General features: G+C 69.8%; 48 protein-coding genes and 1 tRNA gene (2 of these 49 running past the window's edge). 14 read left to right on the plus strand and 35 right to left on the minus strand.

From position 1 onward, the window contains the following. Positions 1-1,001, plus strand: the 3' portion of a protein-coding gene (locus tag ACN20J_RS19580) for a tetratricopeptide repeat protein (protein WP_419666430.1). The gene continues 445 nt to the left of window position 1, outside the view; the window shows 1,001 of its 1,446 coding nt (coding positions 446-1,446); its start codon lies off the left edge, out of view; it ends in the stop codon at positions 999-1,001. Between the two features lie 40 nt (positions 1,002-1,041). Here ACN20J_RS19580 and hppD read toward each other — a convergent pair whose 3' ends face one another. After that, positions 1,042-2,187 (minus strand): 4-hydroxyphenylpyruvate dioxygenase, encoded by a 1,146-nt coding sequence (gene hppD / locus ACN20J_RS19585; RefSeq protein ID WP_189843446.1) that lies wholly within the window; start codon positions 2,185-2,187, stop codon positions 1,042-1,044. A 122-nt stretch (positions 2,188-2,309) separates the two neighbouring features. On the opposite strand from hppD, the gene ACN20J_RS19590 reads away from it, so the two are divergent. The 5 genes from ACN20J_RS19590 (at position 2,310) to ACN20J_RS19610 (ending at position 6,660) form a co-directional block, all read left to right on the plus strand. Beyond that, positions 2,310-2,783 carry an Lrp/AsnC family transcriptional regulator gene (locus ACN20J_RS19590; RefSeq protein WP_055617039.1) on the plus strand — a complete coding sequence of 158 codons (474 nt, stop codon included), beginning with the start codon at positions 2,310-2,312 and terminating at the stop codon, positions 2,781-2,783. Between the two features lie 41 nt (positions 2,784-2,824). Then, on the plus strand, positions 2,825-3,472 hold the full coding sequence (locus ACN20J_RS19595; protein WP_189843447.1) for an ABC transporter permease: 648 nt from the start codon (positions 2,825-2,827) through the stop codon (positions 3,470-3,472). An 85-nt stretch (positions 3,473-3,557) separates the two neighbouring features. Beyond that, on the plus strand, positions 3,558-4,784 hold the full coding sequence (locus tag ACN20J_RS19600; RefSeq protein ID WP_190228230.1) for a betaine/proline/choline family ABC transporter ATP-binding protein: 1,227 nt from the start codon (positions 3,558-3,560) through the stop codon (positions 4,782-4,784). Beyond that, positions 4,781-5,695 (plus strand): ABC transporter permease, encoded by a 915-nt coding sequence (locus tag ACN20J_RS19605; protein WP_419666431.1) that lies wholly within the window; start codon positions 4,781-4,783, stop codon positions 5,693-5,695. Before ACN20J_RS19600 ends, ACN20J_RS19605 begins: the two co-directional genes overlap by 4 nt. Further along, entirely contained in the window at positions 5,692-6,660 is a 969-nt protein-coding gene (locus ACN20J_RS19610) for a glycine betaine ABC transporter substrate-binding protein (RefSeq protein WP_419666432.1), read from the plus strand. The genes ACN20J_RS19605 and ACN20J_RS19610 overlap by 4 nt, the downstream gene beginning before the upstream one ends. A 28-nt stretch (positions 6,661-6,688) precedes the next feature. Here ACN20J_RS19610 and ACN20J_RS19615 read toward each other — a convergent pair whose 3' ends face one another. The 4 genes from ACN20J_RS19615 to ACN20J_RS19630 form a co-directional block, all read right to left on the minus strand. Next, positions 6,689-7,480 carry a PDZ domain-containing protein gene (locus ACN20J_RS19615; RefSeq protein WP_189843451.1) on the minus strand — a complete coding sequence of 264 codons (792 nt, stop codon included), beginning with the start codon at positions 7,478-7,480 and terminating at the stop codon, positions 6,689-6,691. A 282-nt stretch (positions 7,481-7,762) separates the two neighbouring features. Continuing rightward, complete coding sequence (locus ACN20J_RS19620) at positions 7,763-8,404, minus strand: IclR family transcriptional regulator (RefSeq protein WP_143632657.1); 642 nt, start codon at positions 8,402-8,404, stop codon at positions 7,763-7,765. 407 nt (positions 8,405-8,811) lie between these two features. Then, a complete protein-coding gene (locus tag ACN20J_RS19625; protein WP_055614608.1) occupies positions 8,812-10,611 on the minus strand; it encodes a DEAD/DEAH box helicase in 1,800 nt (599 codons plus the stop codon). A 266-nt stretch (positions 10,612-10,877) separates the two neighbouring features. Further along, positions 10,878-12,383 (minus strand): MFS transporter, encoded by a 1,506-nt coding sequence (locus tag ACN20J_RS19630; protein WP_419666433.1) that lies wholly within the window; start codon positions 12,381-12,383, stop codon positions 10,878-10,880. A 291-nt stretch (positions 12,384-12,674) separates the two neighbouring features. Between ACN20J_RS19630 and ACN20J_RS19635 the strand changes: the two genes are divergently transcribed. After that, positions 12,675-12,746: transfer RNA gene (locus ACN20J_RS19635), tRNA-Cys, on the plus strand. Between the two features lie 133 nt (positions 12,747-12,879). Here the strand turns inward: ACN20J_RS19635 and ACN20J_RS19640 are convergent. From ACN20J_RS19640 to ACN20J_RS19690, 11 genes are all read right to left on the minus strand, one after another. Continuing rightward, positions 12,880-14,055 carry an SUKH-4 family immunity protein gene (locus tag ACN20J_RS19640; protein ID WP_190227715.1) on the minus strand — a complete coding sequence of 392 codons (1,176 nt, stop codon included), beginning with the start codon at positions 14,053-14,055 and terminating at the stop codon, positions 12,880-12,882. Between the two features lie 269 nt (positions 14,056-14,324). After that, positions 14,325-14,447 carry a hypothetical protein gene (locus tag ACN20J_RS19645; RefSeq protein ID WP_259333955.1) on the minus strand — a complete coding sequence of 41 codons (123 nt, stop codon included), beginning with the start codon at positions 14,445-14,447 and terminating at the stop codon, positions 14,325-14,327. Then, positions 14,444-16,753 carry a xanthine dehydrogenase family protein molybdopterin-binding subunit gene (locus ACN20J_RS19650; RefSeq protein WP_189843454.1) on the minus strand — a complete coding sequence of 770 codons (2,310 nt, stop codon included), beginning with the start codon at positions 16,751-16,753 and terminating at the stop codon, positions 14,444-14,446. Before ACN20J_RS19650 ends, ACN20J_RS19645 begins: the two co-directional genes overlap by 4 nt. Continuing rightward, entirely contained in the window at positions 16,750-18,312 is a 1,563-nt protein-coding gene (locus ACN20J_RS19655) for a (2Fe-2S)-binding protein (protein ID WP_419666434.1), read from the minus strand. Before ACN20J_RS19655 ends, ACN20J_RS19650 begins: the two co-directional genes overlap by 4 nt. Continuing rightward, positions 18,309-19,202 carry an FAD binding domain-containing protein gene (locus ACN20J_RS19660; protein WP_189843456.1) on the minus strand — a complete coding sequence of 298 codons (894 nt, stop codon included), beginning with the start codon at positions 19,200-19,202 and terminating at the stop codon, positions 18,309-18,311. Before ACN20J_RS19660 ends, ACN20J_RS19655 begins: the two co-directional genes overlap by 4 nt. 276 nt (positions 19,203-19,478) lie before the next feature. Then, a complete protein-coding gene (locus tag ACN20J_RS19665) occupies positions 19,479-21,134 on the minus strand; it encodes a beta-N-acetylhexosaminidase (RefSeq protein WP_190227713.1) in 1,656 nt (551 codons plus the stop codon). 3 nt (positions 21,135-21,137) lie between these two features. After that, positions 21,138-22,022 carry a carbohydrate ABC transporter permease gene (locus tag ACN20J_RS19670; protein WP_372505614.1) on the minus strand — a complete coding sequence of 295 codons (885 nt, stop codon included), beginning with the start codon at positions 22,020-22,022 and terminating at the stop codon, positions 21,138-21,140. Further along, positions 22,019-23,116: a carbohydrate ABC transporter permease gene (locus tag ACN20J_RS19675; RefSeq protein WP_419666435.1), complete on the minus strand. Its 1,098-nt coding sequence runs from the start codon at positions 23,114-23,116 to the stop codon at positions 22,019-22,021. The genes ACN20J_RS19670 and ACN20J_RS19675 overlap by 4 nt, the downstream gene beginning before the upstream one ends. A gap of 5 nt (positions 23,117-23,121) precedes the next feature. Continuing rightward, on the minus strand, positions 23,122-24,408 hold the full coding sequence (locus ACN20J_RS19680) for an extracellular solute-binding protein (protein WP_189843459.1): 1,287 nt from the start codon (positions 24,406-24,408) through the stop codon (positions 23,122-23,124). Positions 24,409-24,763: 355 nt separating this feature from the next. After that, positions 24,764-25,066, minus strand: coding sequence for a DUF3039 domain-containing protein (locus ACN20J_RS19685; protein ID WP_189843460.1), 303 nt, complete (start codon positions 25,064-25,066; stop codon positions 24,764-24,766). A gap of 29 nt (positions 25,067-25,095) precedes the next feature. After that, entirely contained in the window at positions 25,096-25,668 is a 573-nt protein-coding gene (locus ACN20J_RS19690) for a YqgE/AlgH family protein (protein WP_359849086.1), read from the minus strand. Between the two features lie 251 nt (positions 25,669-25,919). Here ACN20J_RS19690 and murA point away from each other — a divergent pair, with 251 nt between their 5' ends. After that, a complete protein-coding gene (murA, locus tag ACN20J_RS19695; RefSeq protein WP_055614624.1) occupies positions 25,920-27,266 on the plus strand; it encodes a UDP-N-acetylglucosamine 1-carboxyvinyltransferase in 1,347 nt (448 codons plus the stop codon). A gap of 180 nt (positions 27,267-27,446) precedes the next feature. Here murA and ACN20J_RS19700 read toward each other — a convergent pair whose 3' ends face one another. The 6 genes from ACN20J_RS19700 to ACN20J_RS19725 all read right to left on the minus strand — a co-directional run bounded on the left by ACN20J_RS19700 (position 27,447) and on the right by ACN20J_RS19725 (position 34,733). Further along, the gene (locus tag ACN20J_RS19700; protein ID WP_007382399.1) at positions 27,447-27,728 is read right to left on the minus strand and encodes an HU family DNA-binding protein; all 282 of its coding nucleotides are present in this window, start codon (positions 27,726-27,728) and stop codon (positions 27,447-27,449) included. 501 nt (positions 27,729-28,229) lie between these two features. Then, positions 28,230-29,645, minus strand: coding sequence for an NAD-dependent malic enzyme (locus ACN20J_RS19705; RefSeq protein WP_189843461.1), 1,416 nt, complete (start codon positions 29,643-29,645; stop codon positions 28,230-28,232). A gap of 407 nt (positions 29,646-30,052) precedes the next feature. Then, the gene (locus ACN20J_RS19710; RefSeq protein WP_189843462.1) at positions 30,053-32,524 is read right to left on the minus strand and encodes a HelD family protein; all 2,472 of its coding nucleotides are present in this window, start codon (positions 32,522-32,524) and stop codon (positions 30,053-30,055) included. Positions 32,525-32,606: 82 nt separating this feature from the next. Then, positions 32,607-33,377 carry a zf-HC2 domain-containing protein gene (locus ACN20J_RS19715; protein ID WP_055614627.1) on the minus strand — a complete coding sequence of 257 codons (771 nt, stop codon included), beginning with the start codon at positions 33,375-33,377 and terminating at the stop codon, positions 32,607-32,609. 38 nt (positions 33,378-33,415) lie between these two features. Continuing rightward, complete coding sequence (locus ACN20J_RS19720; RefSeq protein ID WP_010039908.1) at positions 33,416-33,937, minus strand: sigma-70 family RNA polymerase sigma factor; 522 nt, start codon at positions 33,935-33,937, stop codon at positions 33,416-33,418. Between the two features lie 196 nt (positions 33,938-34,133). Further along, entirely contained in the window at positions 34,134-34,733 is a 600-nt protein-coding gene (locus ACN20J_RS19725) for a CGNR zinc finger domain-containing protein (RefSeq protein WP_189843463.1), read from the minus strand. Positions 34,734-34,977: 244 nt separating this feature from the next. Here ACN20J_RS19725 and ACN20J_RS19730 point away from each other — a divergent pair, with 244 nt between their 5' ends. Next, positions 34,978-35,559 carry a DUF1772 domain-containing protein gene (locus tag ACN20J_RS19730; RefSeq protein WP_419666436.1) on the plus strand — a complete coding sequence of 194 codons (582 nt, stop codon included), beginning with the start codon at positions 34,978-34,980 and terminating at the stop codon, positions 35,557-35,559. On the opposite strand, the gene ACN20J_RS19735 is transcribed toward ACN20J_RS19730, so the two are convergent. The 13 genes from ACN20J_RS19735 to ACN20J_RS19795 all read right to left on the minus strand — a co-directional run bounded on the left by ACN20J_RS19735 (position 35,508) and on the right by ACN20J_RS19795 (position 51,386). Then, positions 35,508-36,725 (minus strand): uroporphyrinogen-III synthase, encoded by a 1,218-nt coding sequence (locus ACN20J_RS19735; protein WP_419666437.1) that lies wholly within the window; start codon positions 36,723-36,725, stop codon positions 35,508-35,510. The genes ACN20J_RS19730 and ACN20J_RS19735 overlap by 52 nt on opposite strands. Positions 36,726-36,941: 216 nt before the next feature. Continuing rightward, positions 36,942-38,324 carry a nitrate/nitrite transporter gene (locus tag ACN20J_RS19740; RefSeq protein ID WP_190227710.1) on the minus strand — a complete coding sequence of 461 codons (1,383 nt, stop codon included), beginning with the start codon at positions 38,322-38,324 and terminating at the stop codon, positions 36,942-36,944. Between the two features lie 157 nt (positions 38,325-38,481). Next, positions 38,482-39,390, minus strand: coding sequence for a hypothetical protein (locus tag ACN20J_RS19745; protein WP_419666438.1), 909 nt, complete (start codon positions 39,388-39,390; stop codon positions 38,482-38,484). A gap of 267 nt (positions 39,391-39,657) precedes the next feature. Next, a complete protein-coding gene (locus ACN20J_RS19750) occupies positions 39,658-40,350 on the minus strand; it encodes a hypothetical protein (RefSeq protein WP_419666439.1) in 693 nt (230 codons plus the stop codon). Beyond that, positions 40,350-40,970: a hypothetical protein gene (locus ACN20J_RS19755; RefSeq protein WP_419666440.1), complete on the minus strand. Its 621-nt coding sequence runs from the start codon at positions 40,968-40,970 to the stop codon at positions 40,350-40,352. The genes ACN20J_RS19750 and ACN20J_RS19755 overlap by 1 nt, the downstream gene beginning before the upstream one ends. Before the next feature lie 93 nt (positions 40,971-41,063). Further along, positions 41,064-42,425, minus strand: a complete 1,362-nt coding sequence (locus ACN20J_RS19760) for a hypothetical protein (protein WP_419666441.1) — start codon at positions 42,423-42,425, stop codon at positions 41,064-41,066. After that, positions 42,422-42,778: a hypothetical protein gene (locus ACN20J_RS19765; protein WP_259333957.1), complete on the minus strand. Its 357-nt coding sequence runs from the start codon at positions 42,776-42,778 to the stop codon at positions 42,422-42,424. The genes ACN20J_RS19760 and ACN20J_RS19765 overlap by 4 nt, the downstream gene beginning before the upstream one ends. A 276-nt stretch (positions 42,779-43,054) precedes the next feature. Then, entirely contained in the window at positions 43,055-44,101 is a 1,047-nt protein-coding gene (locus ACN20J_RS19770) for a hypothetical protein (RefSeq protein WP_189843471.1), read from the minus strand. After that, on the minus strand, positions 44,089-44,748 hold the full coding sequence (locus tag ACN20J_RS19775) for a hypothetical protein (RefSeq protein ID WP_419666442.1): 660 nt from the start codon (positions 44,746-44,748) through the stop codon (positions 44,089-44,091). Before ACN20J_RS19775 ends, ACN20J_RS19770 begins: the two co-directional genes overlap by 13 nt. Before the next feature lie 264 nt (positions 44,749-45,012). Beyond that, positions 45,013-46,248 carry an acyltransferase family protein gene (locus ACN20J_RS19780; RefSeq protein WP_419666443.1) on the minus strand — a complete coding sequence of 412 codons (1,236 nt, stop codon included), beginning with the start codon at positions 46,246-46,248 and terminating at the stop codon, positions 45,013-45,015. 275 nt (positions 46,249-46,523) lie between these two features. Then, positions 46,524-48,719 carry a glycosyltransferase gene (locus ACN20J_RS19785; protein ID WP_189843474.1) on the minus strand — a complete coding sequence of 732 codons (2,196 nt, stop codon included), beginning with the start codon at positions 48,717-48,719 and terminating at the stop codon, positions 46,524-46,526. Beyond that, positions 48,719-49,960 carry a hypothetical protein gene (locus ACN20J_RS19790; protein ID WP_419666444.1) on the minus strand — a complete coding sequence of 414 codons (1,242 nt, stop codon included), beginning with the start codon at positions 49,958-49,960 and terminating at the stop codon, positions 48,719-48,721. The genes ACN20J_RS19785 and ACN20J_RS19790 overlap by 1 nt, the downstream gene beginning before the upstream one ends. 454 nt (positions 49,961-50,414) lie before the next feature. Then, a complete protein-coding gene (locus tag ACN20J_RS19795) occupies positions 50,415-51,386 on the minus strand; it encodes a LysR family transcriptional regulator (protein WP_190227703.1) in 972 nt (323 codons plus the stop codon). A gap of 83 nt (positions 51,387-51,469) precedes the next feature. On the opposite strand from ACN20J_RS19795, the gene ACN20J_RS19800 reads away from it, so the two are divergent. The 5 genes from ACN20J_RS19800 to yicI form a co-directional block, all read left to right on the plus strand. Beyond that, positions 51,470-53,002: an MFS transporter gene (locus ACN20J_RS19800; protein WP_419666445.1), complete on the plus strand. Its 1,533-nt coding sequence runs from the start codon at positions 51,470-51,472 to the stop codon at positions 53,000-53,002. A gap of 181 nt (positions 53,003-53,183) precedes the next feature. Continuing rightward, on the plus strand, positions 53,184-54,482 hold the full coding sequence (locus tag ACN20J_RS19805) for an ABC transporter substrate-binding protein (protein WP_190227702.1): 1,299 nt from the start codon (positions 53,184-53,186) through the stop codon (positions 54,480-54,482). Continuing rightward, entirely contained in the window at positions 54,479-55,489 is a 1,011-nt protein-coding gene (locus tag ACN20J_RS19810; protein WP_190227701.1) for a carbohydrate ABC transporter permease, read from the plus strand. The genes ACN20J_RS19805 and ACN20J_RS19810 overlap by 4 nt, the downstream gene beginning before the upstream one ends. Before the next feature lie 25 nt (positions 55,490-55,514). Continuing rightward, on the plus strand, positions 55,515-56,336 hold the full coding sequence (locus ACN20J_RS19815; protein WP_189843479.1) for a carbohydrate ABC transporter permease: 822 nt from the start codon (positions 55,515-55,517) through the stop codon (positions 56,334-56,336). Positions 56,337-56,370: 34 nt separating this feature from the next. Continuing rightward, positions 56,371-57,671, plus strand: the 5' portion of a protein-coding gene (yicI, locus tag ACN20J_RS19820; RefSeq protein ID WP_419666446.1) for an alpha-xylosidase. The gene runs 991 nt beyond the window's last position; the window shows 1,301 of its 2,292 coding nt (coding positions 1-1,301); it begins with the start codon at positions 56,371-56,373; the stop codon falls past the right edge of the window.

Below are 57,671 nucleotides of genomic sequence, written 5' to 3' on the forward strand. Positions count from 1 at the left end.
ACGGGCTGGCCGCGCTCGCCGATGCCCGGCACGACTTCCGGGCGGCGCGGAAGTGGGGCGAGGCCTCGGTGGCGGCCTCGCCGAAACGGTGGGCGGCCTATCCGGCGCTGATCGAGGCGTACCGGGGGCTCGGCGAGTTCAAGGCCGCGGACAAGGCGCTGGCCAGGCTCGTCCGGCTGTCGAAGGGGTCGGCGGCGCCGAGGGCACGGGTGCTGACGCGGGCCGCCTTCGTGTACCGGGACCAGGGGCTCCGCGAGGACGCCGCCGCCGCGCTCTCCGACGCGGTGGCGCTCGCCTCCGCTCCGGCCGAGCGGGCCGACTCTCTCGTCGCGGCCGGGGAGCTGGCCTGGGAGCGCGGGGAGCCCACCGAGTCGCTGCGTGCCTTCGAGGCCGCGGTGCGCGCCGATCCCGACGGGCACTCCGCCCTCGCCGGGCAGGGCCGGGCGCTGGCCGCCCTGGGCCGGACCCCGGAGGCCGTGAGCGCGTACCGGGCCGCGTCGGAGAAGCGGGCGCTGCCCCAGTACGCGTGGGAGCTGGGCGAGTTGTACGAGTCGCTGGGGCAGGGCGGCGAGGCGCGGGCCCAGTACGACGTGGTGCGGGAGCGGGTGCGGGCGGGCGCCGCCGGTGGGGTGAACACCGATCTCGTCGCGGGTCTCTTCGAGGCCGACCACGGTGACGCGGAGGCCGCCGTGCGGCTGCTGCGGGACGAGTGGGAGCGGCATCCCTCCGCGGCGGTCGCGGACGCGCTGGGGTGGGCGCTGCATCGCGCCGGACAGCACGAGGACGCGCTCGTCTTCGCCACGAAGGCCACGGACAGGCAGCACGTGGGCGCGGTGCGCAGTGCGCCGTACGCGTACCACCGGGGCATGATCGAGCGGCAGTTGAAGCGGGAGGGACCCGCGCGCCGCCATCTGGAGGAGGCGCTGCGGATCAGTCCGTACTTCTCGCCGCTCGGTGTTCCGGCAGCGAAGGAGGCGTTGGAGGCACTGGGCCCGGTGTGACGGCGCCCATTGCCCCCAACGGCCTTGCAGGCTGCGGCGCCTACAGGTTGCCGCGCTTCTCCTGCTCCCTCTCGATCGCCTGGAAGAGGGCCTTGAAGTTGCCCTTGCCGAAGCCCATCGAGCCGTGGCGTTCGATGATCTCGAAGAAGACGGTCGGGCGGTCCTGGACCGGCTTGGTGAAGATCTGGAGCAGGTAGCCGTCCTCGTCGCGGTCGGCCAGGATCTTCAGTTCGCGCAGGGTGTCGACGGGCACGCGGGTGTCGCCGACCCACTCGCCGAGGGTGTCGTAGTAGGAGTCCGGGGTGTCGAGGAACCGGACTCCGGCCGCGCGCATGGTCCGTACGGTCTCCACGATGTCGTTCGTGTTGAGCGCGATGTGCTGGACTCCGGCGCCGCCGTAGAACTCCAGGTACTCGTCGATCTGGGACTTCTTCTTGGCGATGGCGGGCTCGTTGATCGGGAACTTGACCTTGAGCGTGCCGTCCGCGACGACTTTCGACATCAGGGCGCTGTACTCGGTCGCGATGTCGTCGCCCACGAACTCCTTCATGTTCGTGAAGCCCATGACCTTGTTGTAGAAGGCGACCCACTCGTTCATCCGGCCGAGTTCCACGTTGCCGACGCAGTGGTCGATGGCCTGGAAGGTGCGGTGGGCGGGCGGCTCGACCATCGGGTCCGCGGCCGTGAACCCGGGGAGGTAGGGGCCGTCGTAGCCCGTGCGCTCGACCAGGGTGTGGCGGGTCTTGCCGTACGTGGCGATGGCGGCGAGTACGACGGTGCCGTGCTCGTCCTTCAGCTCGTAGGGCTCGGTGACCGGGCGGGCGCCGTGCTCGACGGCGTAGGCGAACGCGGCGCGGGCGTCCGGGACCTCGATGGCGAGGTCGACCACGCCGTCACCGTGCTCCGCCACGTGTTCGGCGAGGAAGTGGCCCCAGGGGGTGGCCGCCTTGATGACGGAGGTGAGGACGAAGCGGGCGGAGCCGTTCTCCAGGACGTAGCTCGCGGTCTCGCGGCTGCCGTTCTCCGGTCCGGAGTAGGCGACCAGCTTCATGCCGAAGGCGGTGGAGTAGTAGTGCGCCGCCTGCTTGGCGTTGCCCACGGCGAAGACGACCGCGTCCATTCCCTTGACCGGGAAGGGGTCTGCCTGCCGCGCGGTCTCGGGGGTGTGGTGAGTGGTCTGAGTCATGGACGCAGGCTCTCCCCCTTCGGCAAGGTGCGCAATAGTTTGCGGATCTGCTGGGCAATATGTGCAGTGAAATGCCTGCCGGGCCGGGCTTTGTGTACAGGATGACCACCTCGGAGGCCTTCATGGCGATCGATCATCTGGACGGGCGGCTGCTGGTGCTGCTCGCACGGGAGCCGCGGATCGGGGTGCTGGAGATGTCCCGGCGGCTCGGGGTCGCGCGCGGGACCGTGCAGGCGCGGCTCGACCGGCTTCAGTCGAATGGAGTCATCCGGGGGTTCGGGCCGCAGGTGGATCCCGCGGCCCTCGGCTATCCCGTCACCGCTTTCGCGACGCTGCAGATCCGGCAGGGCCAAGGCACGGACGTACGGGCGCACTTGGCGACCGTGCCCGAGGTGCTGGAGCTGCACACGACGACGGGCGGCGGGGACATGCTGTGCCGACTCGTGGCGCGGTCCAACGCCGATCTTCAGCGGGTGATCGACCGGGTTGTCGGTTTTGATGGCATCGTCCGGGCCTCCACGGCGATCGTCATGGAGAACCCCGTGCCGCTGCGGATCATCCCGCTGGTGGAGCAGGCCGCGGAGGACGACGACTGAGGCGACAGTGATGGCTGAGGCGACAGTGGGGTGAAACGCGGGTGAGCTTCTGGGAGTACGTGAGCAGTCGCCATCAGCAGCTCCTCGCCGACGCCTACCAGCACGCCAGCGCCGTCTTCCAGTGCATGGTCGTCGCCACGGTGATCGGTGTGGTGGTCGGTGTCGTCACCTACCGGAGCGAGTGGGGCGGGAACCTGGCCACGACCACGACGGCGACCCTGCTGACCATTCCCTCGCTCGCCATGATCGGTCTGCTCATCCCGATCGTGGGGCTGGGGGTTCCGCCCACGGTGATCGCGCTGACCCTGTACGGGCTGCTGCCGATCGTGCGCAACTCGATCGTGGGGCTGCGGGGGGTCGATCCCTCGCTCGTCGACGCGGCCACCGGTATCGGGATGTCGCGGCTCGCCCGGCTCCTGCGGGTCGAACTGCCGCTCGCCTGGCCGCCGATCCTGACCGGGATCCGGGTCTCCACACAGATGCTGATGGGCATCGCCGCCATCGCCGCCTATGCCTCGGGGCCGGGTCTCGGCAACGAGATCTTCCGCGGCATCGCCTCCCTGGGCAGCAAGAACGCGCTCAACCAGGTCCTCGCGGGCACGCTCGGGATCATCGTCCTGGCCCTGCTGTTCGACGCCGCGTACGTCCTCATCGGGCGGCTGACCATTCCGAGGGGGATCCGTGCCTGAGCCGACCACCGCCACCGCGACCGGCACCGCGACCGCCACCGCCACCGCCACGACCACGGGTGCGAACGCCACCACCGGCGCCACCATCGAGCTGGAGAACCTCACCAAGCGGTATCCGGGGAGCTCCGACCCCGCCGTGGACAGCGTCAACATGGAGATCAACGCCGGCGAGCTCGTCGTCTTCGTCGGCCCCTCGGGGTGCGGGAAGTCGACCACCCTGAAGATGATCAACCGGCTGATCGAGCCGACCGGCGGGCGGATCAGGATCGGTGGCGAGGACGTCACCGACATGGATCCCGTGAAGCTGCGCCGCAAGATCGGCTACGCGATCCAGGCCTCGGGGCTCTTCCCGCACATGACGGTCGCCCAGAACATCGCCCTCGTACCGAGGATGGTGGGGTGGCCGAAGGCACGGATCAACGCCCGGGTCGAGGAGATGCTCGATCTGGTCGGTCTCGACCCGGGCGAGTTCCACGACCGCTATCCACGCCAGCTCTCCGGCGGGCAGCAGCAACGGGTGGGCGTGGCCCGGGCGTTGGCCGCCGACCCGCCCGTGCTGCTGATGGACGAGCCTTTCGGTGCCGTGGACCCGATCACCCGCGACCACCTCCAGGACGAACTGATCCGGCTCCAGCACGAGTTGCACAAGACGATCGTCTTCGTCACCCACGACTTCGACGAGGCGATCAAACTGGGCGACCGGATCGCCGTGCTGCGGGAGCAGTCGCACATCGCCCAGTTCGACACTCCGGAGGCGATCCTCACCAACCCCGCCGACGACTTCGTGTCCGGGTTCGTGGGCGCCGGGGCCGCGTTGAAGCGGCTCAACCTGTCGCGCGTACGGGACGTGGAGATCACCGACTATCCGACGGTGACCGTCGACGACCCGCTCCAGGAGATCTTCAACAAGCTCCGGTCGAGCGGTACGAACGAGATCCTGCTGCTCGACCGGCGCGGGCGGCCCTACAAGTGGCTGCGGCGCGGGGACCTGATGCGGGCCAAGGGTTCGCTGGCCCGGGCGGGCACGCTGGTGCACGACACGGTGACCCGGGACGCGACGCTGCGGGACGCGCTGGAGGCCGTGCTCATCGACAACGCGGGGCGGGTCGTGGTGACCGGGCGGCGCGGGGAGTACACGGGCGTCGTGGACATGGAGACGCTGATGAACTCCGTGCACGAGCTGCTGGAGGCCGACCGGCTCGACGCGATCGAGCACCAGCACGAACTGGAGGAGACGCGCGCGGCGCAGACCCGTCACGCGCAGGAGGGCGTCGACGGTGCTGCCGGTCCCGGCGGGGAGGCGAAGGCGTGAGGGCCCCGGAGACCGGCCACGGCACCGGGACGGACCCGGGCGGCGAGGGCTCCGGGACGGACCCGGGCGGCGAGGGCTCCGGGACGGACTCCGGTACGGACCCTGGTACGGACTTCGGTACGGACTCCGGGTTCGAGGAGACGAAGGCGCCCCCGCCCGGCAAGTCCCGTGCCTCACGGGTGACTTGGCAGAAGCTGACCTTCCTGCCCGCCGTGCTCACTGTCGTGCTGCTCACCACCTGGCTCTGGTTCCAGCAGGCGGAGCTGGACCCGCTCTCGGAGAACGCGCTGTCGGGCGGCCAGGTGTGGAAGGCGCTGCGGCAGAGCATCGAACTGACCGTGATCTCCACGTTCTTCGTGCTGATCATCGCGATCCCGCTGGGCATTCTGCTGACCCGCGGAGCGTTCCGGAAGGCGACCCCGGCCGCCATGGCCCTCGCCAACATGGGACAGGCGACCCCTGCGATCGGCCTGTTGGCGCTGCTCGTGATCTGGCTGGGCATCGGGCGGAAGGCGGCGCTGATCGGCATCATCGCGTACGCCGTCCTGCCGGTCCTGTCGAACACGATCGCCGGGCTCAAGGCGAACGACCCGACGCTGGTGGAGGCCGCCCGGGGCATCGGCATGTCGCCGGTGGGAGTGCTGACCCGTGTCGAACTGCCCCTCGCCGTACCGCTGATCCTCGCAGGCGTCCGTACGGCCCTCGTCCTGAACGTGGGCACGTCGACCCTCGCCACCTTCGGCGGGGGCGGCGGTCTCGGCGTACTGATCACGACCGGGATCACCAACCAGCGGATGCCGGTTCTGGTGCTCGGCTCGATCCTGACCGTGTCCCTCGCCCTGCTGGTCGACTGGCTGGCCTCGCTTGCCGAACTCCTCCTCAGCCCTCGCGGGTTGGAGGCGGGGACATGAGACGGCGTACGGGCCTGGTGGCCGCCGGGGCCGTGCTGGCGGCCACGGCCGGGTGCGGGCTGACCAGCGGCTCGCCCATGGTCGACGACGTGGAGCCCGGCTCGATCGGGCAGGGAAAACCGCTCAAGGGCGCCGATCTCACCGTCACCTCCAAGGAGTTCACCGAGCAGCTGATCCTCGGCGCGATCATGGGCATCGCCTTCGAGGCGGCCGGCGCGAACGTGCTGGACCGCACGGGCATCCAGGGCTCCATCGGCGCCCGCGAGGCCGTCAAGAGCGGGGACGCGGACGGCATGTACGAGTACACGGGCACCGCCTGGATCACGTACCAGGGCAACAACGATCCCGTCACCGACCCGCAGAAGCAGTGGGAGGCAGTACGCGAGGCCGACCGGAAGAACGGCCTGACCTGGCTGCCGCCGTCGGCACTCAACAACACGTACGCCCTCGCGATGAACCAGGCCAACTTCAAGAAGTACGGCACGAAGACCCTCTCCGACGTGGCCGCGCTGTCGAAGTCCGACCCGAAGGCGGTCACGCTCTGCGTGGAGAGCGAGTTCGCCAACCGGGCCGACGGGCTGCCGGGCATGGAGAAGGCGTACGGCATGAAGCTGCCCGCCGGGAACATCACGCAGATGGACACCGGGATCATCTACACCCAGGTGGCGAAGGGAAGTTGCACCTACGGGGAGGTCTTCACCACCGACGGGCGCATCAAGTCGATGAACCTGGTCGTGATGGCGGACGACAGGAAATTCTTCCCCAACTACAACGTGGCTCCGGAGATCAACTCCAAGGCGCTGAAGAAGTATCCGGCGATCGCGCAGGTCCTCGACCCGATCACCAGACGCCTGAACAACGACGTGGCACAGGAGTTGAACGCGCGGGTGGACGTGGACGGGGAGGATCCGCACACGGTGGCGCTGGACTGGATGAAGGACGAGGGGTTCGTTAAGGAGGGCTGAGCGGGGGCTCCCCCGGGGGTCGCTTCCGCTAGCAGCTCGGGACGGAGCCCTGGCCCTTCTCCAGGGCCACCAGGGCGGCAACCGCGCCCTTCAGAGTGGTCACCGGGATGAGGCGGAGGCCCTTCGGGAGGTTCGACTCGGCGTCCGAGCACTCCGCCTTCGGGACCAGGAAGACCGTGGCGCCGTCGCGGCGGGCGGCCTGCGTCTTGAGGGCGACGCCGCCGACCGCGCCGACCTTCCCGTCGGCGTCGATGGTCCCGGTGCCGGCGATGTTGCGACCTCCGGTGAGATCGCCGCCGCTGCCGTCGCCGTCCAGCTTGTCGACGATGCCGAGGGAGAAGAGGAGCCCGGCGCTGGGTCCGCCGACGTCGGCGAGCTTCAGGGTGACCTTGATGTCGCCCGAGTTCTCACCGAGATGATTGAGGGCGGCCTCGGTGGCGGTGTCCTGGGACTTCTTCATCTCCTCGGCGTTGTGCTCCTCGATCTCCTTCACGCTGTCGCCGCTCGGGTAGACGGAGTCGCGAGGCATGATCGCCTGGTCGGTGCGGAACCAGCCGTCGAGCACATCGCCCAGGCTCACGTCCTGGTCGGGCCCGGTCGCCTCGATGGTCGTCATCCGCAGCTGGCCGCGCGTCTTGTGGGTGTCCGCCCCGGTGATCGTGATGACCGGATCACCCTTGTTCTCACCGAGCACGTTCGCCGTCATCCCCGGCTGAGCCACCGAAAACGGCAACGGCACAAACACCGCCGTAGCAAGCAGCGCCACAACAGGAACAGCACAGACACCGACAGCCTGGAGACGCGTGAGACGAGAGAGCACGGGATCAATCTAACGCGAGACCGATTTCCGGCCGGGGGCCACCCACGGATCACGGCAGGGGCGACAGGGAGCGGAGCGCCTTCGGGGACGCGGGAGGCTGGGCGACTTTTTTTGGGGGCGCGGGGAACTGCGCAGTCTTTTTGGGGGCGCGAGGAACCGCGCACCTTCCAGAGGCTGGGGGAACCACGCGATTCCAGGGGCGCGGGGAACGGCGCAATCCTTTAAGGGCGCGGGGAACTGCGCGACCAGCCCCCACGGCACCCCCAACCCCCTGAGCTCAGATCACCGCAAGGCCTCGGCCACTTCCTTAGCCGCATCAACGACCCGCGGCCCCACCCGCTCAGGCACAGCATCCGCAAGCATGACCACCCCCACACTCCCCTCCACCCCGGTCACTCCGAGCAGCGGCGCAGCCGCCCCACTGGCGCCCGCCTCCAGCTCCCCGTGGGTGAGGGTGTACCCCGGCTCCTCCGCGGAAGCGGCCCGCGCGGAGAGGATCGCCTTGCCGGCGGCCCCCCGGTCGAGCGGATGCCGGAACCCGGCGCGATAGGCCACGTGGTAGTCGGTCCACGTCGGCTCGACCACGGCGACGGCGAGCGCCTCCGCACCGTCGACCAGCGTGAGATGGGCGGTCGCCCCGATGTCCTCGGCCAGCGACCGCAACGCGGGCAGCGCGGCCTCGCGGACCAGCGGATGCACCTGCCGCCCGAGCCGCAGCACGCCGAGCCCGACACGGGCACGGCCGCCCAGGTCACGACGTACGAGGGCGTGCTGTTCCAGCGTGGCGAGCAAGCGGTACACGACGGTCCGGTTGACTCCGAGTTTGTTGGACAGCTCGGTGACGGTCAGACCGTGGTCGGTGTCGGCGAGCAGTTTGAGGACACGCAGTCCCCGGTCGAGCGTCTGGGAGGTTTCCGCGGTCACGACGCCCACTCCTTAGTGGTGAGAGTCGACGGCCCCTACGCGGCGGATGCGTCACCGGTCCCATCGGCGACGCGCGTCAGAGGCCGCCGGTTCGGCAGCGTCCCGGGCTGTCCGGGGCGGGCACCGGCTGCGCTCCGCGGCGGCGCTGCCACGGGGCGTGTGCGTAGCGGGACAGTAGCGAGCTGGTTCGCTCAGCGGAAGTCTCCGTCCAGAATCCGGGCGTTCGCAGGTACGGACCGGGTTCGGTTACCCGGAGTTAGATTCACTTTCGCCCTGAAATATCCGGCGCACACCACTGGGCGTGCACGAGCCCTGCACAGAGCGCGCACACGCGTGAGCGCCGGTGTCATGACGACACCGGCGCTCACGTGAACGTACCGGGGCGGGCGGGACGGACCGGGGCGCGGTCACCGCATCCGGGTGGCCCACTCCTGCACCTTGGCGATCCGCTGGCGCAACTGCCCGGCGGTGGCCTCCGCGCTCGGCGGCCCCCCGCACACCCGGCGCAGCTCGGTGTGGATCACACCGTGCGGCTTGCCGCTCTGGTGGACGTACGCGCCGACCATCGTGTTGAGCTGCTTCCTGAGCTCCAGCATCTCCTTGTGGGAGACCACGGGCCGCCGCTCGGCGGGCAGTTCGAGAAGGTCGGCCTCGTCGTCCGGCTTCTTGCGGCTGTGCGCGATCTGCCGGGCCTGCCGCTTCTGGAGCAGGAGCTGGACCTGGTCGGGTTCGAGGAGCCCCGGAATACCGAGGTAATCCTGCTCCTCCGCACTGCCCGGGTGGGCCTGCATGCCGAACTCGGCGCCGTCGTAGAGCACCCGGTCGAAGGTGGCCTCGGACTCCAGGGCCTCGAAGGAGAACTGCTCCTGCTCCCCGGTGTCCTCGTCCTGCTCCTTGTTCGCCTCCTCCATCTCCTTCTCGGATTCGGCGTACGGGTCCTCCTCGCCCTCCTTCTTGGGCTTGTCGAGGGCGTGGTCGCGCTCGACCTCCATCTCGTTGGCGAAGGTGAGGAGGTCGGGAACGGTCGGCAGGAAGACGGAGGCGGTCTCGCCACGCCGCCTGGACCGTACGAAGCGGCCGACGGCCTGGGCGAAGAAAAGCGGCGTGGAGATGGTGGTCGCGTAGACGCCCACCGCGAGCCGGGGCACGTCGACGCCCTCGGAGACCATGCGGACGGCGACCATCCAGCGGTCGTCGCTGTGGCTGAACTCGTCGATGCGGTTGGACGCGCCCGTGTCGTCGGAGAGGACGAGGGTGGCCTTGCTGCCGGTGATGTCACGGATGAGCTTGGCGTAGGCGCGGGCAGATTCCTGGTCGGAGGCGATGACGAGGGCGCCGGCGTCCGGGATGCCCTTCCTGACCTCCGTGAGCCGCTGGTCGGCGGCGCGCAGCACGCTGGGCATCCATTCGCCGCGCGGGTCGAGGGCGGTGCGCCAGGCCTGCGAGATCGCGTCCTTGGTCATCGGCTCGCCGAGCCGGGCGGCGATCTCGTCCCCCGCCTTCGTACGCCACCGCATGTTGCCGCTGTAGGAGAGGAAGATGACGGGCCGCACGACGTGGTCGGCGAGCGCGTTCCCGTACCCGTACGTGTAGTCGGCGGCGGACCGTCGGATCCCGTCGCGCCCCTCCTCGTACGTGACGAAGGGGATGGGGTTGGTGTCGGACCGGAAGGGCGTACCGGTGAGCGCGAGCCTGCGGGTGGCGGGCTCGAAGGCTTCGAGGCAGGCCTCGCCCCATGACTTGCTGTCACCGGCGTGGTGGATCTCGTCGAGGATCACCAGGGTCTTGCGCTGCTCGACGCGGTTGCGGTGCAGCATGTGCCGCACGCCGACACCGGCGTACGTGACCGCGACGCCCTGGTACTCCTTGCTGAGCGGCCCCGCGCTGTACTCGGGATCCAGCTTGATCCCTATCCGCGCGGCCGCCTCCGCCCACTGCTTCTTCAGATGCTCGGTCGGCGCGACCACGGTCACCTGCTGCACGACATGGTGGTGCAGCAGCCAGGAGGCGAGCGTCAGCGCGAAGGTCGTCTTGCCGGCTCCGGGTGTGGCGACGGCGAGAAAGTCACGCGGCTGCTCCTGGATGTACTTCTCCATCGCACCTTGCTGCCAGGCACGCAGCTTGCTGGCCGTGCCCCAAGGGGCCCGCCCGGGAAACGCGGGTGACAGGTGGTGCGAGGAGGTGGCACTGGCGGCGGTGGTAGTCACGGTCTCCGTGGGGTGGTTGAGCGGCTCGGCTGGCGTGTGGCATCGGCTGCGTATGACAACCGGGCCACCCTACCGGCGGCCCCACCACGTCAACGCGCGGACGACGCGGGGTCACCCTTGGATGGGACTCAGGTCACAGAGAACTCCGTGGAGTGGGAGCGGCTTGTTCTCGTCGGCGGGGCGAGGCTCGCCTGGGCCGGGGCAGGGCTTCGCCGGGGGCCGGGCGGGACTTCACCCGGGCCATCAGCCACGCGACGCCCCCGCGCTCAGCGGGAGTCGGTCCGCAGCCGTGTGGTCACCCAGGCCCCCACCAGCGCCACCCCGGCCATCGGCAGGAACACCGCGGCAAAGGCGGCTGGATGGCCGCCGGAGGCGTTCGTGGCGGCGTGGGTGACCGTGCCGCCGCCCAGGGCCGCGAAGGCCGCGCCGCCCGCGGAGAGGAGGAGGACGTTCGAGAGGCCGTCGGATATCTGGAGGGCGGCGGAGTTGGTGCCGGCCTCCTCGGGGGCGGAGAGGTGGAGCAGGAGGACGCTGGTGGAGGAGATCACCAGGCCCATGCCGAAGCAGCCGAAGGACCAGGCCACCGCGACCGTCCACACCGGCACCCCGTCGATCAGCACGCTCGGCGCGGCGGCGATGGAGGCCGCGGTCAGGACCATGCCCAGCATCATCAGCCGGTCCCGGTACGGTTCCACGCGCGCCCTGGACTGCACGAAGGAACCCAGCGCCCAGGTGCCCCCGCCCGCCGCCAGTGAGAATCCGGCCAGTGTCGGCGAGAGCCCCCGCTCGGTGACCAGCATCAGCGGCACGAAGGACTCGGCCGCGATGAAGGACCCGGCGGCAATCCCGCGCAGCAGCACGACGGACGGCAGCCCGCGCGCCGCCAGGTAGGTCCCCCTGGGCAGCAGCCCGAGCACCGCCGGGATCAGGAGGGCGACCCCCGCCACGGCCGGGACCACCGACAGCCACCTCAGGTCCTGCGCCCCGTACTGCAGCAGCCCGGCGCCCAGCGAGATGCCCAGCGCCAGCCGGATGCGCCGCCGGTCGAAGGGCGCGGCCACGGCTCCCCCGGCCGGGCCGGACGCCCGCCGCCGTATCTGCGGCAGCGCGAACGCCAGCGGCAGCAGGACGAGAACCGGTATCCCGACGAACACCCAGCGCCAGCCGAGGTGTTCGGTCACCGCGCCGGAGGCGAGCGGCCCGACAACGGACGGGATCACCCAGCTCGCCGCGAACGCCGCCATGATCGACGGCCGCAACCGCTCCGGATAGGCCCGCCCCACGACCACGTACAGCGCGACGATCACCAGCCCGCCGCCGAGCCCCTGCACGGCCCGCCCGAGGATGAACAGCCACATCGCCCCGGCCGTCCCCGACAGCAGCAGCCCCGCCGCGAACGCCCCGATCCCCGCCGTCAGCGACCCCAGCGGGCCCGCACGGTCCGACCACTGCCCGGCCAGCACCATCCCGAACAGACTCGTCGTGAAGTACCCGGAGAACGCGAACGCGTACAACGAGACCCCGCCCAGCTCCCGCGCCGCCACCGGCATAGCCGTCCCAACAGCAGTCGCCTCGAAGGCGATCAGCAGCACGACGGACACGATCCCGACACTGAGCGCCCGGTGAGCACGCCCGAGGACACCTTCGCGGGCGCCGGCTTCGACCGCCGGACTCTGCACGGCCGATGTCCCGGGGGCAGCCGGGTCGGCAGGGTCGGCCAGGTCGGCCGGGGTCTCAGCGACGCCGGTGTCGCTCGGTTCCAGGGTGGTCATGCCCGCCAGCGTAAGGGGCACGACTGACATTGACCCCTGTCCAGAGACGGGACCTCCCCCGGGACCTTGGTCGTACGACCACCCTCGCCCGACCCGCCCTCAGCTCTCCTCCTCTCCCCCTCCCCGCCTCCTTTCATGAACGCCGTATGGCAGTCCCATTGCAGCCCCGCCCGTTCCCTTGAGCCCCTGCCGACAGCGCCGTACGTTCGACACAACGAGTCCGGAACACCGGGAACACCGGGTGATCGGGTCACAGAGTGACCAGGTCACCGCAACCCCGGACTCAAGCTTGGCCGTGTGCCCGAGTGGCTTAGGGACTCGCCTGCAAAGCGAGGCACGTGGGTTCAATTCCCGCCACGGCCTCTGTTCGGTGTCGGGGTCGACCGCTGTCAGGCGGTCGGCCCCGACGCGTGTGCGGCGGCCGTGCGTAGGACGCCCCGCGGCGGCCGTACGCGACTGGATCAAGCGGCGGCACGCCCCCGTGCACGGGAGGCGCTCACAGCACCCCGCCCGCCTCGTCCTGGAACAGTTCCGTCCAGTAGTGCCAGTCCGCCGCGGAGGCGGAGCCCGTGGGGTCGACCGTCGACAGGGTCTGCGTCATCGTCGTGGCGAGTTGGTCGTAGGCCTCCGTCGTCAGTTCGTGGGACAGGGTGCCGTCGATGGCCTTCTCGCGGTGGAGCAGCCAGAGGGTGAAGGCCAGGGTGGAGACGTCCGTGTTGAGGGCGTGCAGGGTGGCCTCGGGCTCGCTCCAGTTGAGGACCGCGCCCGTCGAGCCGTCGACGACCAGGCTGTTGTCCTCGATGAGGTGGCCGAGGCGTATCAAGTGGTCGGAGCCGTCGGGGAGTTCGGCGGCGGTGTACTCGCCCGGGCGCTCGTCCTCGTAGTACTCGGCGAGGGTCGGCAGCGGCACGTCCGTGTCCAGCTGGAAGAGGAAGCCGTCCTCGGGCAGGCCCGTGTCGCGCAGGAAGCGGCGGGTCGGTTCGTGCGCCAGCGCCGCCGGGAAGTCGACGTCCTCGAAGCGCACGACCCGGCCCTGGCCGAACTCCTGGTCCAGCAGCCGGTCGGGCAGGTCCAGGGTCAGGGTCTCGTCGGCGGGCGGGCCCGCGACGAGGGCCAGCGGGCGGATCAGCGCGGCCATCCGCCAGAACGGCGGGACCTCGCCGCCGGTGCCCTCCTCGAAGACCGCGAGCAGCTGCTGCGACATCGCGGCCACGGCCTTCGGCCCGAACCGGCCCTCGTAGGAGGCGAACCGGCCGCGTCTGGCCGCCATCTCCTCCGTCGCCGCCACGAACTCCGTCAGCGCCTGGAGGGAGGGCGCGAGCGGGCGACGGTCCATCAGGTCGGGGCGGTCGTGGAAGAAGTACGTGGTGGAGACCTCGCCCGTCGCTCCGTCGAGCAGCACCGACTCCGTCTCGGCGTCGGCGGGGCCGCCGAGCAGCGCGCCTATCACCAGCAGGTCCCGGAGGTCCTCCGCGAGCAGGTCCGGGTCCCCGGTCGAGTCCGCCACTGTCCGGGGGCCGTCCGTGCGCAGCGCCTCGAAGGTCAACAGGCCGCCGTCGTCCGGCAGTCCGGGGCCCGCCAGCCAGCGCCGCGTTGCCGCGTGCGTGACGTACGGGTCCAGTTCGTCCTCGGTCAGAGTGATCGTCTTGATGCCGGCGTCCGTCGTGCTCATCGTTCCCCCGCGCATGGTTGTTCACAGCCCCCGGCAGGACCGGACCGGGCGGCACGCTCAGGGAACTCCACGGAAACCCACGAACAGAGCCTGCGGACAGACTCACGGAAAACGCATGGAGAACCCGTGGAAGATGCCCCGCCGCCCAGCGGTCCTCCCCACTGCCCAGAACATTACGCGGCACCACTGACAACGCCCCGGCACCGCCGTGACCAGCGGATCACCGGCAGTCGGCAGCCGACAGCCCTCGGCCGGATCCGGACCTCACCTCAGCCGAAATACACGCCGCCCGCGACAACCACGACCGCCGCCACCACGAACACCAGCACCCACAGCATCAGTTTCCCGACGCCCGGCCCCGGTTCGTAGCGCGGCGGCTCGGGAGGGGTCACTGGGTCGCCGTCACCACGGCCGCCTGGGGCCTTATCGGCAGCCGGTTCACCGGACGCCCCGTGGCCGCCCGTACCGCGGAGGCGACCGCGGCCGGGGAGGTGACCACCGGCACCGCGCTGACGGCCTTCGCGCCGAAGGGCGCGACCACGTCACGCTCCTCGACGAGCTTGACGATGCGGATGTCGGGGGTGTCGAGGGCGGTCGGCAGCGAGTAGCCCGTGAGGTCGGGGTGGCGCACCAGCCCGCGCGCGGTGCGCAGGTTCTCCGTGAGGGCGACGCCGATGCCCTGGGTGACACCGGCCTCGATCCGGGAGGCGAGCTGCGCGGGGTTCAGCACCCGGCCCACGTCCTGGGCGAGCGCCATCTCCACGACCCGTACCGAACCCAGCTCGATGTCGACGTCGACGACCGCGCGGACCGCGCAGAAGGCGAGCCCCACGAAGGCGTCGCCCTGGCCGGTGCCGTCGAGCGGCTCGGTGGGGTGCGGGCGGCACTGAGCGGTGGCCCACAGCTCCTTGCCGTCCATCGCCTCCGTGACGGTCGTCGACAGGACACCGTCGTACGAGGTGATCTTGCCGTCGGTGATCTGGAGGAGCTCGGTGGACATCCCGAACTTGTGGGCCAGGGGCTGCAGCAGCTGCGTACGGACCATCTTGGCGGCCCGTTCGACCGCGCCGCCGGACACCCAGGTGTGGCGGCCGCGGCAGCTGGGCCCCGCGGGGGGCTGATCGGTGTCCACGGAGGCGACGTGCACCTCTTCGATGCCGAGCGTCTCCTGGACGATCTGCCGGGCCAGCGTGGTGAAGCCCTGCCCGGTCTCCACGGCCGCGCAGAGCACGGTGGCGATGCCGTCGTGGACCTTCACGGTGGCGGTCGAGACCTCGTCCGCGCCCTCGGCGCCGAGCATGTGGACCATGCCCAGGGCGTAGCCGACGCCACGCCGTACGGCTCCGGGTTCGCCGGCGCCCTCGGGTCCGCCGGGCAGCAGCCACTCGTCCTCGGGCGTGTCCTTCGGGAGGGCGGGCAGCGGGAAGTCCTGGACGGCCTGGAGCAGTTCGGCGACCGGGGCGGGGCACGTCACGGTCTGGCCGGTGGGGAGCACGTCCCCCGTGGCCAGCGCGTTGCTCAGGCGCAGTTCGGCCGGGTCGACGCCCAGCTTCTTGGCCAGTTTGTCCATCTGGGCCTCGTAGGCGGCGCACACCTGCATGGCGCCCTCGCCGCGTACGTGCCCGGAGGGCGGGTTGTTGGTGCGGACGGCCCAGCCCTCGATGAAGGCGTTCGGCACGACGTAGGGGCCGCAGGCGAAGGAGACGGCGGCGGCGAGAGCCTCGGACGACGTGTCGGCGTACGCGCCCGCGTCGAGCAGGATCTGCGCCTCGACCTTGACCAGCCTGCCCTCGGCGTCGGCGTGGTGCCGGTAGCGCAGGAGCGTCGGGTGCCGGTGGGCGTGCCCCAGGAAGGACTCTTCGCGCGTCGCGGTGAGTTTGACCGGACATCCGGTCTTCATGGCAAGAAGTCCGAGAGCGAGCTGGAAGCTCTGGTCCTCTCGGTCGGCGGTGGCGCCGGGCACGCCGGTGACGACGACCTTCACGCGCTCCGGTTCCAGGCCGTAGCAGGCGGCGGCCGTGTCGCGGTCGGCGTGCGGGTCGGTGGACGCCACGTAGAGCTCGACCCCGCCGTCGGGGCGGGGCACGGCGAGACCGGCCTCCGCGCCGATCGGGGCCGGGTCCTGGCGTCCGATGCGGTACAGGCCCTCGACGACGATCTCGCCCGCCGCGTCCGGGTCGCCGTGACGCAGCGGGATGTGGCGGATCAGGTTGCCGTCGGGGTGCAGGGGTTCGGCCTCGAAGGCCTGCTCCGGGTCGGTCACCGGGTCGAGCGTCTCGTACTCGACGATGACGGCCGCGGCGGCCATGCGGGCGGTGTCGGGGTGGTCGGCGGCGACGGCCGCGATGGGCTCCCCGTGGTGGCGTACGACCTCGGAGGCGAACACCGGACGGTCGGCTCTGCCGCGGCCGTGCAGCGCGGTGCCGGGCACGTCCTCGTGGGTGATGACGGCCCGTACGCCGGGCATCTCGCGCGCGTGGGTGGTGTCGATGGACAGGATGCGCGCGTGCGGGTGCGGTGATCTGAGGACGGCGGCCCACAGGAGGCCCTCGGCCCACAGGTCGGCCGCGTACGGGAACGTGCCCTCGGTCTTGGCGCGGGCCTCCGCGGACGGCAGGGACACGCCGAGGCCGTGGGGCAGCGGCTCCGGGACGGTGCCGGGCTCCGCGGTGGTCGCGGTGGCGGTGTCGTTGCTCACGCCTGGCCTCCGTCCTGGCCGTAGGGCTGCTGGTGCGGCTGTGGTGACTCGAACGCGGACGGGTTGACGCTTCCGGCGCCCGGGCCCGCCTGGTGCGGGATACGGGCATCCGCGGAGGGCGCGGAGTCGGCGTCGTCCACGGCGTTGTCGGCGGACGCGTGGGCCTCTCGCTCGGAGACGACCTCGCGCACGGCGTTCAGGACGCCCCGGTAGCCGGAGCAGCGGCACAGGTTGCCGCAGAGGGCCTGGCGCGTCTCCAGTTCGGTCGGCGCCGGGTTGCCCTCAAGGAGGTCGTGCACGGTCATCGCCATGCCCGGGACGCAGAACCCGCACTGCACGGCGCCGCACTTGGCGAGCGCCCGCTGGACGTCGGAGGGCTGCCCGTCGGCGGCGAGCCCCTCGACGGTGCGTACCTCGCTGCCGGCGGCGGTCACGGCGGGCACCAGGCAGGACGCCACGAGCCGGCCGTCCACCTGCACGTTGCAGGCCCCGCACTCGCCCTGCGAGCAGCCGTCCTTGGCGCCCGCGAGTCCGAGCCGCTCGCGCAGTACGTAGAGCAGCGATTCGCCGATCCAGGCGTCCGTCACGGGCCGCTCTACGCCGTTCACCCGCAGGACGTACGAGGCCAGGGGGTGGTCGTTGTGCGCGGGCGCACCCGGCGTGTCGTCGGCCGCGGGTCCCTCGGCGGCGTCGGCGGCCGACTCGGGCTCCTCGGGACGCGCTTCGGGCTCGTCGGCCCGTTCCGGGGGGCCGTGACCGGCCGGTGGCTCACCCGGCTCCTCGCGCATCGTGCCTTCGCGCATCGATTCTTCGCGGTCCACGGAGACCGCGATCTCGTCGGCGTGCTCTCCGGAGACGTCGATGATCTCGGCCGCCTCGATCTCCGCGGCGGTGGGCCCGGCGGTGCCGTGCTCGGCGTGGGCCGCGGCCTCCTCGGCGGGCGGCTGCTGTTCGGGAGCCGGCTGCTGGGCCCAGGGCTCGTTGGCCCAGGGCGCCGCCGCTCCGCCCGGCAGCGTGGCCGGAGGGGTCCCGCCCCACTGCTCGACCAGGGCCGAGGTCGTGAACTCGCCGGACTCGTCGGGCAGATCACCGTCGGCGACGGGAATGGACCACTGTCCGGTCACGTCCTGGCCCGGCGCGCCCTGGTCCCCGTGACCGCCCTGGCCGCCCTGTGAGGGCTCGTCGAAGGTCCACTGGCCTGTTGCCCCCGGGTTGTACGCGAAAGCGTCCTGGGCGCCCTGGCGGTGCTCCTCGGGCAGGGCGTTGGGGTCGGGCCACTGCACGGCCTGCGGCTGCCCGCCCTCGGTGCCCTGGGGCGGCGCGGCCCATGCGTCGGGCGCGGCCGGGTCGGCGCCCTCGTCCGTGGGCGCGACCGTTATCGGCGGCGGTACGTAGCCGTGGCCGGGCGCGGCGAGCGGCGAGTCGGCCAGGAGGGCGTCGATGCCCCCTTCGGGGAGCTTGACGAAGGCGGTGGCGCCGTCGTCGTAGTCGCCCTGGGGCAGCGGGTCCCAGCGGCTGCCCGACTGGGGGCCGCTCTCTCCGTGCTGGTCGTCGGTCACGAAAGTGCCCTCCCCAGTGCTCGTCGGGCCAGCGCGGCGACGGTGCGCCGCAGGTGCAGTACGGCGGGTGGCAGTTGCTGGACGGAGCCGTCCTCGGCGGGCGCGGGGTCCGGGATGCAGGCCGCGGCGACGTACTCCCCGAAGGCGTGCAGCGCCTCGGGCACGATCGCGCGGTTGTTGTCCCAGTCGATCAGCGAGGCGACCCACTGCTCGGCGTCCAGGGGCCGCAGCGGCATGGGCGCTATGGCGCCCACGGCGCACCGCACTCCGCGCCTGGCGGGGTCGAGGACGAGCGCGACGGACGCGATGGCGCGCCCGGGCCCGGTCCGTCCGGTCGCCTTCAGGAAGACCTGGGGGGCGTGCAGCAGCGGCACGCGCACGTACCCGATGAGTTCGCCGCCGCGGAGCATCTCCATGCCCGCGAGCAGGTGGGAGACGGGGATCTCACGGCGGGCGCCGCCCGGGCCCGCGATGATGAGCGTCGCCTCCAGTGCGGCGAGCACGGGAAGCGCGTCCCCCGTGGGGGACGCCGAGGCGATGTTGCCGCCGAGGGTGCCCGCGTTGCGGATCTGCGGCGGTCCCGCGGCCCTGGCGGCGGCCGCGAGGGCGGGGATGAGGGCGGCGAAGTCGGGGCGTCCCATGCGGGCGTGGGTGAGGCCCGCGCCGAGGAGCGCGTGGCCGTCCTGGTACTGCCAGCCGCGGATCTCGCTGATCCGGCCGAGGCCGACGAGCGCGGCGGGCCGCAGTTGCCCGGAGTTGACGGAGGCCATGAGGTCGGTGCCGCCGGCCACGGGAACGGCCGCGGGCATGGCTGCGAGAGCCGCCACGGCCTCGTCCAGCGAGGCGGGCAGCGTCACGGCCTGCGCCGCCTGCGGTGCGTGCGTGGTCAAACCGGCTGCCCCTTCCCGCTGCCCCACCTGGTCCCACCTGTGTTGCCGTACGGTACGTGCTGACAGGGCGGACGTGGCAACTCTGGCACATCTTCCCCGCCCCTCGGCGCGGGGGTCCGCTAGGAGGCATTCCTACCGCCACCAGCGGATGGTCCGTTTTCGCACCACATCGCCCGTCAGCGCGAATTGGCAGCCTTCGATGACCCTTGGGGCCTTTCTCCTTGAGGGTCACCGTCCCAGGGCAACCGCTTCGGGCGACACCCCTTGGGAGGCACCTCACACGTTCGGGGGCGCTCCCTCGATCGGGCGTCCGAGCACTCCGGGACGCTGCTGCCACGGCAACGGCCCGGTGGGGGGCCGGTAGGAGACGCCGAGGGCGTCAAGTCGCCCGTAGTGGGCGGTCATCCGCCGCTCGAAGCCGGCGAAGTCGCGCTCCGCGGGGTCGGGCAGGGCACTCCAGGCGACCTCGGCGAAGGCGGCGAGCCGGGGAAACGCCTGGTAGTCGACGCGTGTGCGGTCCTCCATGACCTCGGTCCACAGGTTGGCCTGCGTGCCCAGGACGTGCCGCGCCTGATCGGAGGTCAACTCCGGTGGAACGGGCTCGAAGCGGTAGACGTCCTCAAGGGTGCGTACGAAGCCGATCGGCACGGGCTCGTCGGGGCCGCCGTGCTGACGGTGGTCCAAGTAGACCTGCTGCTCGGGGCACATGACGACGTCGTGGCCCGCCCGCGCTGCCGTGATGCCGCCCCGGTAGCCGCGCCACGAGGACACGGCGGCGCCGGGGGCGAGGCCGCCCTCCAGGATTTCGTCCCAGCCGATCAGCCGACGCCCGCGCGCGGCCAGCCAGTTGTCGAAGTGGCGGATGAACCACGACTGGAGTTCGTCCACGTCCGAGAGCCCGAGGTCCACGATCCGCGCCTTCGCGGTCGGTGACGCCTCCCACTGGTCCTTGGCGCACTCGTCGCCGCCGATGTGGACGAACTCCGAGAAGCCGGCCGCGTCCGCGGGGAACAGGTCGAGGACTTCCTCGAAGACGCCCTCGTAGAAGCGAAGGACGTTGTCAGTGGGGGCGAGTACGTTTTTCGAGACGCCCCAGGTGTCCCAGACTGAGAGGGAGGTCGTGTCGATGACGTCGGTGTTGCCGAGTTCCGGATATGCGGCGATGGCGGCCTGCGAGTGCCCCGGGATGTCGATTTCGGGGACGACGGCGATATGCCGCTCGGTGGCGTAGGCGACGATCTCGCGGATGTCGTCCTGGGTGTAGAAGCCCCCGTGCGGCTTGTCCTCCCAGAGGGGCGAGGCACGATGGCCGAATTTGGTGCGCGCCCGCCACGATCCGGTCTCCGTGAGCTTCGGGTACCGCTTGATCTCGATACGCCAGCCCTGGTCGTCCGTGAGGTGGAAGTGGAAGACGTTCAGCTTGTGAGCCGCCATCAGGTCGAGATAGCGCAGGACACCGTCCTTGGGCATGAAGTGCCGTGAGACGTCGAGCATGAGGCCGCGCCAGGCGAATCGCGGGGCGTCCTGGATCTCGGTTTCCGGCAACTGCCAGCCGGTGCGCCGCAGAGGGGCGCGCCGGAAGGCGTCGGGGCCCAGCAGCTGCCGTAGCGTCTGGGCGCCCCAGAACACGCCGGCCGGGCCGCCTCCGGTGACGAGGGCCCGCCGGTCTCGGACCGTGATCCGGTAGCCCTCGGGGGGCAGTTGCGGGTCGAGGCGCAGTTCGACGGAGTTCTCCGCCGCGTGCCCGGGCGGCCCTGGTTCGCCCTCGCGCAGGGGAAGCCCGGTGGCGGCGACGAGCACCGCGCGCAGCCAGCGGGCGGTGCCGTCGGTCTCCGGCCCCGCCGTGAGGGTCGTCTCCTCGTCGAGCGGGAAAACGCCGTCGCCCCAGGTCGACGTGGTCTGCGGCCCGGGAATCAGTTCCGAGGTGGTCATGTCTCAGTCCTTCACCGCGCCGCCCAGTCCGGAGACCAGCCGTCGCTGTACGAGTACGAAGAAGATCAGTACCGGAATGGTCATCACCGTGGACGCGGCCATCACACCGCCCCAGTCGGGGTCGTCGGGCTTGTAGAAGACAAGGAGGGCCATCGGCAGTGTGGACTGCGAAGTGTCGCTGATGATGAAGGACTTGGCGAAGAGGAAGTCGTTCCACGCGGAGATGAACGAGAACACGCTGGTGGCGACGAGCCCGGGAAAGACCAGCGGGAAAAGGATCTGCCACAGGAACCGCGTCCGGCTCGCCCCGTCGATGTAGGCGGCCTCCTCCAGTGCCTCCGGGACGGCCTTCACAAAGCCGCGCAGCATCCAGATCGCGAAGGGCAGCGAGAAGGCGATGTGCGGCAGGATCAGCGCGCCCAGCGTGTTGAGCTGCCCGAGGTCCCGCATCTGGAAGAAGAGGGGGATCGTCAGGGCCTCGACGGGCACCATCTGCGCGATCAGGAACATGATGAGCAGGGTGGTGCGGAATCGGAAGCGGAATCGGGTCACGGCGGTCGCCGCGAGAAACGCGATGAGCGCCGAGACGGCGACCACGGTGACCGCCACGACGAGGCTGTTGAGGAAGTACCGGCCGAATTCCTGCTGCCCGAAGACGCGTCGGAAGGAATCGAGTGTCGGATCCAGCGTCCAGGGCCGCGGCTCGGTCGACTCGATCTCCCCGGCGGGTTTGAAGGCGCTGAGCACCATCCAGTAGAGGGGGAATGCGACGACCGCCGCGATCAGCAGTGCGGATGCCTCGGCGGCCAGCCGCCACGGCCGCTGTACGGAACGGCGTGCGAAATCACGTACAAAGCCTTCTGTTTTCACGGGACTTGCGGAACTCACAGCTCCTCCCCCTGCCTTCTGATCAGCCTCAGATATACGAGCGTGACGGCGAGCAGAATCAGCAGCATCACCACTCCGATCGCCGAGCCGAGGCTGTACTGGGAGGACGCGAAGGCCTTCTGGTAGGCGTACACGTTCAGGACGAGGTTCTGGCCGGCGATGCCGCCGCCGCCCGTCATGACGTAGATCTGCGTGAAGACCTTGAAGTCCCAGATGACCGACTGGATGGTGACGACCACGAGGATCGGGCGGAGCATCGGGGCGAGCACCGAGCGCCAGATCCGCCACTGGGAGGCGCCGTCCAGGGACGCGGCCTCCAGGACCTCGGCCGGTACGGCGCGGATGCCGGCGTACACCGTGACCATCACGAACGGGAAGGAGCACCAGACCACTTCGAGCAGGACGAGGGCGAAGGCGCTGTACCGGCCGTACGTCCAGGAGTGGTCACCGAGCCCGAGGATCCGGTTGACCGGACCGAAGTCGGGGTCGAAGAGGAGCAGCCACACCGTCGACCCGGTCACCGCGGGTGTCGCCCACGCGCCGAGCGCGGCCAGCATCAGCGCGAGCCGCGGCACGGCACGGACACGTGTCAGGAGGACGGCGAGCGCGCAGCCCACCGCGAGCGTCGACACCACACACGCGCCGGCGAACAGCACGGTGGCCAGCAGGACCTGCCAGAACTGCGGGTCCCCGAAGAGCGTCGCGTAGTTCCCGAACCCCTGGAAGGTGGCCGGCTCCCCGCCGCTGACCTGTGCCTGCGTGTACTCCAGGAACGAGATCAGCCCGAGCTGGTAGACGGGGTAGACGAGCAGCCCGCCGATCACGACGAGCGCGGGGGCGAGGTAGAGCCAGGGCGTCCAACCGCCCCGCGCGAGCGGGGACTTGCGGCCCCCGCCGCCACGGCGGCCCGGGCGGGCCGCCGTGCGGACGGGTGCGGGCGAGGCGCCCTTGGCCGGACCGGACCCCGGGGCCCGACGGGCCGCGGGCAGGGCCGCGGCCCCGGGCTCGGGCCCGTCCGGCCCGGCCTCGCGCGGGGCCGGCTGCGCGGAGGGGCCCGGCGGCGGGGCGGCCCCCGGCAGCTGACGGTTCGTCATCCGGGTCACCCCGCGGAGCTGAAGGCGTCGTTCATCTTCTTCGCCGCGTCCTTCGAGGCCGCGTCCACGCTCTTACGCCCGCTGACGACCTCCTGGAACATCGTCGGCAGTACGAGGGACGCGTCGATCTGGGACCAGGCGGGCGAGGCCGGGACGAACTTGGCGCCCGCGCCGAGGGTCTTGACGAAGGGCGCGACGAACGGCTCGCGCTTCGCGACGTCCTGGCGCACGTCCGTGAACGTCGGCAGGAAACCCATCGCGTCGAAGAGCGCGTCCTGCGACTTCTTCGAGGCGAGCTGCTCCATCAGGTCGACGGCGAGCGTGCGGTGCGAGGTGCTGTTCAGCACGCCGAGGTTGTTGCCGCCCGCGAACGCGGGAGCGATCTCACCGGACTTCACGCCGGGCAGCGGCACGACCGCGTACTTGCCCTTGACCTTCCCGGCCTCGATCGCCGCGTGGCTGAAGTCGCCGCCGATCGCCATGCCCGCCTTGCCGGAGGCGAACGCGGTGACGGTGTCGTTGCCGCCCATGCCCGCGCACTTGGCGGCCGGACAGTTGTCGTCGCCGAACAGCGAGGTGTACGCCTTGATGCCCTTCTGGGCGTCCGCGCTGTCGATCGTCGAGGCGTACGAGCCGCCCTTGCCCTCGGCGATCTCGCCGCCGTTGGACCAGATGAACGGCATCGCGCCGTACGTGTACGCGCCGCCGACCGCGAGCCCGTACAGCTCCGGCTTCGCCTGCCGGATCGCCTTGGCGGTGCTGATCAACTCGGCCTGGGTCTTGGGTACTTCGAGGCCCAGGTCCTCGAACACGTCCGTGCGGTAGTAGAGGGCACGGACGCCGACGAAGTACGGGGCGCCGTAGATCTTGCCGTCGACCGTGACGGACTGCTTGGCGGTCGGGTCGGTGTCCTTGGACTCGCTCCAGTCCGTGAACTCCTTGGTGACGTCGGCGAGTCCGCCGTCCTTGACGTAACCGGCCGTGTCGGTGTTCCCGTACTCGATGAGGTCGGGCGCGCTCTTCGGGTCGTTGAAGGCGGCCTTGATCTTCTCGGCGCGGGTCTCGACGGGGATGTACTGGACGTCGACCTTCGTGCCCTTGTGGGCCTTCTCGAAGGCGGCGACGACACCGTCGACCACCTTCTCCTTCGGTGCGGTGTCGACCTCCTGGAAGAGCCACACCCGCAGGGTGCCGCTCTTCTCGTCCTTGCCCCCGGAGTTGTCGGAGGACTCGGGGGCGCAGGCGGTGGCCGTGAGCCCGGCGACGACAAGCGCGGCTATCGGGGCGGCCATTCGGGCAGAGAGTTTCGAGAGCTTCACGGGGCGTCCTCCGGGGGAGCGCGTTGCAGCACGTGCAATGGTGGTTTTGCGCTGCACAACACGTCGGAGGCTATGGAGTACATGAACACGGCCACAAGAGGTCTCAACCACTCTGTGACCACTCGAAGCACTCCGTGCAACGTGTGGACCGTACACGGGCAGTACAAAGGCCCCGGAGGCGCCCAAAGGGCACATCCGGGGCCACGCTCACGACAACCCTGTCCACCGACCGGGGGGTTGGACCGCCGACAAGGCGCCATCGCGCCCGACGCCCCGCACCGGGCGGGAGGTCACCGGGCAGGAAGTCACCGGGGGCGCGCAGGGGGCGCTACTTGTCGCCGCCGCCCTTGCCCTTGCCCTCGTCGCCGCCGGCGCCCATGGACTCGTAGATCTCCTTGCACATGGGACACACGGGGTACTTCTTCGGGTCGCGGCCCGGCACCCACACCTTGCCGCAGAGCGCCACGACGGGCGTGCCGTCCAGCGCGCTCGCCATGATCTTGTCCTTCTGGACGTAGTGGGCGAAGCGCTCGTGGTCCCCGTCGCCGTGCGACGTCTGCGGCGTCGGCTCTACGAGGGTTCCCGTCCCAGTGCCTCGCTGGGGCTGGGTCTCAGGCTCAAGAGTGCTCATAGACGCAAGAGTACTGAAGCCGCGGGGCATCAGTTGAGCGAAGGGTCGTCCGGGTACGTGGCCACCATCGCCAGCTCGTTGCGCTGGCGGCGCAGCACCTCGCGCCACAGCCGCTCCGGAGCGGGCGAGGAGACGTCTCCGGGCTCCGACTCCACCACGTACCAGGCGCCCTCGCCGAGCTCGTCCTCCAGCTGTCCGGGGCCCCAGCCCGCGTACCCGGCGAAGATCCGGAGCGAACCGAGGGCCGAGGCGAGCAGCTCCGGCGGGGCCTCCAGGTCCACGAGCCCGATCGCCCCGTGCACCCGGCGCCAGCCCAGCGGAGCGCGCTCCCCCGACGCGCCCCCCGGGATCACCGCCACCCCGAGCGCGGAGTCGAGCGAGACCGGGCCGCCCTGGAAGACCACGCCGGGCTCGCCCGCGAGGTCCGCCCAGCCCGAGAGGATGTCGCTCACATCCACCGGTGTGGGGCGGTTGAGGACGACACCCAGGGAGCCCTCCTCGTCGTGGTCGAGGAGCAGCACCACCGCACGGTCGAAGTTCGGGTCCGCCAGGGCGGGCGTGGCCACGAGCAGCCGCCCTGTGAGCGAGGACACCTCGGTCATGCGAGACATGATCCCGCATCTTCCCCGTGCGGGGGGAGGCAATACCCGTACCCGGGTGAATGCAGCTCAGGGCGTACGGGTGCAGGTGGAGCGCACGCCCTCGACGGTGACCCCGTGTGTCCGTTTAGGAGCGGTTCGTGTTGTGGCAAAGCTATGACGTCCCTGGGGCGCCCTTGGGCTTACTGAAGGGGGGTAGGCGGCCATTACGCTTGCTTCTTCGCCCCTGCCCCACCAACCGGAACGCGAGATACATGACCGTCAACGGCTCAGACGACGTACTCCTTGTCCACGGCGGAACCCCGCTGGAGGGCGAGATCCGTGTCCGCGGTGCGAAGAACCTCGTACCGAAGGCCATGGTCGCCGCGCTGCTCGGTAGTGCTCCGAGCCGACTGCGCAACGTCCCCGACATCCGTGACGTGCGGGTCGTACGCGGGCTGCTGCAGCTGCACGGTGTGACGGTCCGTCCGGGCGAGGAACCGGGCGAGCTCGTCATGGACCCGTCGCACGTGGAGAGCGCCAACGTCGCGGACATCGACGCGCACGCGGGCTCGTCGCGCATCCCGATCCTCCTGTGCGGTCCGCTCCTGCACCGCCTCGGGCACGCGTTCATCCCCGGCCTGGGCGGCTGCGACATCGGCGGCCGGCCGATCGACTTCCACTTCGAGGTGCTGCGGCAGTTCGGCGCGACGATCGAGAAGCGCGCGGACGGCCAGTACCTGGAGGCTCCGCAGCGGCTGCGCGGCACGAAGATCACGCTGCCGTACCCGTCCGTGGGCGCGACCGAGCAGGTGCTGCTGACGGCCGTCCTCGCGGAGGGCGTGACGGAGCTGTCGAACGCGGCCGTGGAGCCGGAGATCGAGGACCTGATCTGCGTTCTGCAGAAAATGGGCGCGATCATCGCGATGGACACCGACCGCACCATCCGTGTCACGGGCGTCGACAAGCTCGGCGGCTACACCCATGCGGCCCTGCCGGACCGCCTGGAGGCCGCCTCGTGGGCTTCCGCGGCCCTGGCGACTGAAGGCAACATCTACGTCCGCGGCGCCCAGCAGCGCTCGATGATGACGTTCCTGAACACCTACCGGAAGGTGGGCGGTGCCTTCGAGATCGACGACGAGGGCATCCGCTTCTGGCACCCCGGCGGCCAGCTGAAGTCCATCGCGCTGGAGACGGACGTCCACCCGGGCTTCCAGACGGACTGGCAGCAGCCGCTCGTCGTCGCCCTCACGCAGGCGACGGGCCTGTCCATCGTCCACGAGACGGTGTACGAGTCCCGTCTCGGCTTCACCTCCGCGCTCAACCAGATGGGCGCACACATCCAGCTCTACCGCGAGTGCCTCGGCGGCTCCCACTGCCGTTTCGGGCAGCGCAACTTCCTCCACTCGGCGGTCGTGTCGGGCCCCACGAAGCTCCAGGGCGCCGATCTGGTCATCCCCGACCTCCGCGGCGGCTTCTCGTACCTCATCGCGGCCCTGGCGGCCCAGGGCACGTCCCGCGTCCACGGCATCGACCTGATCAACCGCGGCTACGAGAACTTCATGGAGAAGCTCGTGGAACTGGGGGCGAAGGTGGAACTGCCGGGCAAGGCGCTCGGGTAGCGAGACTCGTTCCGGCCGGGCGTCATCCAGCCCGGCCGGCGTTCGAGGCCATTGGTAAGCGCAACAGCGATGGGGCGGCACCCGGATTCCGGGTGCCGCCCCATCGCACTTACTACTGCTACTGCCTACCTACCTGCTACTACCTGCCGAACACCGTCCCGCGAGGTGTAGACGGCAAGGTCACTTGCCCTTGGCGGCTTCCTTGAGCTTGCTGCCCGCGGAGACCTTGACGCTGTAGCCGGCGGGGATCTGGATCGGGTCGCCGGTCTGCGGGTTCCGCGCGGTGCGAGCGGCACGGTGGGTGCGCTCGAAGGTCAGGAAGCCGGGGATGGTGACCTTCTCGTCGCCCTTGGCGACGATCTCACCGACGGTCTCGGCAAAGGCGGCCAGAACGGCGTCGGCGTCCTTGCGGGTCACCTCGGCACGGTCGGCCAGCGCGGCCACCAGCTCACTGCGGTTCATGTTGTTACTCCCGTGTTCTTCTTGCCGTTGAGGCGTGCCACGCGGCGGAGCCGCATATTGGGCACGTCGAAGCCGATGCTGCCAGGTTCCTCGGCGGTCCCCGGACCCGGGTCCGTGGCCGGACCCTCGCGCCCGAAGACGCATCCTGCCCCCACCTGCGGCGGGAAAGCCAATCCGGCACCCCTGGGAGTCACACGAAAAGCGCCACGGCCTCGAATTGGTGACGCTCCGTCGGTTCCCGGCAGCGGACCGCAGGGCCTGAAAGGCCTGGTGGGCCCTCAGGGACTGAGCCATGGCCGCCACCCTAGAGGCGGCCTGACGCCCCACGTCCGGCGACGCGCCGGTACGGGGGCCGGGTGGCAACCGTCACAGTCGCCACCTGGCGGGGAATTTCCCCGCCCCAGCCTCCCCTACCCAGTCCCGCCCATTTCAGGGGCTCCGCCCCCGAACCCCCGCCCCTCGAACGCCGGAGGGGCTGGAATACCGGCGCGGTACGCCCTCTCAGGCCGTCGCGCCCGCCGCCTTCGCCGCGGTGCGGACCGCGCCCGCGACGGCGCCGGCGACCTTGTCGTTGAAGACGCTGGGGATGATGTAGTTCGGGTTGAGCTCGTCCTCGCTCACCACGTCCGCCAGGGCGGTTGCGGCAGCAAGCATCATCTCCGTGTTGACCGTGCGGGACTGGGCGTCCAGCAGACCGCGGAAGACACCCGGGAAGACCAGCACGTTGTTGATCTGGTTCGGGAAGTCGGAGCGGCCGGTGGCCACGACGGCCGCGGTCTGGCGGGCGATCGCCGGGTCGACCTCGGGGTCGGGGTTCGCGAGCGCGAACACGATGGCACCCTCGGCCATGGCGGCCACGTCGTCGCCGTCCAGCACGTTCGGGGCCGAGACGCCGATGAAGACGTCCGAGCCGCGCACGGCCTCCTTGAGCGTGCCCGTGACCCCTTCGGGGTTGGTGTTGTCGGCGATCCACCGCAGCGGCGAGTCGGCGGCGGCCTTCACCAGGTCCTCACGGCCCGCGTGCACGACACCGTGGATGTCGGCGACGACGGCGTGCTTGACACCGGCGGCCAGCAGCAGCTTCAGGATGGCCGTACCGGCCGCGCCCGCACCGGACATGACGACCCGGATGTCGCCGATCGCCTTGCCCGCCACGCGCAGCGCGTTCGTGAGGGCCGCGAGCACGACGATCGCCGTGCCGTGCTGGTCGTCGTGGAAGACGGGGATGTCGAGGGCCTCACGCAGCCGCGCCTCGATCTCGAAGCAGCGCGGGGCGGAGATGTCCTCGAGGTTGATGCCGGCGAAGCCCGGGGCGATCGCCTTGACGATCGCGACGATCTCGTCGGTGTCCTGGGTGTCCAGGCACAGCGGCCAGGCGTCGATGTCGGCGAAGCGCTTGAAGAGGGCCGCCTTGCCCTCCATGACCGGCATGGCGGCCATGGGGCCGATGTTGCCCAGGCCCAGCACCGCGGAGCCGTCCGTGACGACCGCGACGGTGTTGCGCTTGATGGTCAGACGGCGGGCGTCCTCGGGATTCTCGGCGATCGCCATGCACACGCGGGCCACGCCCGGGGTGTAGATCATCGAGAGGTCGTCACGGTTGCGGATCGGGTGCTTGGACTGCATCTCGATCTTGCCGCCGAGGTGCATCAGGAACGTACGGTCGGACACCTTGCCGAGCGTCACGTCCTCGATGCCGCGCAGCTGCTCGACGATCTCGTCGGCGTGGGCGGTGGACGTCGCCGCGATGGTGACGTCGATCCGGAGCTTCTCGTGGCCGGAGGCCGTCACGTCGAGGCCCGTCACCGAGCCTCCGTGGGACTCCACGGCCGTGGTGATCTGGGAGACCGCGGTTCCGCTCGCGGGCACCTCCAACCGGACCGTAATCGAGTAGGAGACGCTGGGCGCCGTTGCCATGGCCGACTTCCTCTGCTTTCACCGGGTACTGCGAGCGCTACTGGTTCGCGGGTTTGCCGTCCGATCGTCGCACCTACCGCGGAGTACGTGGTAGCCGCCCTGGATTGCGAACGTTTTGTTCTCAACCAAGGAGAGGCCCCTGTCACTGGGTGACAGGGGCCTCTCGTCCGCTCACGACATGTCGAACGGAACTTCGTTCAATGACACCGACCCGCCATGCTCGCCTCGCGGCAAGTGGTCGCTCGTAGCGACGAAGGTTGGGCCCGGGGGCTTGGATCGGGCCGGTGTCACACCAACCGTAACAAACGATCCCCATAAGGCAATTCCCGTACCGGAGGTTCACGGAGAAGGTTCTTCGCGCTCGGTCCGGTCCGGCCCAATGGCCGAACCGGACGGCCGGGCTCCGGTCAGTCCCGCAGCAGGTCCGGCACCCCGTTCGCGTCCGGTTCGTCGCGGTCGGCCGAGATGACGGTGAGCTGCTGGGTGGCCCGGGTCAGCGCCACGTACAGCACGCGCAGCCCGGCCGGGGACTCGTCGGCGATCTCCGCCGGGGAGACGACCACCGTGGCGTCGTACTCCAGGCCCTTCGCCTCCAGGCTGCCGAGCGCCACCACGCGGTCGCCGAGCCCGGCGAGCCAGCGCGCGGCCTCGGCGCGGCGGTTCATGGCGACGACGACACCGACCGTGCCGTCGACCTGGTCGAGCAGCCGCGCGGCCTCCTCCCGCACGGTCTTGGCCAGGGAGTCCCGTACAGCGGTGAAGCGCGGCCGTACGCCCGTGGAGCGCACCGCGGACGGGGAGGCGGCGCCTGGCATGGCCAGGGCCAGGACCTTGGCGGCGAGCTCGGCGATCTCGGCCGGGTTGCGGTAGTTCACGGTGAGCGTGAAGCGGCGGCGCGGGCGCGTGCCGAGGGCCTCGTCACGGGCCTCGGCGGCCTCGTCCGGGTCCGACCAGGAGGACTGGGCGGGGTCGCCGACCACCGTCCACGTGGCGTGCCTGCCGCGGCGGCCGATCATGCGCCACTGCATGGGCGTGAGGTCCTGCGCCTCGTCGACGATGACGTGCGCGTACTCCGTGCGCTCCTGGGCCAGCCGCTCGGCCCGCTCGCGCTGCGTCTCCTCGCGTTCGGGCATGAGCTCCTCCAGGCCCGTCAGCTGGTCGAGCGGGTCGAGGTCGCGTTTCCTGCGGGGGCGGGCCGGGGTGCCGAGGATGGCCTGGAGCTCGTCGAGCATGGCCACGTCGTGGACGGAGAGGCCGTCCCGCTTGAGGGAGCGGGCGACCCGCCGGACCTCACCGGGGTTGAGGATCCGCCGCGCCCAGCGACCGAGCCGTTTCTCGTCGGCCATCGCCTCCAGAACGGCACTCGGTGCCAGCTCGGGCCACCAGGCGTCGACGAACTCGATGAAGCTGTCCTCGGAGCTGACGTCCTCGTCGAACGAGGAGCGCAGCTCGGCCGCCAGCTCGGCGTCCGTGTGCCGGGTCCCGGCGCCGGACTGCACCCAGAGGGCGTCGAGCAGCAGCTTGCGGGCGCGCGGGCGCAGCAGGTTCACGGGGGCGGTCCCGGAGAGCGCGTTCTGGCGGATCCGGTCCAGCTCGGGCGCCTCCAGCTCCAGCCGCCGCCCGAAGGCGACGACTCGGAGACGGGTGGTGGATGTGGCGGAGGGAGCCTGCGATTCGTCGCCGAAGTCGGCGGAGTCATCGGAGTCGGCGAAGCCGTCGTCCGGATCGCCGAACGCGAGCTGACCGGCCGCACCGTTGTGGCCGTTCCGGCCGTTGCGGCTCGCCTGCCCGTTCCGCCTGCCGCGCGCGGGCCCCTGGCCGGCCTCGCCCGGTGCCTCCAGCGCCCCTCGCGCCGCCTTCCGCAGCACCTTGAGCATCCTGTACGAGCCCTTGGCGCGGGCCACCGCCGGCGAGTCGTAGAGCGTGGCCTCGGCGCCGTCGACCAGGGAGCCGACCGCGCGGATGGCGACCTGGCCCTCCTCGCCGAGGGACGGCAGCACGCCCTCGGTGTACGCGACCAGCAGGGGCGTGGGCGAGACGATCAGGATGCCGCCCGCGTACCGCCTGCGGTCCTGGTAGAGCAGGTAGGCGGCCCGGTGCAGGGCGACCGCCGTCTTTCCGGTGCCCGGCCCGCCCTCCACGTACGTGACGGACGCGGCGGGGGCCCGGATGACCAGGTCCTGCTCGGCCTGGATGGAGGCGACGATGTCCCGCATGGTGTGGCTGCGGGCCTGGCCGAGCGCCGCCATCAGCGCGCCGTCGCCGATCACCGGCAGTTCGTCGCCGGAGAGGGAAGCTTTCAGCTCCGGGCGCATCAGGTCGTCCTCGACCCCGAGGACCCTGCGGCCCTTGGAGCGGATGACCCGACGACGTACGACCCGGCCGGGGTCGACCGGTGTGGAGCGGTAGAACGGCGCGGCCGCCGGGGCCCGCCAGTCGATGACCAGCGGCGCGTAGTCCGAGTCCAGGACGCCGATACGGCCGATGTGGAGGGTCTCCGCGATCTCCGCGGTGTTGTCGGGCCGTACGGCGCCCTCGGCGGGTTCCACCGCCGTGTACGCCCCGTCCGGGCCCTTCTTGCCGTCCTTGCCGAGGAGGAGGTCGATCCTTCCGAAGAGGAAGTCCTCGAACTCGTTGTTCAGGCGGTTGAGATGGATCCCCGCCCGGAACACCTGCGCGTCACGCTCCGCGAGTGCTCCGGGTGTACCGACCTGTCCACGCTGGGCGGCGTCGTTCATCAGGAACTCCGCCTCGTGGATCTTTTCCTCAAGGCGCCGGTACACCCGGTCAAGGTGTTCCTGTTCGACGCCGATCTCGCGGTCGCGCACGGAGTCGCCCACCGGATCGAACGCCGTTTCCTGCTGAACCTGAGCCGCCACCGGGCCCCCTTCTGACGTGCATCGCAGCCGTCAACCGTACGCGAAGGGGAGCCCGGCGGGCTACGTTTCCGCTCTTGATCGACTACACGTCGACCTCGACCAGCTTCTTGCCGGCGAAGGTCATGACCTCGAAGTGGTCGATGTCCTCGGGGTTCATGGCGACGCCACCGTGCACGTAGAGCGGGCTCTTGGCCTGCTCGGTCGTGGCGTTCTTGATGCCGTAGCCCCACTTCGGGACCGCCCAGGTGGTCGCCGTCTCCCGCTCGCCGTTCTTGCCGACGGCGATGAGGGAGCACTTCTCCGGGCCCTTGACGTTCTTCAGCTCCAGGACCGAATGGGTGCCCCAGGCCTTGCCCTCCATGCCCACCACGGCGCTGACCTTGGTGGTCGGGTCCGTGGCCTTGACCTTGTCGGTCATGTGCGTGAAGGCGTCCTTGGCGGGGCTGGCGGACTGCAGGGGCTTGGCCTCCTGGGTCGTCTCGCCGCCGGTGGCCGCGATCGCGACGATGGGGCCGCCGATGATCAGTGAGGCCGCGAGCCCGAAGAAGGCACGCCGGCTCCTCTTGGCACGGACGCGACGCTCCACGACCTCGCCGACCAGCCGGTCCGCGAGCTGTGGGCTCGGGCGGGCGGCGAGCGACTCACCTATGGCCGGAGTGCCCTGAGCGGCGGGCAGATCGGCCAGGGCGGCGAGCATCGGCTCCATGCCGGCGAGTTCGTCGAGCTGCTGGCCGCACCACTCGCAGGTCGCGAGGTGCGCCTCGAAGGCGGTGGCTTCGGCGTCGTCGAGGATGCCGAGCGCGTACGCACCGACCGTCTCGTGTACATCGCCCTGCCCTTGCGAACTTTGCATGGGTCCAGGACTACCCGTTCCGTATCCCCCGTATGTGCTCATGCCGTCACCCCCCGCTCCTCCAGTGCGAGTTTCATCGAACGCAGGGCATAGAACACCCGTGAGCGCACCGTGCCGCTGGGTATCCCCAGGGTTTCGGCGGCCTCGTTTACGGTACGCCCCTTGAAGTACGTCTCGACCAGTACCTCCCGGTGGGCGGGGGTCAGGTCGTCGAGCGCGTCAGAGAGTGTCATCAGCCACAACGCCTTGTCGATCTCGTCCTCCGCGGGAATGACCTCCAGCGGCGACGGGTCCACCTCCTGCGGCCGGGCCTGCCGGCTGCGGTGCCCGTCGATGACGATGCGCCGAGCGACCGTCACCAGCCAGGGGCGTACCGAACCGGTAGCTCGGTTGAGCTGTCCGGCGTTCTTCCAGGCACGGATGAGCGTCTCCTGTACGACGTCCTCCGCGCGCTGCCGGTCCCCGGCGACCAGCCGCAGCACATAGGCGAGCAGAGGCCCGGCGTGCTCACGGTAGAGCGCACGCATCAGCTCCTCGTCCGGCTCCGAGGGCTGGGACATACGATGTCGGGCCCTCGGCAATCGTTCATCGGCCACGGCGGAATCCTTGCGCACGCCTACCTCCGGTGTCCGGGGGATCCCCCAGTCGGTCGCTCATCCCGGGATACGGGCGCAGGCGCGGCTGTGTTCAAAGTGACGGGCATTCTTTGTGAGGAGAGTGTGGGGAAGTTGGGGGGCTCTCCTTCACGGGTGAACTCTAAGCCCGCGCGAGGGCTGCTCTGCGCCGGTGCCTGGCAACGCGTTCGCGGTTCCCGCACACCTCGCTGGAGCACCACCTGCGACGACGCCCCCTGGACGTATCCAGGTACACGATGGGGCAGTTGTCTCCCTCACACTGCCGAATGCTCGCGCGGGCGGCCGGATCCGTCAGCAGTTCAACTGTGTCACGGGCGATGGCCGCGAGCAGCGCGGCGGGGTCCGGCGGGCCGTCCAGGGCGCGTACGAGCGAGCCGCCGGGGTCCCACACGGCGTGCGCCACGGGCGGTGCGGTGCGGGCGAGTTCGTTCACGCGGGCAAGCGCGATGCCGAAGGGCCGGGAGTCCCGGGAGGGCTCCGTGCGTACCAACTGTCCTATATGCCCGCGTAGTTCGCGAAATCCGACGAGCCAGGAGGAGTCGACGGACACGAGCGGTGTGCCCGCCGGGACGAGTCCGGATCCGGAGATCCAGGCCCGCAACGGCTCCGCCGAGTCGAGCCGTTCCTCGGGGTGGGTGGTCGCCAGGAGATCGAGACAGATCCGTCCGGAGTCGAACCGCAGCTCGTACGAGGCCGTGGCTGTGGCCGTGCCCAGTGCCATGTGCCTGTCACCGCCTTGGGGTTGCCGCCATGCGGGGCCGGTGAGTGGTCGTGAGTGGGGGTACGGGAGGGGGCCGTGCATGGCCCGTACTCCCTACAGTGCCTTCCCCCGCGCGCGGCGGGAAGCCCCGCGCCGGGCCGTACCCTCCCTCGCGCCGCCCGGCCCTCCCCGGCTGGACGTCCGCTTATGCGGGCGCGCGTCCGAAGCATGTCGTCCGCCGGGGCCTGCCTGTTGACTCATAGACATGGCAACCACCACAGAGAGCAACAAGGGGCGGCGTTCGACCGCCGGGGGTGTACTGGTCGCGGCCACGGTCGTCACGGGTCTGGTCGCCGGGCTGTTCTACGCGTACGCGAACAACGTGATGCCGGCGCTGGCCCGCAGCGACGACCGCGTCTACGTCGAGGTCATCCAGAACATCAACGACGTCATCCAGAACCCTGTGTTCCTCCTGAGCTTCAACGGTGCGCTGCTGCTGACCGCCTTCTCGGCCTGGCAGTTGCGCGGCTCGCCGCGGATCCGGGTGTGGGTGTTCGCGGCGCTGGTCGTGTACGCGCTCGCGTTCCTGGTGACCGTCGTCTTCAACATCCCTCTGAACAACGAGATCATGGACGCGGGAAATCCGGCCACGATGACCGATCCGGCCGCGGTGCGCGAGAAGTTCGAGGACCCGTGGGTGGCCTGGAACGTCGTGCGCGCCGTACTGCACCTCGTGGCGTTCGTCCTGCTGGCGTGGGCTCTGGTGCTGTACGGGCAGCACGGCCGCGGCGGTCGTCAGTCGTCGCCGTACTTGGAGTCGGCGGCCGGGTCGAGCGCCAGCCGGTAACCGCGCTTGACGACGGTCTGGATGAGCTTGGGCGCCCCCAGTGCCGTACGCAGCCGGGCCATCGCGGTCTCCACGGCGTGCTCGTCCTTGCCGGCGCCGGGCAGGGCCCGCAGCAGTTCGGCGCGGGCCACCACCCAGCCGGGCCGCCGGGTCAGCGCGCGCAGCAGCGACATTCCGGCGGGCGGCACGGGCCGCAGCGAGTCGTCCACCAGCACGGCGTGCCCCCGGATCTCCACCCGGTGACCGGCGATCGGCAACGTTCGCGCCCGGGACGGCAGTTCCTGACACAGCACCTGTACGAGGGGGCCGAGCCGGAAACGCTCCGGCTGGACCGTGTCGATGCCCCTGGCCTGCAGCGGCAGCGCGGTGACCGGGCCGACGCAGGCGGGCAGCACGTCGTGGTTGAGGGCGGCGAGCAGTTCGGGCAGCAGCCCGCGGTCCTCGGCGCGGCCAAGGAGCGAGGCGGCGGCCGGTGCGCTGGTGAAGGTCAGCGCGTCCACACCGCGGGTGACCGTGGCGTCGAGCAGCCGGTCGACGGGCGCGATGTCCTCCGGCGGCATCCACCGATATACGGGGACACCGACGACGTCCGCGCCCGCGGCGCGCAGCGATTCGACGAACCCGGGCAGCGGCTCACCGTGCAACTGGACGGCGATCCGGCGCCCTTCGACTCCCTCCTCCAGCAGCCGGTCGAGCACCTCGGCCATGGATTCGGAGGACGGGGACCACTCCTCGGTGAGTCCCTGGGCCCGTATCGAGCCCTTCACCTTCGGTCCGCGGGCGAGCAGCTCGACCCCGCGGAGCGTGTCGAGGAGGTCCTCCCCCAGCCCCCACCCGTCGGCGGCCTCGACCCACCCGCGAAATCCGATGGCGGTGGTCGCGACCACGATGTCCGGGGCCTCGTGGAGCAGTTGCTTGGTCGCCGCGAGCAGCTCGCTGTCGTCGGAGAGGGGCACGATGCGCAGGGCGGGCGCGTGCATGACGGCGGCGCCGCGCCGCTGGAGCAGGGCTCCGAGTTCGTCGGCACGGCGGGCGGCGGTCACACCGACGGTGAACCCGGCGAGGGGGCCGTGACCGGTCCGGTCTGCTCGGTGCTCGGATCGCTGTTGAGATCGCTGCTCGGTCGGTTGCTCGGGGCGTTGCTCCGGTCGCTGCTCTTCGTACATGGCTCTCGTCCCGCTCGAGTGGTGTTCGTCCTGCGTCACCCGCTGGGTTGGGGCGTCCCGCGTGGAGCCTCCGTGGTGGGGCGCCCGGTCCCAGGGCCGGTGCGTCCTGCTCCGGGGCGCCTGCCGCACGCCCTATTTGCCCGCATCATGGCGGATGACCGAGCCTGTCAATCATGCGTGACAGGCTCGGTTCCGCTTGATGTCGTCCGTGTTACGTCACACTTCCGCGTAGCTGAGCTGCGGCTTCGCCTCGGAAGCGGTCACCGTCGGAGACCCGGCCGCCGCCGGGCGGCGAAGGTATACGGCCCAGGTGACCCCGAAGCAGACCGCGTAGAAGGCGAGGAAGCCGACGAAGGCGCCGGTGCCCGACCCCACGCTCAGGAACGACTGCCGGAAGGCGAGGTTGATGCCGAGACCGCCGAGCGCGCCCACGGCCCCGATGAGCCCCATCGAGGCACCGGACAGCCGCCGCCCGTAGGACGCGGCCTCCTCGCCGGTGAGCTCCAGGGCGGTGGCCTTGGCCTGGAAGATGCCGGGGATCATCTTGTACGTGGAGCCGTTGCCGAGCCCGCTCAGCACGAACAGCACGATGAACGCCGTGGTGAACAGGGCCAGCGACTCCTCCATGGAGGCGACCACGATGACGGCGGTGGCGGCGCCCATGCCGACGAAGTTCCACAGAGTGATCTTCGCGCCACCGTACTTGTCGGCGAGCCAGCCGCCCACGGGCCGGATCAGCGAGCCGAGGAGCGGCCCGATGAAGGTGACGTACGCGGACTCCAGCGGCGTACGCCCGAACTGCGTCTGCAGCACGAGCCCGAAGGCGAAGCTGTACCCGATGAACGACCCGAACGTCCCGATGTAGAGGAAGGACATGATCCAGGTGTGCGGGTCCTTCACGGCCTCCTTGGCGGCGCCGGTGTCGTTCTTCACGGACGTGATGTTGTCCATGTAGAGGGCCCCGAGAACGGCGGCGACGACGATCAGCGGAATGTAGATCCCGAGCAGCACGCGCGGCCCGGCACTGGCCCCGATGACGGCGAGCCCGACGAGCTGGACGACGGGCACGCCGATGTTGCCGCCCCCGGCATTGAGCCCAAGAGCCCACCCCTTCTTCCGCAACGGGAAGAACGAATTGATGTTGGTCATGGAGGAGGCGAAGTTGCCGCCTCCCACACCGGCGAGCATGGCGCACACGAGGAAGGTCCCGAAGGACGTCCCCGGCTCCATGACGATGAACGCCGCGATCGTCGGGAGGAGCAACATGCTCGCCGAGACGATGGTCCAGTTCCGGCCACCGAAGCGCGCGACCGCGAAGGTGTAGGGCACCCGCACGACGGCGCCGACCAGCGTGGCCATGGAGATGATGAAGAACTTGTCGGCCGGGGTGAGCCCGTACTCGGGCCCCATGAAGAGCACCATCACCGACCACAGGGTCCAGATCGAGAACCCGATGTGCTCGGAAAGAACGGAGAAGAACAGATTGCGCCGGGCGACCTTCTCCCCCGTCTCCTTCCAGAACGTCTCGTCCTCCGGGTCCCACTGCTCGATCCAGCGGCCCCCCTTGCGCGGTGCGATGCTGCTGCTCGGGGCTGTCATCTCACGCCTCCACGATTTCTCCGGCTGGTCCACCCGAAGGTAGGGACGACTCGTTTCCGGCCTGTGGCGACGGGTGACCGCCCGGGAACGTTGCTCTCACCCTGGGGCGGGGGGCGCGGTGAGGGGTTCTTCGGGAGGCTACCGGTGAGGGGGGTCCCTACGGGTTCGCGTATGGGTTCGCGGGAGGGCCTGCCTGGGGGTGCGTCTGCGGGTACGACTGGGGGTACGACTGCGGCTGCGGCGGTACGGGGCCAGGGCCGGGGTGGTTGTAGGGAGTGGCCGGGGGGCCTCCGTATGGGCCGGGGGCCTGGGGTGCGGCGTACGGGCCCGGGGCGTAGGGGGCCGCGGCGGGCTGGGGTGCGTAGGGGCCTCCGGCACCGGGCTGAGGTGCGTACGGGCCTCCCGCGCCGGGCGTGCCGGCGCCGGCGAAGGGGTTGGCGTGCCCGGGCTGGGGGCTCGCGTATCCGGGGGCCTGCGCGCCCAGCGGCAGGTAGCGAACCCTCCCGGCCTGGTCCGTGACCGGCGTGAACCCGGCGGCCCGCAACCGCGCCGCGAACTTCGCGTTGCGCTTACGAGTGACGGCGAACCCGATGCCGAGGACTCCGACGAGCAGCACCCACACAACAGCGGACCCGGCGAAGGCGACGCCGTCACCACCGGTCCGGAGGGCCAGGACCACACATCCGACGGTGCCGCCGAGGGCCCCGTAGAGCATCCGCTTCTCGGCGCTCTTGCCGGTCAGGTCGAAGTTGATCCGCGCCTTGAGGAGCTCCAGGGCGTCGGGCACGAAGGGCGGCAGGGGCCCACCACTGGCGGCCTGCGGAAACTGGGCCCAGTTCTGAGCGGCCCGCTGCCGGGCATGGGGCCCCGGGTCGGGCACGATGAGCATCTTCAACCCACCGTTGTGCCCACCCCCTTGCCGCACATCCGCATACTCGTACCCGAACTGCTGCGCCACGAAGGCAAGCCGCGCCAACTTCTTCACGGACGCCATGGGACTGGCAACCTCAACCGCTTCACCACTCGCCATGAGCTGGAACATCTTCTGCAGTTGGCGGTTGCTCATGGGGGTGTACTCCGTTGCGGGCGGGTGATCATCATCCGGAGCAGCCTATCGACGGCTGCTGGAGCTCCTGGAGCAGAGCTCCGGCCCTCCACGACGACACCACGGGCCTCCACGGAAGACGCACACGGGACGGGGCGACGCTTAGGCGGACACCATCGACGCCCCGGCAGCGGCAAGCGTGTCGGCGATCGCTTCGAGATGGAACGGCCGGTGGGAGGATGCTCGACAGCCGTCTGCGATGTCAGGGCAGAAACGTGGACACCACGGTTACGGAAGGTGTCCTTCATCCTCAGCCTTCGTAAGGGGATTGTCGAAGCTGACCGTCTCGGCGATCTGCTGGAGGATCTCGCGGTACTGCTCTCGGCAGGCCACCGCAATCGTACTCAGCGTGATTACGACCAGACGCTTGCAGTCTGGGTGAGGTAGATGTGCGTGGATCTGGGCAAGGGGTGCTGGAGAAAGCCCGCTGTCCGCCGAAGGCGTCAGTACGGTCTCGCTGAGAGTGGCCGGGCCGCAGGAGAGTTCAAGGTACTCGATGCGGGTGTGGCCTTGATCTGAAGTCACGGCGCGGGCCGCGGTGACCGCCCGTGGCGCCATGGCCGTGTCGCGCCAGGAAATCGTGAAGAAGGAGAGCAGAGGCTGACCACTTCCTCTGTCCGATTCAGCGATGTCGTCCCGGTGCAGGCCAACCGAAAAGTGGACGGTGCCGACCTCGTGTAAAGCCCCCAACAACTGCTGGCCCTTCGCAAATTGGGCGATGAACTGCTGGCGGATCATTTCGTCAGGCGCCGCGTCGAGAAAGGGAGCGAGGGCAGTGCGCAGCAAGTCGGCGCCAGGTGATTCAGGCGCGGGCAACAGGGCGTTGAGAGGTAGAGCCGTGAAACCTGGGGGTTCGGCGAACCAGATTTCGGTGGTGGGATCATTGGCCGAGTCGTGAAGCGTAAAGCTCGAGTTGGCCATTAGGGTGTCTCTTCACTGCGCGCATCAGGTTGGGCAGGGTGGATCCCGACACGTCGGCCCCGTTCGATGTCCTCAGGCGTAGCACCCCAGTCCGCGAAGCTGCGGCCGTCTTCGGCCCTCGACTGCTGTTGAAGGACATGCAGCCGACGAGGCGCCCTACCGTCTGCAGTGGGCGCGGCAATGAGACCGATGAAGCGCGGGTCGCCGGCGAACCACACAGCCTCGACCTGTGCCTTCAGTTCAGGCTTGGCGCGGGGGGCCAGGCGGCGGCTCCACCACTCCGTGCGCAGATGCTGGGAAAACACCAGCGGCAGTCGCTGCTCCGGGCTGGCCGGGTTGGGGAGTTCGAACCATCCGTACTGCCTGCCGAGGACCTCTGGATGTTGGGTCAGCCCCGACGGTACGCCGCGGAGAATTTGCCATGGATACGTTTGCAAGATGCGCCGCATGCGGAACGCTGCAGGAAAATAGCGCAGTTGGAGCACGGCTCGGTACATCGAGTAGAGCAGAAACGGAACGAACAAGAAGGAAAACCCTGGAGACAGGAATACGACCAGCACAGCCAGCAGACCAATCCAAGCCGCAAGCCATCCGATGAGGCCGGCGATGTTCGTGGCCATATTTCTCCGCCAGGCTCGATGGGTAGGCGGATGGGCCCAGGCGGTGGCGTAGTCAGAAGGATTCATTGGCTGGCTCTTTCTCCGGGAGGAAAGTTAAAAGACGTGACCAACAAGGTTCAGGACTCCACCGTTGTCGAGGATGAGCCGTGTCCCGTCGATTCCGGCAACGGAACCGTCCTTGATTCCGTCATCGTCCGCGTCCACCAGACTATTGACCAGACCGAAGCCGGCAGTTCCCACTCCAATCGAGCCTGACGTGGCGGCCACTACTCTCTCTGCATTCGCTGCGTCACTCGCGCCGCGCACCATCCATCCGGTCAACGGATTGTCCAGGCGGGAGATGCCCTGCGCCCCTTCCATGATCTTGGATCCGAAAAGGCCGACCTTCTGCCCAGCTGAGAGGGTCTCGCTTCCGGCACGAATGGCATTTGCCGCTCCTCGGGTTCCGAACGCCACTGCTCCGAGGCCTGGAAGCGCGCCCATGACGTCGCTTCCCACGGTGACGAGGTTGCTGAAGAAGTCGGCGTCGAACTCACCCTTGGCGAAGCCATCCTTCAACGACGCCCACATCTCGGGATCCTGGATGATGCGCGCCCCCAACGCCGATGCGCTCAGCGCTGCGGCCGTGAGCATGAGCGCCGCCACCATCGCCACGCCCAGTGGGCCGGCGAAGATGATCGCCACCAGCCCGACGACCCCCGCCACAAAGCTGAGGATGTCTGGCAGGTTCTCCTGGAGCCAGTCCATCGCCGAGTCGAACCACCCCGGCTCATGGGGCACCAGCTTCTTCGTCGCGTCGCGGATCTTGCCCGCCCGGTGCTGAGCCTGCCGCTCATGCTCCTCGGCGAGCTTCCGAGCCCTGCCCAGGATTTTCTCGAGGTCCGCTTCTGCCTCGTCGACGGCTGTGTTCGCGTTGGTCAGGGCCTTCTGGGCATCGTCGTGGCCGGGGACCTTCTTCTTGTCCAGGGCCGGGTCGTCGCCCGCTGTCGTCGCCTTGCCCTTGGCCGTGTCGACAGCGGCGCGCGCGTCCTTCGCCTCCTCGTCCAGGCGCTTGGCTCGGCGCTGGAAATCGTCGAGTTCGCCCTCCCAGAGGCTCAGCTGCTTGGCGGCTTTACGAAGAGAACGCGCGGCGTTCTTCAGGTTCAGCGGCAGCGGGCCCTCGTCCAGCTGTTCCCGGAAGGCGACGGCAGCATCACCCTTCCAGTAGCTGCCGTCCATCAGCTTGGTGACCAGGTCACGCGTGTCTTCGAGGACCTTCGCGCAGCCGGCGAGCTTCTTGTGCAGGCCGCTCACGGTCTCGGTGCTGCCCGGCACTGGATTGAATCCCAGGTGGGGATAGTCGGGATGCGGAATGCGCGGAGCGGATTTGAGCCCTTGGGGCTTGCCGCGATCGGCCACGTACTCGGGGTCGAGAGGTGCCCCCGGCCGCGGTTCGACGCCGACCGTGTACGTCACTTCTTTTCCCCGCTCTTACCACTACCGGCCTGCTTCAGCGCTTCTTCAAGCGCCTTGTCGACCTCGCGGTAACTGTCCCGGCTCTTACCGATGATCTCGGCAAGATCCTCGGTCTGTTTGCCGATCTCCTCCGAGCCGTACTTCCAGTCCTCCTGGAATTCCTCGCACGCGGAGTCGAGATCGTCCGTACCCAGTCCGGTGATGGTCGCCGCGGACAACGCCTTCCTCACCCCCTTGAGCGAATCGGTCGACCTGTTCAGCTGCTTCATGAACCGCCCGAGCTCATCGCCGTCAACAGCCAGCCGCTCCGCCACGCGCCCCTGCTCCCCGATCGCCGCCTGCCATTTCCGCAAGGGAGGGACGCTAGCTGCTTCTCACGCCGCCCCGGCCGGCCATGACCGTCGCCGTAGGCACCAGTTGACAGCCCGGAGCCGCCTGCACGAACACGTTCTTCTCCGGGGTGACTGCCTGGATGCCGGGGCGGAGGCTGACCCAGGTTCACCCAAAAGATGGGTCCTCGCAGCCATCAACTGAGGTGCGTCCGAGCAGGCGGGCAACGAAGCCGAGCCCGGGCTCTGCCTCACATTGTGAAACGAGCCCGGGCACTGGGAGTCCTCACCGCCTACTGCTCAGCGGTTGACCGCCTGGATCTCCTGGACGATCACGTCCTGGTCCGCCCCGAACTCGCCGTCGGGCAACGGCTGGTCGCCGTTCACGCCGGTGCCGGTCCAGTGGATCTTCCAGGTGACCGTGGCTTGGAGCTTGTAGGAGTCGTCGCCCGAGGAGCGGAGGTACTTCACGCCGCACGGCGGAGTTTCGTCCGCCTTGCCCTTCGCGAAGGCCTCGCCGATCTGGTCGCCGTTGAGTTCGCACACGCCGGAGGCGGGGTAGGTCGTCGCGTCGGCCGTGCCCGGTTCGATCTTCAGGGAGATCGGTTCGGCTGTGGTCGTCGCCTGGACGCCCAGAAGCGGGACGGACGCGGTCACCGAGACCGGCTTGAAGTCCGCCGCATCGAGCCATGCCCACGTCGGCAGGTTCACCTTCGTGGTGCCCTCCGGGGCGAGTTCGACCTTCGTCGAGGGCACACGGATCTCTGCGTAGGCGAGTTGGGCCAGCATCTCGGGGGTTATCGCCTCCGGGATCTCGGGGGGCGGCGGATCGCCCGTGTCCACCCAGAAGTAGTCCCTGGTGCAGTCGAGCGCACCGGGATCGCCTTCCCTGCCCTCTGTGACATAGGAGGCCCAGAAATAGCCCTCGCCGGCCTTGTCCTTGTTGAAGTCCTTGTACGGGTCACCACCCTCGAACTTCTTACGCTGCTCCGCGTCCCACTCGTATCCCGTGGAGCCCGCCTCCCAGATCGGCTCCAGGTACTCCTTGAGCTGGGCCGGCGTGTACTTGGGGGCGTAATAGCAAGCCGGCGGAGTCCAGTTCGACGCCGTGGAGGTCACAGGTCCGGCAGACTGACCCGAGCCGTTCTTGGAACGGTCGAAGACAACGGCACCTGCCGTTGACGAAAGTTTGCCGTCTTTATCGGCATTTCCGGAGACCGGTGGGGGACTCGGCTTCTGACTGCCGTTGCCGAAGTCGTCGTCCGCTGACGCGAGGCCCGAGTTGGCCAACAGCATCAGGACGACAGCCGAGCCGACAACGACTCCCCGCCTCTTCACGGCTGGCATTTGCCACTCGCCCTCTCTGAAAGCATGTCCTGGGTCACCCATACCCCCGCCTTGTTCTTCTTCAAGGCCGTGTTGTAGAGCACGTAGCTGTTCTTCGTTACCGGGGTCTTGTCGACTTTTCCAGTCTTGACGTACTTGTTGTAGGCCTTGCCCTGGTCCTCGCAGTACGAGAGCGTCGCCGTTCCATCGCCACGGACCGTCACCGACTCGTCATAGAAGCGGTAGGTCCCGGTAGTACGAGCCTTGTGATCCACGAATCGCTGCACGTACTCCTGAGTTGTCGCCGCCAACTCGCCCTCCGAGTAGAAGCGATACGCGGGATCCAGCGGATCCTGATTGGCGATGGCCTGGTCCGTCGCCTTGATGAACTGCTCACCGTCGGACAGGACAGCATCCTTGTCCGCGTCGCCCGTTTTATTCCATTCAAAGGTGTAGTGGAGATCGGACGGCAGCTTGATCTTCGGCCGCCCCACAACCGCCGAAGCGGAAGCGCTCGGCGAAGCCGACTTGTCGTTGCCTGTGTCGGCGCCCGCGATCTTGTCGTTGTCCTTGTCCTTGGAACTGTCGTCGCTGCCGCAGGCGGACAGCGACAGGGCCGCGGCGGCGGTCAGCGCGATCGCTGCGAGCAGTGTGGGGCGGCGGTTCACGGACGGCTCCCGGTGGGGCGAGGGGGACATGAGCCCAGCCACGCTACCGAGGGGGTAACAGACGACACCAGAGCGAATTGCATCAACCACGTCACGAACTGGGCGTCAAAATTCGCATTTCAGAGCAAAGAGCGACCGAATCAGCAGCGAGACGACTACGCCAAGTGGCGGGCCAAGTCCCCGACTTGGCCCGCGCAAACAAACCGGAAGCGACACCTCGACGTCGAAGTCCTGTGTCTTCTGCCGCGTCTTCTACAGCGTCTTCTACCGCGCCCCAGCCCTATGTCCCCGCGAGCCCGCGGCCGGCTTCTTCTTCGAGCCCGTCGGCCACAGCTGTGGGCGACGTTTCGCCGCCAGGTCCTCCGCCCAGCCGAAGGAGACGACGCAGGCTCCGATGAGGACCCAGGTGACGGCCAGAGCGGGCCAGGGGCTTTCCAGGAGCCAGGAGGCGTTCTGCCACATCACGTCGTAGTTCCACAGGCGGTCCACCTGGGTCGCCGCGACGAGGATGCAGATGTTGTGCCAGAGGTAGATCGTCACGGCACGGGAGTTGAGCAGGGTGATCGGCTTGTCCCAGCGGCGCAGCCTGCGTGGCCATTCGGACCAGGACGGGCTGAAGTGCAGCAGGAGCATCACCGTGCCGCAGGACCAGAGGGCCTGGGCCAGCGGGATGCTGTCCAGGTCGTGTCCCTCGGTGAAGTTGTGGTTCGTGGCGTACCAGAGCCCCAGCAGGGCGATGGCCGGGGCCACCGATGGGACCACATAACGCGGGAGCCGCTGGAGGATTCCCTCCTGGTGCGCCATGCCGAGGACCCAGCACGCGCCAAACGTGCTGAAGTCCGTCAGGGCGGACGGAATTCGCTCACCGGGGAGCGACAGCCACTCGAGCTGGAACGCCGCCGACAGCGCGATCGGCGCCGCGATCGTCGCCACCGGCAGCGCGCGCAAGGCGCGGAGCAGGAACGGCGACAGCAGTACGTACCAGAGGTACGCGCGGACGTACCAGAGCGGGCCCGCAAGGTCCGAGGCCCAGTTGTCGCCGATGAAGCCGTGGATTCCGGGCAGCCCCTCGGCGTACGGCGGGTCGCTGATCGGGAGGATCCAGAAGGTGAGGTGGAGCAGCCACCAGCCCGGGTGGCCGTCCTCGTCCGGGCCCCAGCCCTGGAGGACCATGCCGGTGACGCCGATCGCGCCGAGCAGCCAGATCGGGGGGATGAGGCGGCGGATACGGCTGCGGATGACCTGCGGGGCCGGGCGCTTCAGCGAGCGGGCCATCAGGTTGCCGGCCAGCGCGAACATCACGCCCATGGACGGGAACACCAGCGGCAGCCAGGCCCAGCCCGTGAGGTGGTAGAGCACCACCCGGAAGAGGGCGAGTGCCCGGAGCAGGTCGAAGTAGCGGTCCCGGACGGGGCCCGACCGCTTGGCCGGCGCCGAAGCGGAGTCCGAAGCGGAGTCCGAAGCAGCGCCCGGAGGGGCACCCGAAGCGGAGTTCGACACCGAATCCAAAGCCGAGCCCGGTTCCGACCCCCAGGCCGGCTCCGATCCCGGTCCCCGTCCCGGCCTCGTCGCCGTCGGCCCGCCGTCCGGGTAACCCGGTGCCGTGGCGGGGCCGGGGAATGTCCCGTCGTACGAGTCCTGCATCGAGGTGTCCTGTCCGGCCCATGTGCCTGTGCCGGTACCGATTCCGGTACCCGTGCCTGCTCCTGCGTCTGTACCCGGCCACGGAGTGCCAGAGGACGGCTCCGGCCAAGGAGCCCCGGAGGGTGGCGTGCTCATCCGACCGGCCTCCGGTCCATCTCGGGCTGTTGCGTGGCGCCGCCGCCCGGGCCCGCGGCGCCGGGAAGGCCGACCGCGCCCGTGCGCCGGAGCTTCTGCCAGCGCAGTCGGCCGCCGGTGAGGGCGGTGATCCAGGACTGGAGCAGTACGACGTACATGAGCTGGCGGTACAGGATCTGTTGGAGCGGGAGGGAGAGGAGGTGGGTCATGCGTTCCTTGTCGAGGCGGAACGCGTACGCCGCGCAGATCGCCTGGACCGCCAGGACGCCGAACCAGGCGAGGATCGTCTGCTCGGTGGGGCCGAAGACGAGTCCGTAGAGGAGGAACACGTCGATCAGCGGGGCCAGGAGCGGGGCCAGGATCATGAAGAGGGAGACGAGGGGCATGCCCACGCGGCCGAAGCGGCCCGACGGGCCGCGCTCGATGACCGCCCTGCGGTGCTTCCAGATCGCCTGCATCGTGCCGTACGACCAGCGGTAGCGCTGGGACCACAGCTGCTGGACGGACTCCGGGGCCTCGGTCCACGCGCGGGCGTTCTCCGCGTACACGACCCGCCAGCCGTCGCGGTGCATCGCGATGGTGATGTCGGTGTCCTCGGCGAGCGTGTCGTCACTCATGCCGCCGACGCGCTTGAGCGCGGAGCGCCGGAACGCACCGACCGCGCCCGGGATGGTCGGCATGCAGTTGAGCATGTCGTACATCCGGCGGTCGAGGTTGAAGCCCATCACGTACTCGATGTGCTGCCAGGCGCCGATCAGCGAGTCGCGGTTGCCGACCTTCGCGTTGCCCGCGACGGCGCCGACGCTCGGGTCGCCGAACGGCTGGACCAGCTCGCGGACGGTGGCCGGTTCGAAGACGGTGTCGCCGTCCATCATCACGATGAGGTCGTAACGGGCGTTCGCCACACCCCTGTTGAGGGCGGCGGGCTTGCCCGCGTTGAGCTGGCGGACGACGCGTACGTTCGGCAGGCGCAGGTTCTCGACGATGCGCGCGGTGCCGTCGCTCGACCCGTCGTCGATGACGATCACCTCGATGGGGTGATCGCTCGCCACGAGCGAGTGGACCGTCTGCTCGATGCACTTCGCCTCGTTGTAGGCGGGCACCAGGACGGAGACCGGTTCGGTGATCGGCCGCCCCCAGCTGAAGCCGCGGCGGCGGACCTTGCGGGCGTGCATGACGGAGAGCAGCAGCATCAGGCCGAAGCGGGCGATGACGAGGGCGCCGATGATGGCGAGGCCGACGACCAGGACGGAGGTCGTGTTCTCGGAGGCCTGGACCGCCACGACCCACGCCTTGCCCTTCCACAGGTCGAGGCCGGCGACCGGGGTGTGCGCGCTGGGTACCTTGAGAGCCGCGGTGAGCGTGTCGAAGCGGTAGCCGTCATCCTGGAGTCCGGAGACGAACCGGTCGAGCGCGGCCACGGTCTGCGAGCGGTCGCCGCCGGAGTCGTGCATCAGCACGATGGCGCCCTTGCCGCCCTTGGGCGTGGCGTTGCTGATGATCTTCTCGACGCCCGGCCTGCGCCAGTCCTCGCTGTCGGTGTTGTTGACGATCGTGATGTAGCCGCGGCTGCCGATGTACTCGGTCACCGGCCACGACTTGTTGTCCATCTCGCCCGCGAACGACGAGTACGGCGGCCGGAAGAGAGAGGTCCGGATGCCGGCCGCGCCCGCCAGCGCGAGCTGGTTCTGGGACAGCTCCCAGTCGACCCGGCTCTTGGACTGGAGCGAGAGGTCCGGGTGGTTGAAGGTGTGCAGGCCGATCTCGTGGCCCTCGTCGACCATGCGCTGGACGAGGTCCGGGTAGCGCGAGGCCATGGTGCCGGTGATGAAGAAGACGGCGTGCGCGTCGTGCCTCTTGAGCACGTCGAGCACCTTGGGCGTCCACTCCGGGTCCGGGCCGTCGTCGAAGGTCAGGACCAGCTTGCGGTCCGGGATGTGCACACTGTCCTCGCGGCCGTTCCGGGTGTCGATGACCGGGCCGCCCTCAAGGATCTCCTTGGGGACCCGGTCGGACGCGGCCGGCGACTGGACGCGGTGGTCGGCGAGGATCTCGCTGTGGACGAAGCCGCGCAGCATCAGCATCGCCATCAGGGCGACGAGGATGAGCGAGGGCAGTAGATAGCGCATGGGCAGGCGTCGGCGCCGTACGGCGCCCCGCTCTGCGCCGCGGCGGCTGGTGCGGGGTGCCATCAGAGGGTGTTCTCCGGGGACTGTGCGGTGGGGGCGGCGCTCGGGTCCGGCGCGACGACCGGTCCGGGCGTGAGCGGTTCACCGGCGACCGTGTCGGTGTCGCCCGGCGGATCCGAGGGGTCACTGCTCTCGGTGACGCTCGGCTCGGGGTCGGGCGAGACCGGGGGTGTGTTCGACGGCGCGGTGTTCGTCGGCTTCGGTGTGGTGGGCTTCGTGTTGGTCGCCGACGGCTTCGGGTCGGTGCTCTTCCCCGTGCCCGTGGGGCTGGCCGACGGGCCCGTCGAGGTACCGGCGCCCGGTGCGTTGCTCACCGTGCCACCCGCCGACGGCGTCACGCCGGGCGAGGGGACCACCGCGCCGGACGGGTCCGCGGAGTCGGCGGGCAGCGGCGGGATCTCGACCTTTCCGGCGGGCTTGTCGTCCTGCTCCTGGCCCAGTTCGGGAAGCCAGGGCGCGCTGGAGTTGCCCGACATGAGCGTGGCGAGGATGACCACCGCGTAGACAGCGCAGGCCATGCCGACGGCCATGCCGATCCTGCGGTACCTGCGGCTTCGGCGGCCCGTCTCGTCGACGAAGACCGGGCCGTCCGAGGCCTCCTTGGTGCTGGGGGCACCCTTGGCCTGCTGGACGAGCCAGTCCTCCAGCTGCCGTCCCACCCCGTCGAGCTGGACCGTGACCTCGTGCGGGTCGTGGGTGTGCTCGGGGTGCTCGGACTCCTGCCAGGAGTCCTGGGCGGCATCGGAATCGGCGTCGTCCCAGACGGACCCGGCGGACCCGGTGACCCCGGTAGCCCCGGCGGAACTGGCGGACCCGGAAGACCCGGCGAACCCTGTGGATACGACAGGCTCGTTGGGCACGACGGGCTCAGTGGATACGACGCGCCCGACAGGCCCGGCGAAATGCCCTGCGGATGCTCCGAACCCGGCGGCCCCTACGGACCCTCCGGACCGGCCTGGCTGCGACCGGCTCACGCCCGGATCACCGTCTCCCTGTTCCCCGAACTCGTCGCGCTCGCCACGCTCGCCGTACACGCCGTACTCGCCGCGGTCACTGTCGTCCCCGCGGTCCCCACGGTCACCGCGGTCCCCACGCTCGCCATGTTTCCGGTGTTCGCCGTACTTCCGGTGTTCGCCGTCGTTCCACGGGCCGTCACCGCGCAGGCTGTCACCGCGCCGGTCGTCGCTCAGCACGTCGTTGTTCCGCCCGTCGTCGTTCGGCTCGTCGTCTCTCTGTCGCGGCACCGATGGCGCCGCGGCACGGCGGAACCACACGTCGGTGTCACGCCGGTCGGAATCCAGCCGCCCGGAATCACCACGCTCGAAGTCCCCGCGGTCGGCGGATCTTCCGCCGAACTCATCGCCACCGGAGTCGCCGCGAAACGACTGATCGGCCTCCCGAGGGGCCGCCTGACCGGCCTCACCACGGAGCGACAGACCGTCCTTACGACGGGCCGCCGGATCGGCTCCACCCTCACCCTGACGATCGGAATCACTCCGACCCGGTTGGGCGTCTTCCCGCCAACTTTCCACGCGCACGCACATCCCCCCACGGGACTGGTTCCAGGGGTGCCATGTACGACCCGGGCACTCGTACTCGTCGTCCGGACCGGACCCCCATCCGGCCCGAGCGCCCCCTTTATCACACTGCACCCGGCCCATGAATGTAGCGCACGTAAGCAACAGTGAGGGTTCTGTGTCAGGCCCGGCTCATCATGATGAGTGCATCTGTGGCCGGAATCCAACCCTCCGAAGGGCGCTCCAGCCACCCTTCCGCCCCCGCAAGTCGCGCCGCCGCCGTGCGCAACGCCTTCACTCCACGATGCCTCAGTCCCTTGCGCCACACCAGCGACACTGGTGACAGCGGTACGGGGTCGACCAGGGGCCGGAGGACGGATTTCGGCATGGCCGGAAAATCCATCACGGCCAGGACGGGGTTTCGTTTCTTGGCCATGATCCTTTGGAACTCCTCGGTGCCGACGGCGAGCGGGGCCGGCGCCGCGACCTCGATCCCCCGTCCCTCGAAAAGTTGACGGGCCAGATCGGTCCACTCCAGCGTCCGGGGATTCCCGGCTCCCGCGTACACCTGTTCGCCCGCCAGCGCGTCGAGCGGTATTGCATCCAATCCAGCCAACCGGTGGTCCTCCGGCAGCACGACCGCCATGGGCTCGTACCGCACGGGCTGCTGCTCCAGGCGGGCGCGGACCGCCGGATCCAGGCCCGCGAACCGGCCGAAGGACGCGTCGAGACGACCGGCGAGCAGTTCGGCGGCGGCTCCGGTGAGGCCGCTCTCGAAGCGAGTCATCAGCTCGCAGTCCGGGGCGAGTTCACGGGCCAGGGCCAGCACGCGCCCGGAGACCAGCCCCGGGCTGTTCACGTCGACGAGCAGGGGCCGTTCGGCGTCCGGCCGCCCGAAGGCTGCGAGCAGCTCGTCCTGCGCCTCCAGCGCCCGCCGCGCGTAGGGCAGCAGCCGTTCGCCGTCGAGGGTGAGCGTCACCTGCCGGGTGGTGCGTACGAAGAGGGTGGCGCCCAACTCCCGCTCCAGCCGCCGGATGTCACGGCTGAGGGCCTGCTGGGCGACGTACAGCCGGGCGGCCGCGCGCGTGAAGTGCAGGTCCTCGGCGACGGCCAGGAAGGCGCGCAGCAGGCGGGGGTCGAGGTGGGCGGGCATCAGGCGAACCTACAACGCGGGTGCGTCAATCGGTACGGAGTAAGTGTTGGACCCCCGCCGAAGGCCCGGGCGAACGTTGATCCATGCCGCGACCGCCCCGACCTCCTCTCCAGCAGCCCCCTCGGCCGTACCCCCGACCCCGCCCCGACGCCCGTACGACCATCCCCGCCGTCACCGCCGACAGCCTGGTGGTGGCCGACTTCGGACCACGACGGCGGACCCGCGGCTCCGGCCCCGGCCCCGGCCCCGGACCGAAGTGGCCTCGGCGCGGCTCTGGTCCCGGTCCCGGCCCTGGCCAGAACCGGCCTCGGCGCGACTCCGACCTGAGCGATCCCGACCTGCGCAAGCCCGACATACAGGGAGGCAACCCGTACCGCCGCCTCTTCACCATCCCCGGCACCCGGGCCTTCACCCTCGGGAATCTGATCGCGCGGCTCCCGATGGGCATGTTCAGCGTGAGCGCGGTGATCATGATCGCGGGGGCGCGGGGCTCGTACGCGCTCGCCGGTGCCGTCACCGCGACCGGGCTTGCGGCGACGGCGGTCGTGGCGCCCTGGACGGCACGGCTGGTCGACCGGCACGGACAGGCGCGGATCGCCGTGCCCGCGACGGCGGTCGCCGCGCTCGGCTCGCTCGCGCTGGTGCTCTGCGTCCGGTACGGGGCGCCCGACTGGACGCTGTTCGCCGCGTACGCCGCCACGGCCACCACGCCCAACACCGGCGGTATGTCCCGGGCCCGCTGGGCGCATCTGCTGAAGGGCGATCCGGTACGCCTCCACACCGCGAACTCCTTCGAGCAGGCCGCGGACGAGCTGTGCTTCATGCTCGGGCCGGTCCTGGCCGCGTTCCTGTGCGGGGCGCTGTTCCCGGAGGCCGGCACCCTCGTCGGGGTCGCCCTGCTGCTGACCGGCGTGCTGACCTTCGCCGCCCAGCGCTCGACGGAACCGCCCGCCCGGGGCCGTACGACCGCGGCCACCCGCTCGCCGGTCCGGGCGCCCGGGATGCCGCCGCTGCTGGTCGGGTTCCTCGCCACGGGTGCGGTGTTCGGCTCGATGGAGGTGGTGACGATCGCGTTCGCCGACGCGCAGGGGCACCGGGCGGCGGCCGGGATCGTCCTCGGGCTCCAGGCGGCCGGATCGTGCGCCGCCGGGCTCCTCTACGGGGCTCTGAGGCCGGCGGGCCCGGCCAAGCGGCGCCACCCGTGGAGCCTCGCCGCGATGGCCCTGCTGATGTGGCTGCCGCTGCTTGCCGCCTCGCTCACGGGTTCCCTCGTGGTGCTCGCCGGGGCGCTGCTCGTGGCGGGGATGGCCACCGCCCCCGCGATGGTCACGGGCATGACCCTGGTCCAGCACCGCACGCCCGAGGGCCGGTTGAACGAGGGGATGACCTTGGCAGTGACGGGGCTGCTGGGCGGGATCGCCTGCGGGGCAGCGGCCGGCGGATGGACCGTGGAGCACGTGTCGGCGACCGCGGGCTATGGAGTACCGGTCGCAGCGGCGGCGACCGCCCTCCTGATCTCCGTCACGACGACAGCGGGCCGCGCGACCCCGACCCCGACCTCAGCCCCAACCCAAGCCCAAGCTCCGGACCCGGCCCAGCCCCAGGCCCGCCGCTGAGGACACCCCGCCCGCCGTCCGACGGGCCGAACGCCCGCCCCAATTCCCGCGCACCCCATTGACGCGCCCACAGGCCCCACATACCTTCCCCCGTCGAAGCGCTTCGACATCACGCATCGAATCGATTCGATGAACGCTGCGTGATGTCCCGATACCCATCCGACTCCCCCGGAGGTACTGGATGTTGACGGCACGAAGGCGTGTGATGGCGACGGCCGCCGCGGTTCTGAGCGGAACCCTGCTGCTGGCCTCCTGCGGCGGCGACTCGGACAGCGGGTCCTCCGACGGGAAGACGTTGAAGCTGTGGCACTACGAGGCACCCAACAGCGCGATGGGCGTGGCCTGGAAGGAAGCCATCAAGGAGTTCGAGAAGACCCATCCCGGCGTGCAGGTGAAGTTCGAGGAGAAGGGCTTCGAACAGATCCAGAAGACGGCCCCGATGGTCCTGAACTCCAATGACGCGCCCGACCTCATGGAGTACAACAAGGGCAACGCGACGGCCGGGCACCTCTCCCAGCAGGGACTTCTCACCGATCTGTCGGCGGAGGCCACCAAGCGCGGCTGGGACAAGAAGCTCAGCGCCGGTGTGCGGACCACCAGCCAGTACGACGCCAAGGGCGTGATGGGTTCCGGCAAGTGGTACGGAATCCCCAACTACGCCGAGTACACGATGGTGTTCTACAACAAGGACCTCTTCAAGAAGTACGGGATCGCCGAGCCGAAGACGTTCGACGAACTGACCGCCGCCATGGACAGGTTCGTCGACGAGGGCATCACCCCGCTCGCCAACGCGGGCGCCGAGTACGTGGCCCAGCAGTACCTCTACCAGCTCGCGCTGTCGAAAGCCGACCGCGCCTGGGTGGACTCGTACGAGCTCTACAAGGGCAAGCCCGACTTCCACGACGCCGCCTGGACGTACGGCGCCGAGACCTTCGCTGACTGGGTGAAGAAGGGCTACATCAGCGAGAAGTCCACCGGTACGAAGGCGGAGGACGCCGGGGTCTCCTTCATCCAGGGCAAGAGTCCGATCCTGTTCTCCGGCAGCTGGTGGTACGGCCGGTTCGTCGCGGAGAGCAAGGCCGACTGGGGCACCTTCCTGTGGCCGGACTCGAAGATGACCCTCGGCTCGGGCGGCAACCTCTGGGTGGTCCCCAAGGGCGCCAAGAACAAGGACCTGGCGTACGACTTCATCGACATCACCATGTCGAAGAAGATCCAGAACCTACTGGGCAACAACGGCGGGGTCCCGGTGGCCGCCGACCCCGCCGCCATCACGGACCCGCGGTCCAAGGGGCTCATCGCCAACTTCAACACCCTCGCCGAGCGGGACGGCCTGGCCTTCTACCCCGACTGGCCGGTCGCCGGCTTCTACGACGTGCTCGTCTCCGAGACGCAGAAGCTGATCACGGGCAGCGCGAAGCCGGACGCCTACCTGGACGCGGTGGAATCGGCGTACGACAAGGGCGTACAGGCCCCATGACGGTCACCGTCGAACGGGGCGGACCGGGCGGCCGGGGCAGTCGGCGCGGACGGGGCAGTCGCGGTGGTGATGTTGTCGAAGCGCATCACCACGCGAAGGGGCCGCGCCGCCCCCGGGACTCGTACGCGCTGTTCCTGCTCCCCGGAGTGCTCGCCTTCTTCGCGATCATCGTCGTGCCGTTCCTGATGAACACGGGCGTGAGCTTCACCGAGTGGCAGGGCGTGGGTACGCCGAAGTGGACCGGACTCGCCAACTACCGGGAGCTGATGGACGATTCGGAGTTCTGGGCATCCTTCCGGCACAGCCTGTTCATGGTCGTGGCGATGGCGGCCGTACCGACCGTCGTCGGACTCGTCCTGGCCGCCGCCCTGTTCGACTTCGTCGGCAAGCACTTCGGCAGCAGGACGGTCGCCGTTCTGCGGGCCTGCTTCTATCTGCCGCAGGTGCTGCCGATCGCGGTCGCGGGCATCGTGTGGAGCTGGATCCTCGCGCCGGAGAACGGCTCGCTGAACGAGCTCCTCAAGGCCATCGGCCTCGGCAGCCTCCAGCAGGACTGGCTCGGCGACCCCGACCTCGCGCTCTACACCGTCATGGGCGTGATGGTCTGGGTCCAGATCGGCTTCCCGCTCGTCGTCTTCATGGCGGGCCTGCAACGCGTCGACCCGCAGCTGTACGAGGCCGCCGAGCTGGACGGGGCGGGCTGGTGGCGGCGGTTCTGGCACATCACGCTGCCGCAGATCAGGCCCGAGATCTACGTCGTACTCCTGTGGTGCACGATCGCCGCGCTCAAGGTGTTCGGCGCGGTGTACGTCCTCACGAAGGGCGGCCCGGGCGGGGCCACGAACGTGCCCTCCTACTTCTCCTTCACCACCTTCTTCGAGAAGACGCAGGTGGGCTACGGAGCGGCGATCTCCACCGTCCTGACCGTGATCATCCTGGCGCTCGCCCTGGCCGGTCTGAAGCTCCAGACGCGTGCCGAGGACGCGGAACAGGGGGTCGTGCGATGACCGCCGCCGAGCAGGGAGCCGCCCCATGACAGCCCTCCGCCGCTATCCCGTGCTCGTCGCCCTGTTCATCGGGGCCCTCTTCATGGTCCTGCCCTTCCTGATCGTCGCCGTCAACGCGGTGAAGTCGCCCGCCGAGTACTCGTCGAACGGCCCGCTGAGCCTTCCCGAGGGCGTCTACCTCGACGGTCTCAAGGACTTCTGGGAGCGCGTCGACTTCGGGCAGAAGCTGGTCAACTCGGTGCTCATCAGCGGGTCGGTGGCCCTGGGCGCCGTCGTCCTGTCGGTCCTCAACGCGTACGCGATCGGCATCGGCCGGATCAGGGGCCGCACCTGGGTGCTCGCCTTCTTCGTGCTGGCGAACATGCTGCCGCAGGAGGCGCTGGTCTACCCGGTCTACTACCTGAGCAAGGAAGCGGGCCTGTACGACACCAGGCTCAGCGTGATCATCGTCTTCGTCGTGATCCAGGCCGCCTTCGGCACGTATCTCCTCGCCTCCGTCCTCGGGCAGTTCCCCCGCGAGATCATCGAGGCCGCCCGGATCGACGGGGCGAACAAGTGGCAGGTGCTGTGGCGGATCGTGGTGCCGGTCAGCCGGCCGACCATCGGCGTGCTGCTCGTCTTCTTCTTCATCTGGACCTGGAACGAGTTCCTGCTCCCCCTGGTCATGCTGATCTCCAACGACAACCAGACCGTGTCGGTGGCGCTCGGCGTCCTCCAGGGTCAGCGCCTGATGGACGCCACGATGACGAACGCCGCCGCTCTCCTGGGCGTCCTGCCCGCCCTCGTCTTCTTCCTCGTCTTCCAGCGGACGCTCACCCGCGGCATCGCCGTGGGCGCGGTCAAGTGACCGCCCCGAGCGCGGTCAAGTAAGGGGTGTGCGTGTGAAGTTCACCGACGGCTACTGGATGCTGCGCGAGGGTGTGAGCGCCGCCCATCCGGTCGAGGTCCTCGATGTGACCGCCGGGCAGGGCGCGTTGGCGATCCACGCGCCGACCCAGCCCATCCGCCACCGCGGCGACCTGCTGAAGGGACCGGTCGTGACGATCAGCGCACACGCTCCGATGCCGGACGTCATCGGCGTCACGTTCACGCACTTCGAGGGCGAGGAGGCGCGAGGACCCCAATTCGAGCTGGGGAAGGAGGAGTTCGCCGCGCACGCCGAGTACGACGAGGAGTCCGCGACCCTCACCGCGGGAGCCCTGTCCGTGCGGGTGAGCCGTACAGGACCCTGGCACATCGACTTCCTCGCCGACGGCCGCACGCTGACGACCAGCGGCGCCAAGGGCATGGGCATCATGCGGGACGCGGGCACGGGCGGCCACTATCTGCGTGAACAACTCAACCTCGGCGTGGGCACCCAGGTCTACGGCCTCGGCGAGCGTTTCGGGCCGCTGGTCAAGAACGGCCAGGTCGTCGACATGTGGAACGCCGACGGGGGCACGGCCACGGAACAGGCGTACAAGAACGTGCCGTTCTATCTGACGGACGCGGGCTACGGCGTGTTCGTCGACCATCCGGGCCGGGTCTCGTTCGAGGTCGGCTCGGAGGCGGTGTCCCGGGTGCAGTTCAGCGCCGAGACACAGCAGTTGACGTACTACGTGATCTACGGGCCGACCCCGAAGGACATCCTCCGCAAGTACACGGCCCTCACCGGCCGTCCGGCGCTGCCGCCCGCCTGGTCGTTCGGGCTGTGGCTTTCGACGTCCTTCACCACGTCGTACGACGAGACGACCGTGACCTCCTTCATCGACGGCATGAAGGAGCGCGAACTCCCGCTCTCCGTCTTCCACTTCGACTGTTTCTGGATGCGGGAGTTCAACTGGTGCGACTTCGAGTGGGATCCCCGGGTCTTCCCGGACCCGGAGGGGATGCTGGCCCGCCTGAAGGAGCGCGGGCTGCACATCAGCGTCTGGATCAATCCGTACATCGCCCAGCGCTCACCGCTGTTCGCGGAGGGCAAGGCACTCGGGCACCTGCTGAAGCGGCCGGACGGCAGCGTCTGGCAGTGGGACCTGTGGCAACCGGGCATGGCACTGGTCGACTTCACCAGTGAGGCCGCCCGCGACTGGTACGCCTCGAAGCTGGAGGCGCTGCTCGCGCAGGGCGTCGACTGCTTCAAGACCGACTTCGGGGAGCGGGTCCCGCTCGATGTGGCGTACGCGGACGGCGGCGACCCCGAGCG

The sequence above is a fragment of the Streptomyces sp. 2-1 genome (genome assembly GCF_048564895.1).
In the GTDB taxonomy this organism is placed as follows: Bacteria; Actinomycetota; Actinomycetes; order Streptomycetales; family Streptomycetaceae; genus Streptomyces; species Streptomyces phaeochromogenes.

What these genes read in the sequence shown, in the direction of transcription:
- ACN20J_RS19735 (WP_419666437.1), bottom strand. Translation starts at nt 36,725, where the DNA reads ATGTACGAAGAGCAGCGACCGGAGCAACGCCCCGAGCAACCGACCGAG.
- ACN20J_RS19770 (WP_189843471.1), bottom strand. Translation starts at nt 44,101, where the DNA reads ATGCCAGCCGTGAAGAGGCGGGGAGTCGTTGTCGGCTCGGCTGTCGTC.
- ACN20J_RS19720 (WP_010039908.1), bottom strand. Translation starts at nt 33,937, where the DNA reads ATGTCCCAGCCCTCGGAGCCGGACGAGGAGCTGATGCGTGCGCTCTAC.
- ACN20J_RS19690 (WP_359849086.1), bottom strand. Translation starts at nt 25,668, where the DNA reads ATGACCGAGGTGTCCTCGCTCACAGGGCGGCTGCTCGTGGCCACGCCC.
- ACN20J_RS19610 (WP_419666432.1), top strand. Translation starts at nt 5,692, where the DNA reads ATGAGACGGCGTACGGGCCTGGTGGCCGCCGGGGCCGTGCTGGCGGCC.
- hppD (WP_189843446.1), bottom strand. Translation starts at nt 2,187, where the DNA reads ATGACTCAGACCACTCACCACACCCCCGAGACCGCGCGGCAGGCAGAC.
- ACN20J_RS19630 (WP_419666433.1), bottom strand. Translation starts at nt 12,383, where the DNA reads ATGACCACCCTGGAACCGAGCGACACCGGCGTCGCTGAGACCCCGGCC.
- ACN20J_RS19665 (WP_190227713.1), bottom strand. Translation starts at nt 21,134, where the DNA reads ATGACCACCTCGGAACTGATTCCCGGGCCGCAGACCACGTCGACCTGG.
- ACN20J_RS19755 (WP_419666440.1), bottom strand. Translation starts at nt 40,970, where the DNA reads ATGGCCACGAACATCGCCGGCCTCATCGGATGGCTTGCGGCTTGGATT.
- ACN20J_RS19685 (WP_189843460.1), bottom strand. Translation starts at nt 25,066, where the DNA reads ATGAGCACTCTTGAGCCTGAGACCCAGCCCCAGCGAGGCACTGGGACG.
- ACN20J_RS19700 (WP_007382399.1), bottom strand. Translation starts at nt 27,728, where the DNA reads ATGAACCGCAGTGAGCTGGTGGCCGCGCTGGCCGACCGTGCCGAGGTG.
- ACN20J_RS19730 (WP_419666436.1), top strand. Translation starts at nt 34,978, where the DNA reads ATGGCAACCACCACAGAGAGCAACAAGGGGCGGCGTTCGACCGCCGGG.
- ACN20J_RS19640 (WP_190227715.1), bottom strand. Translation starts at nt 14,055, where the DNA reads ATGAGCACGACGGACGCCGGCATCAAGACGATCACTCTGACCGAGGAC.
- ACN20J_RS19680 (WP_189843459.1), bottom strand. Translation starts at nt 24,408, where the DNA reads ATGGCCGCCCCGATAGCCGCGCTTGTCGTCGCCGGGCTCACGGCCACC.
- ACN20J_RS19705 (WP_189843461.1), bottom strand. Translation starts at nt 29,645, where the DNA reads ATGGCAACGGCGCCCAGCGTCTCCTACTCGATTACGGTCCGGTTGGAG.
- ACN20J_RS19750 (WP_419666439.1), bottom strand. Translation starts at nt 40,350, where the DNA reads ATGGCCAACTCGAGCTTTACGCTTCACGACTCGGCCAATGATCCCACC.
- ACN20J_RS19745 (WP_419666438.1), bottom strand. Translation starts at nt 39,390, where the DNA reads ATGAGCAACCGCCAACTGCAGAAGATGTTCCAGCTCATGGCGAGTGGT.
- ACN20J_RS19815 (WP_189843479.1), top strand. Translation starts at nt 55,515, where the DNA reads ATGACAGCCCTCCGCCGCTATCCCGTGCTCGTCGCCCTGTTCATCGGG.
- ACN20J_RS19725 (WP_189843463.1), bottom strand. Translation starts at nt 34,733, where the DNA reads ATGGCACTGGGCACGGCCACAGCCACGGCCTCGTACGAGCTGCGGTTC.
- ACN20J_RS19800 (WP_419666445.1), top strand. Translation starts at nt 51,470, where the DNA reads ATGCCGCGACCGCCCCGACCTCCTCTCCAGCAGCCCCCTCGGCCGTAC.
- ACN20J_RS19810 (WP_190227701.1), top strand. Translation starts at nt 54,479, where the DNA reads ATGACGGTCACCGTCGAACGGGGCGGACCGGGCGGCCGGGGCAGTCGG.
- ACN20J_RS19740 (WP_190227710.1), bottom strand. Translation starts at nt 38,324, where the DNA reads ATGACAGCCCCGAGCAGCAGCATCGCACCGCGCAAGGGGGGCCGCTGG.
- ACN20J_RS19805 (WP_190227702.1), top strand. Translation starts at nt 53,184, where the DNA reads ATGTTGACGGCACGAAGGCGTGTGATGGCGACGGCCGCCGCGGTTCTG.
- ACN20J_RS19675 (WP_419666435.1), bottom strand. Translation starts at nt 23,116, where the DNA reads ATGACGAACCGTCAGCTGCCGGGGGCCGCCCCGCCGCCGGGCCCCTCC.
- ACN20J_RS19785 (WP_189843474.1), bottom strand. Translation starts at nt 48,719, where the DNA reads ATGGCACCCCGCACCAGCCGCCGCGGCGCAGAGCGGGGCGCCGTACGG.
- ACN20J_RS19715 (WP_055614627.1), bottom strand. Translation starts at nt 33,377, where the DNA reads ATGCAAAGTTCGCAAGGGCAGGGCGATGTACACGAGACGGTCGGTGCG.
- murA (WP_055614624.1), top strand. Translation starts at nt 25,920, where the DNA reads ATGACCGTCAACGGCTCAGACGACGTACTCCTTGTCCACGGCGGAACC.
- ACN20J_RS19795 (WP_190227703.1), bottom strand. Translation starts at nt 51,386, where the DNA reads ATGCCCGCCCACCTCGACCCCCGCCTGCTGCGCGCCTTCCTGGCCGTC.
- ACN20J_RS19590 (WP_055617039.1), top strand. Translation starts at nt 2,310, where the DNA reads ATGGCGATCGATCATCTGGACGGGCGGCTGCTGGTGCTGCTCGCACGG.